This window comes from Streptomyces sp. NPDC057877, assembly GCF_042796855.1.
GTDB lineage: Bacteria > Actinomycetota > Actinomycetes > Streptomycetales > Streptomycetaceae > Streptomyces.
In genome coordinates this window covers 55,914-110,192 of record NZ_JBHVMS010000016.1, presented here as the reverse complement: position 1 = coordinate 110,192, position 54,279 = coordinate 55,914, and the positions used below count along the sequence as shown (strand labels likewise).

Below are 54,279 nucleotides of genomic sequence, written 5' to 3'. Positions count from 1 at the left end.
GACACCGCCATCGACGAGGGCTTCTACCGCGGGCGCAACACCGGGCCCCTCCAGTTGCCCACGGGCCAGACGCTGCCCGCGACCGACAAGGAGGTCAGGATCCACGGCGTGGACATGGCCACTGTCGAGGACGGCAGGATCGTCAGCTACCGGGTCTACTACGACCAGATGGAGTTCCTGGGGCAGCTGGGGCTGCTGCCGCCCGCCTGACCCCTCCGTACGCCGTCACCTGCCGCGCGGCGCCCACATGATCACCGCCATGCCCGCGAGGCAGATCAGCGCGCCCGCGATGTCCCAGCGGTCCGGGCGGTAGCCGTCCGCCACCACGCCCCACAGGATCGAACCGGCGACGAAGATCCCGCCGTACGCCGCCAGGACGCGGCCGAAGTGGGCGTCCGGCTGGAAGGTGGCGACGAAGCCGTACGCGCCCAGGGCCAGCACGCCGCCGGTGATCCACACCCAGCCGCGCTGCTCGCGCCAGCCCTGCCAGACCAGCCAGGCGCCGCCGATCTCGAAGAGGGCGGCGAGGACGAAGAGGGCGGCGGAGCGGAGCACGAGCATGCGGGCAGCCTCGCATGCCGGGCTCGGGGAAAGGGACCTGGAATGGCACCGCCGCCGGAACGACACCCGCCCCGGAATAACATCACCCCCCTCCCCGTTCAGTCGTATAGTTGAACGATCAACCACTTGGAGGGTGAACGGCCATGCAGTCCATGCAGTTCGGGATCTTCAGCGTCGGAGACGTCACGCCGGACCCGACGACGGGCCGTACGCCCACCGAGCGGGAGCGCATCAAGGCGATGGTCGCCATCGCGCTGAAGGCGGAAGAGGTCGGTCTGGACGTCTTCGCGACCGGCGAGCACCACAACCCGCCGTTCGTGCCGTCGTCGCCGACGACCATGCTCGGGTACATCGCGGCGCGGACCGAGAGGCTGGTGCTGTCCACCTCCACCACCCTGATCACCACCAACGACCCGGTGAAGATCGCCGAGGACTTCGCGATGCTCCAGCAGCTCGCCGACGGGCGGGTGGACGTCATGATGGGCCGCGGCAACACCGGGCCGGTCTACCCCTGGTTCGGGCAGGACATCCGGCAGGGCATCAACCTCGCCATCGAGAACTACGCCCTGCTGCACCGCCTGTGGCGCGAGGACGTCGTGAACTGGGAGGGCAAGTTCCGCACCCCCTTGCAGGGGTTCACCTCCACGCCCCGGCCCCTGGACGGCGTACCGCCCTTCGTGTGGCACGGGTCGATCCGGTCGCCGGAGATCGCCGAGCAGGCGGCGTACTACGGCGACGGGTTCTTCCACAACAACATCTTCTGGCCCGCCGACCACACCAAGCGCATGATCGACCTGTACCGCTCCCGGTACGCCCACTACGGGCACGGCACCGCCGAGCAGGCCATCGTCGGCCTGGGCGGGCAGGTGTTCATGCGGAGGAACTCGCAGGACGCGGTGCGCGAGTTCCGGCCCTACTTCGACAACGCGCCGGTGTACGGGCACGGGCCTTCGCTGGAGGACTTCACCGACCAGACCCCCCTGACCGTGGGCTCGCCGCAGCAGGTGATCGAGAAGACCCTGGGCTTCCGCGAGTACGCCGGTGACTACCAGCGCCAGCTGTTCCTGATGGACCACGCCGGGCTGCCGCTGAAGACCGTCCTGGAGCAGCTCGACCTGCTCGGTGAGGAGGTCGTGCCGGTGCTGCGCAAGGAGTTCGCCGCCGGTCGGCCCAGCACGGTGCCCAACGCGCCCACGCACGCGTCCCTGCTCGCGGCGAAGGCCATCCAGGACGTAGCGGACGTACGGAAGGAAGGGGCCGACGCATGAAGCTCGTCGTCGTTTCCGCGGGGCTGAGCGTGCCCTCGTCCACCCGGCTGCTCGGCGACCGCCTGGCCGCGGTCGCCGCCCCGGCCGCGACCGCGCCGGAACCCGCGCCGGCCGACGTGCAGGTGATCGAGCTGCGCGACCTCGCCGTGGAGATCGCGCACACCTTCACCAGCGGCTTCCCGGACCCGGCGCTCGCCGACGCGTTCGCCGCGGTGGCCGCCGCGGACGGGCTGGTCGTGGTCACGCCGGTGTTCTCCGCCTCGTACAGCGGACTGTTCAAGTCGTTCTTCGACGCGCTCAGCGTCACCGACGAGAACGCCCTCGCGGGCAAGCCGGTCCTGATCGCCGCGACCGGCGGCACCGCCCGGCACTCCCTGGTCCTGGACCACGCCCTGCGCCCGCTGTTCTCCTACCTCAAGGCCGTCGTCGTCCCGACCGGCGTCTACGCCGCCTCCGAGGACTGGGGCGCCGAGGGACTGGACGCGCGTATCGAAGGGGCGGCCGGGGAACTGGCGGCGCTGATGGCGGGGCTGTCCACCTCCCGCCCGCTGCCCCGGCGGGACTCCTTCGACCAGGTCATCCCGTTCGAGCAACGGCTCGCCGCCCTCCGCCCCAGCGGGTGAGACCCGGGTAAGAAGCCCGGCCGTACGACCAACCCCGGGTCGTACGGCCGGACCGCTACGCCACACTGGACCCGTGGCCCCCACCGTTCTGCTCGCCGAAGACGACCGCGCGATCCGGCACGCCCTGGAGCGGGCGCTGACGCTGGAGGGGTACGACGTCACGGCGGTCGCCGACGGGGTGGAGGCGCTGGCCAGCGCCCACCGGACCCCGCCCGACGTGCTCGTCCTCGATGTGATGATGCCGGGCATCGACGGGCTCCAGGTGTGCCGGGTGCTGCGCGCCGAGGGGGACCGCACCCCGATCCTGATGCTGACCGCGCTGGTGGAGACCCAGGACCGGATCGCCGGTCTGGACGCGGGCGCGGACGACTACGTGGTCAAGCCGTTCGACGTCGAGGAGGTCTTCGCCCGGCTGCGGGCGCTGCTGCGCCGGACGAGTCCGGACGGCGGCCCCTTGACGCACGAGGCCCCGGAGACCACCGCTCCCCGGCCGCTGCCCGACCCCCGCTTCATCCGGGCCGCCGGGATCCGCATGGACCCGCGGGCGCGGCGCGCCTGGCGCGGGGAGCGGGAACTGGAGCTGACCCGCACCGAGTTCGAGCTGCTGGAGCTGCTGGTCCGCAACGCGGGCATCGTCCTCGACCACGCCACCATCTACGACCGCATCTGGGGCTACGACTTCGGCCCCGGCTCCAAGAACCTCGCCGTGTACGTCGGCTATCTGCGCCGCAAGCTCGACGAGCCGGGCGCGCCGCAGCTGATCCGGACCGTGCGGGGCGTCGGCTACGTGCTGCGGGAACGCTGATGGGCCGCGGACGTCGGCTGCGGCTGCTGTCGCTGCGGACCACGTTCGCGGTGTCCTTCGCGGCGGTGACGGCCGCGGTGACCGTGCTGGTCGGCATCCTGTCGTACAGCGCGGCGGCCCGGCTGGTGCGGGTGGACCAGCAGTCGGTGTTCGCGGAGGTCGTGCAGGATCTGCGGGCCGAGATGCGGGCCAACCGGATGGAGCCGGAGGACTTCTCCTCCGGGCCCGGGCATGACTTCGTGCGCCCGGCACGGACGGACGTCCAGGTGCTCGGACCGGACGGTGACGTCGTCGACCGGGGCAGCCCCGGGCTCCCGGTCACCGGCGCCGACCGGCTGGTGGCGGGTGCGGCGAGCGCCGGGAGGGTGGTCCAGCACGAGGACGTCGACGTCGGTGACGACGTGTACCGGGTGGCGACCGTGGCGCTCGGCAGCGGGCGGGGCGCGGTGCAGGTGGCGCAGGAGTTCAGCGACACCGAGGACCTCTTGCGCGCCCTCCAGCGGCGCACCCTGCTGCTGATGGCGGCGGTGGTGGTCGCCGCGGGGCTGTTCGGCTGGTGGCTGGCCCGGCGCATCACCCGCCGTCTGGTCGTCCTCACCGACGCCGCCGAGGCCGTCGCCCGCACCCGGCGGCTCGGCATCCAGGTGCCGGTCACCGGCTACGACGAGGTCGGCCGCCTCGGCCGCGCCTTCGACCGCATGCTGGGCCGCCTCGCCCAGTCGGAGGAGGACCAGCGCCGACTGGTCCAGGACGCGGGGCACGAGCTGCGCACGCCGCTGACCTCGCTGCGTACGAACATCTCCCTGCTGCGCCGGATCGACGAACTCCCCCCGCAGGCCCGTGAGGAACTCGTCGCCGACCTCGGCCAGGAGGCCCGGGAGCTGACCGACCTGGTCAACGAGCTGGTCGACCTGGCGGCCGGGCAGTCCGACGCCGAGCCGCCGCAGCGGGTGGACCTCGCCGACCTCGCCGAGGACGTCGCCGCGCTGGCCCGCCGCCGTACCGGGCGCCGGATCGCCGTACGGGCGGGCGGCGCCACCGTGACCGAGGGGCGGCCGGTGATGCTGACCCGGGCGCTGACCAACCTCGTGGAGAACGCGGCCAAGTTCGACGCCGACGGCACCGGGCCGATCGAGATCGCCGTGTCCGGTCCGGCAGGCGGTACGGCGGCCGTGGGGCCCGTGCGCGTGGAGGTGCTCGACCGTGGGCCCGGGATCGCCGCCGACGATCTGACCCGGGTCTTCGACCGCTTCTACCGCGCCGCCGACGCCCGCTCGCTGCCCGGCTCCGGGCTCGGTCTGTCCATCGTGCGCGAGGTGGCGCTCGCGCACGGCGGCGGGCCCTTCGCCTACCAGCGCGAGGGCGGCGGGTCGGTGCTCGGGTTCACGGTGGGGCGCCGGTCCGGCTGACCGGACCGGCGCCCCGGCGTCCTCAGCCGCCGAGGGCCGACTTCGCGGCCGACAGGGCGTTGGTGTGCTCCTTGCGCACCACGTTCAGCTGGTCGCGGTGCTCGGCGATCTGCTCGCGCTGGATCTTGGCGTCGGCCGTGAACCAGATCTTGACCAGGCCGGTCGACTCCTTGCAGTCGATGTCGGCGACGGCGACCGCGATCTCCTCCTTGGAGGGCGTGTCCCCGGCGCGCGGGGCGAGGTCGATGGCGTTGTAGGGCACGTCGACGGTGTAGCCCTTGTCCTTCATGCACGCCGACCAGTCGGCGAGCGCGGCCCGCACCTTCGGTGTGGCCTGCGACCGCACCAGGCTCTGCCCGTCCAGTTCGGAGACGAGCGTGAGGTCCAGGCTCCGGGTGCCGAGGGTGTCGTCGGCGCGGCCCGCGCAGCCGTCCTCGGGGATCTCCTTGCCGTTGTAGCTGTCGCGCGCCGGGGCCGCCCTGGTGTCCGCCGGGTTCAGGCTGGTGCGGCCGGAGAGCACCTCGACCTGCGGCTGGGTGAGGGCGGGCAGTTCCGTGCGCTGCTGGCGCTGGAGGGCCTCGGGCAGGCCGTAGCCGTACTTCTCGGCCGCCGCGCGGTCGGTGATGCCGTAACGGCGTTCCATGTTGGCGTCGTTGTCGTTCGGCGGCGGGTTCATCCCGGCGGGCGGGAAGGTGACCTTCAGGCCGTACTCGGCCATGCACTCGCTCTCCAGGCGGCGCTGGGCGTTGTCGAGGGTGACCGACTCCTCGTACGACTGCATGTACGCCTCGAGGGGGAGTTCCAGGCCCTTGGCGAGTCCGTCGCTGTCGGCCTTCGGCCAGTTGCCGCGGTCGACCGCCGAAGCCGCGTCGGCGACCGGGTCGGGTCTGGCGCTCTCGGCGCGGTCGCCGCCGGGTGCGGCGCAACTGGTGATCAGCCCGGCGCAGACGGCGAGGAGGGCGATGGCTGGTGCCTTGGTGCGGTGGGTCATCGACTTCTCTCCTGGATCCTGGGCCGGTTACGCGAAGTGCTGGGACGCGTTCTCGTTCTTCAGCGTCGAGTCGAGGTTCACGAAGGGGCAGTTGTAGGCCGAGGCGTGCCCGAAGTACTGGGAGTGGCCCTGGTAGCCGGAGTTGTAGTAGACGCGGTAGTTGTCCGCGGGGGCGCAGTTGCGGACGGAGGCGGCGTTGTTCTTCACGCGCTGGCCACTGCCGTTGCCGTTGCCGTTGAAGACGTAGACGTACGTCGAGAGGGTGGAGCCCTGGTACTGGCTGGTCCCCTCGTAGTCGTGGACGTTGCCGTAGAAGCTGGCCCAGCTGGACAGGATGGTGTTGCCGCTCAGGGCGTACTCCTTGGAGTTGTAGACCATCCACAGGTCGCCGTAGGAGCAGTTGATCCACGGGACGTCGCAGTTGTCGGTGACGTAGAAGGTGGCCGCCTGGGCGGGGGAGGCGGTCGCCATCAGCCCGGCGGTGGCGGCGACGGCGGTGACGGCGGCGGACAGCGCGGCTCTCAGCTTGGTGGTCTTCATGGGGTCCCTTCCGGTGTGACCTGGGGTGGTGTCCGTCACTGGTAGCGGGCGGCGCGGCGGCGACGGGACGGGCGGGTGGCGTCGACGAGGACCCCGGCTCCGGCGCCCGGCCGCTCGCCCGCGGCGCGCAGCTTCTCCGCGACGCGGGCCAGCCTCGGGTCGTCGGGGTCCACGGCGACGTAGAACAGGCCCTCGTACGGGCGGCGGTCGTCGCCGCCCCAGCGGACGACGCCCTCGGTGTCGGCGACGATGTCGCGGATCACCAGTTCCTGGCCCTTGGTGAACGCGCCGCGGGCGCCCGGCGGGTAGGAGCCGGGGCGGATGACGACGGCGGTGCCGGAGGCCTGGTTGGACTGCGGCAGGTCGCTGTCGCGGACCTTCGACGGCGCCGTCCAGCCCACCAGCGGGCGGGGTTCGCCGGGCAGGCCGAGGGTGTCGACCTCGTAGTGGAAGCGGCGGACGACGTGCACGAGCACGGTCTCCACGGCGCCGGTGCGCACCGCGACGCTCAGTCCGGTGCCGGGCACCGGGCGGGTGGCCAGGGCGCTGTCGGCGTCGACGGCCTTGTGCATCTCCCAGCCGTTGGCGGAGGGACGGCCGGTGAGGGTGCGGCGGCGCCGGGCCTCGAGTCGGCTCAGGGCCTCCTTGAGGTCGTCGTCGCGCAGCGGCTTGGGGGCGGCGGTCGCGGGGGCGGCGGCGGCCGGTGCGGCGGGCAGGCCCACGGTGGCCAGGCCCGCGGCGGCGGTGACGCCCGCGGCGGTGGTGAGGGCTCGTCTGCGGCTCAGATCGATGTTGATCAACTGGTCGGCCTTCCTTGGGGTCGGCCCGCCGTCGGCTGTGCGCTGCCGGGGCGGGCGGGGATCGCCGGGGCTGGCTCGGGCCTGGTTCAGGCCTCGCGGACGACGCGGTTGTACTTCTCGAAGATCGCGTACAGCGGCATCCGCAGGGTCGCGTCGCTGAACGCCGGTTCCGCCGGGCCCTGGTAGCGGCGCAGGACCTCGTAGATCTCGGTGTCGTCGTAGTCGAGCGCGGGGCGGCGGATCGGGGTCTCCTCCGCGTCGCCGGGCTTGCCGTCGGCGCCCCAGATGTGGACCAGGCCGACGGTGCGGGCGCTGAAGGAGTTGTCCGTGAGCAGCCGTATCCACATCCTGTAGCGGTCGGCGTCCGGGTCGGGGCGTACGTCGTAGGGGTCGAGGATCTCGCCGTCGACGAGACCGGCGTTGATGCAGTGGTTCCAGGCGAGGATGCCGACGCGGCCCTGGATCTGGCCGATGCCGGTGCTGGAGTCCTGGGCGCGTTCGACGTACGGGAAGTGCTGGGCCCAGTCGGGGAGGACGCCGGTGTAGTAGAGGCCCACGCCGCCGTCGATGTTGGCGTCCTCGTTGCCGTAGTGGCAGAACTCCCAGAAGGCCGTGGTCTGGATGAGCGCCTTGCGCATCCGGTACCGACGGGCCGTCGCCGTGATGACGTCGTCCTCGTCCATGATCGCGTTGAGGCACTCCAGCCGGGTGTAGATGCTGGTCGCCGTCTCACCGCGCCCGATGGACTTCATGTACTCGGTCGCTTCCGCCGCCAGGGCGGGCAGGTAGTCGCGGTTGAAGTAGATGTCCTGCTTCAGGGCCGGGGCCGCGGCGAAGTCGCCCTGCCCGGTGTCGCGGCCGGAGGCGATGTTGTTGTCGATCTCGATGGCCCCGGTCCCCGAGCCGACCGTCTTGGTGGCGATCTGGTCGAACGCCCAGTTCTCCGGCAGCGTGTAGCCGAGGTTCCCGGAGAACCCGGAGGACATGTCGGACACGAAGCTGGCGTCGGCGTACCCGGCGGCGGAGACCCGCGAACAGACGTTGCGGGGCCCGTAGATGCCGATCCGGTAGCCGCTGCCGGTCCGGTCCATCTGCTGCTTGATGCTCTGGAAGTACGGCAGGATGTGCGAGGTCACCTCGTCGTCGACGGCGTCGTAGTCGACCGCGAAGTAGATCCGCGTACCGGACCTGAAGCCGTGCTCCTCCGCCTTGTACGTGGCGTTGGCGCAGTCCAGGACCCCCTGGCCGGGGCTGTAGTAGTCCACCGACCGGGCCCAGGTCTGGTAGATCGGGAAGCAGCGCAGCCCGTACTGCTTGATCGTCGCCAGCTCGCCCGGCTGGATCTCCTTCTCGGGCAGTGACGTGGTCGACGGGTTGTAGAGGTAGCGGCCGATGTACTTGTACCCCGCGTCCTTCAGCGCCTGCGCCCGCGCCGGGGTGATCTTGGTGACGCCGTCGCACGCCTCACCGGCGCGGGTCTGGTCGCCGTAGGAGACCAGCAGGGACGCCCAGGTCTGGAAGTCGCCGAGGCCGGTGACGGGGAGCTTGGCGAAGGACTGGAAGGTGCGGACCCCGTCCAGGACGGCGGAGGTGAAGTTCCCGAACGGCACGCTGCGCTTGTTGAGGATCATGGCCGCGGTGAACAGCAGCGACCAGGTGCCGGTGGTGCCGACGCCCACGGTGTGGTTGCGCAGGCCGGACTGGGTGCCGGGGCCGAAGACGCCGTTGGCGACGCCGTCCGCCATGCCCAGTTCGTACTGGATGGCCAGCAGCAGCGACTTGGCGACGTCACGGGAGTGGTGGCCGTCGCAGGGGATGATGTAGAAGTCGGCGCGGTTGACGTACCGGCCGTTCAGCCACTGCTGGATCTCGCGGATCGTGTCGGACCCGTTGAGGACGGTGACGTACGCGTCCATGTTCAACAGGCCCTTGAACACCTTGGGTTCCAGGCTGCTGCCCGGATAGGCGCCGCTGACGCCCATGTTGGCCTTCAGGGACGCCACGGCCGCGGCGACGCGGTCGGTGTAGACGCCCTCGATGCCGTCGCCGTCGTAGCCCTTGCAGTAGAGCGCGGACTGGATGATCCGGCAGAAGTCGCCGGAGGGCACGGTGGAGGCGTTGAGGCTCGGGTACTTCGACTTCAGCGTGGACAGGGTGGTCGGGCCGAAGCTGTTCGACAGCGCGCTGATGCCGAGTTCCCACTGGAGGGCACGGGTCAGGGCGTACATGGTGTTCCAGCCCGTGCGCCCGTCCTCGGTGACGGTCATGCCGATCCTGCTGCCGTAGACCTGGTTCACGAATCGCTGGGCTCTGAGCACCATCTCGTCGGCCATCAAGGCCCTCCTTCGTGTGCTGGGGCATGGGTGTGCGATCGAGCAGGGGAGGGGTGAGGCCAGGGAGGGGGAGGCGAAGGGTCTCGGCCTGGGTGCCCCCCGCGCCTCGCGGCCTTCAAGAACGTAAGCGCTTGGATCACCGCGAAGGAAGGGAATTTCCGCCGGTCAATTCGCAGGTGAGCGGCGGTGGTTACGGAGGGCTCAGGGGCTCATCCGGATTAATGGGCTATGCATGGATGCAGGCGACATCAGTACTTCTCGGCGTCTCCGGCGGGGCGACCGGTCTTCCCCGGCCACTCGCTCAAGTGCTCGATTTGAGGTCTATGCCAATAGGGGGCTGGTGGGTGTGACGGGCGGGGGCGGCGTTTTTCGGCCAACAGGTTTACGGCCGTGGGGAGGTGATTGTGGAGGCGGGGTGTAGCCGTGAGTGATCAGCGGTGAAGATGTGATCTGCGTCACGCACTGTCACCGGGCCGCGTCGGCCGGATGGCCCATGCGGGGTCGTGCGGGCGCCGGGGCCGGGCGAGTGTGGCGGGGAGTACGAGGGACACCGAGGGAGCCGCAAGATGGACCGCAACATCGCAGCCGAGCCCGCTGGGTCCGCCGAGCCCGCTGAGCCCGCTGAGCCCGCTGGGTCCGCTGGGCCCGCTGGGTCCGCTGGGTCCGCTGGGTCCGCTGGGTCCGCTGAGTCCGCCGAGCCCGCAGGGTCCGCTGAGTCCGCCGAGCCCGCTGGGTCCGCTGGGCCCGCTGGGTCCGCCGAGTCCGCCAAGCCCGCCGAGCCCGCCGTCACGGCGGCCAACCGGGCCGTGCGGCACCGGTTCCCCTTCGACGACACCCAGGACCTGGCCGACGCCCGGCGCGGCTTCATGGGCACGGCCCCCGACAGCGTCATCCGCGACACCGAGGGACGTACGGTCTGGGACCTGGACGCCTACGGCTTCCTCGCCCAGGAGTGCCCGGACACCGCCAACCCGAGCCTGTGGCGGCAGAGCCGACTCTGCTCCGACCACGGCCTGTTCGAGGTGACGGACGGCATCTACCAGGTCCGCGGCTTCGACCTGTCGAACATGACCCTCGTCGAGGGCGAACGCGGCGTCTTCGTCATCGACCCCCTGCTGTGCGCCGAGACGGCCGCCGCGGCCCTCGCCCTGTACCGCGCCCACCGCGGCGACCGGCCCGTCACCGGCGTCCTCTACACCCACAGCCACGCCGACCACTTCGGCGGCGTACGCGGGGTCGTCACCGACGAGGACGTGGCCGCCGGGGTGCCCGTCCTCGCCCCGCGCGGCTTCCTGGAACACGCCGTCAGCGAGAACGTCTACGCCGGTACGGCGATGAACCGCCGCGCCGCCTACATGTACGGCGCCGCCCTGCCGAAGGGCGAGCGCGGCCAGATCGGCGCGGGCCTCGGCCAGACCACCTCCACCGGCGCGGTCGGCCTGATCCCGCCGACGGCCGACATCACCCGCACCGGACAGACCGAGCGGGTGGACGGCATCCGGATGGTCTTCCAGCTCACCCCCGGCACCGAGGCCCCGGCCGAGCTGAACGTCCACTTCCCCGAGCGCGCGGCGCTGTGCATGGCCGAGAACGCCACCCACAACCTGCACAACCTGCTGACCCTCAGAGGCGCCCAGGTCCGCGACCCCCGCGTCTGGTCCCGCTACCTCACCGAGGCCATCGACCTCTTCGGCGACTTCACCTCCCTCGCCTTCGCCTCCCACCACTGGCCGGTCTGGGGCCGCGACCGCGTGCTGCGGTTCCTGTCCGAACAGCGCGACCTGTACGGCTACCTCCACGACCAGACCCTGCGCCTGCTCAACCAGGGCCGCACGGCCGCCGAGATCGCCGAGACGATCGAGCTGCCCCCGGCCCTGGAGCGGGCCTGGCACACCCACGGCTACTACGGCTCCGTCAGCCACAACACCAAGGCGGTCTACCAGCGGTACCTGGGCTGGTTCGACGGCAACCCCGCCCATCTGTGGGAGCACCCGCCCGTCGAGTCCGCCCGGCGGTACGTGGCGTACATGGGCGGTGCCGACGCGGTGGTGCGCCGCGCCCGGCAGTCCTTCGCCGACGGCGACTTCCGGTGGGTCGCCCAGGTCGTCCACCACGTCCTCTTCGCCGACCCGGACCACGCCGAGGCCCGCGAGCTGCAGGCCGACGCCCTGGAGCAGCTCGGATACGGCAGCGAGAACGGCACCTGGCGCAACTTCTACCTCATGGGCGCGCTGGAGCTGCGCCACGGCTCCGTCGGCACCCCCACCTCCACGGTCGCGCCCGACCTGCTCGCCGCGCTGACCCTCGAGCAGGTCTTCGACTCCCTCGCGATCCGGGTGGACGGGCCGCGCGCCTGGGACGCGGACATCGCCGTGCGCTTCCTGCTGCCCGGCGGCGAGCGGATCACCCTGCGGCTGTGCAACGGCGTGCTCACCCATGTGCTGGGCAGCGGTCCGGCCGCCGCCGAGCCGGATGCCGAGATCACGCTCACGGAGGCGGACCTGCGGGCCGTACTCCTCGGCGGCGTCACCCCGTCCGACCTGGCGGCGCGGGAGGACGTCAAGGTGACGGGCGACATCGGCGCGCTGACCGGGCTGCTGGGCTACCTCGGGGCGCCGGATCCGGACTTCGCGGTGGTGACGCCGTAGGCGAGAGGGGCGCGCGGCGTGGTCAGCCGATGACCCCGCTACGACGCTCCAGCAGGACGACGTCCCGCCACCGCCCGTGATGGCGGCCGATGCGCTCGCGGGTGCCGATGACGCGGAAGCCCGCGCGCCGGTGCACGGCGAGGCTGGCGGCGTTCTCGGGGAAGATGCCGGACTGGACGGTCCAGATCCCGGCCCGGTCGGTCGAGTCGGTGAGCGCCGCGAGCAGCGCGGAGGCCACCCCGCGCCCCCGGGCGTCGGGACGGACGTACACCGAGTGCTCGACGACCCCGGAGTACGCGCACCGGTCGGACACCGAGCTGACGGCGACCCAGCCGAGCACGGCGCCGCGCTCGTCGAGGGCGACGAACCGGTGCTCGGGCAGCTTCGCGGCGTCGAACGCCTGCCAGGTCGGCGCCGTCGTCTCGAAGGTGGCGTTGCCCTCGTCGATACCGGCCTGGTAGATCGCCAGCACCTCGTCGGCGTGGGCGGCCGTCAGCGGGGCCAGGGTCACACGGGTCGGGCTGCTGGGCACGCTGGTCCTCTGTCCTGTGGCTCAGGCAGCGGCGGGCGCGCTGATCAGCAGGTTGCCCATCGCGGCGAGGACGGAGGGCTCGACCCGGTAGTAGACCCAGGTGCCGCGCCGCTCGGAGGTGAGCAGCCCGGCCTCCTTCAGCTTCTTCAGATGGTGGGAGACGGTCGGCTGGGACACCCCCACGTCGGAGATGTCGCACACGCACGCCTCACCGCCCTCGTGGGAGGCGACCGCGGAGAACAGCCGCAGCCGTACGGGGTCGCCCAGCGCCTTGAACATCCGCGCGGCCGTCTCGGCCTCCTCGGCGGTGAAGGGCCGCTCGGTGAGGGGCGGGCAGCACGGCGCGACGGTGTCCGAGTCGGGCTGGAGCAGCGGCAGCACCTTCGGATTAGACATGCGTCTATGTTGACACACCTACCGGCACTCGCATCAGGCCGGTGCTCGAACCCCGAGCACCTCGAGCATCGCCCGGGTGGCCGGACCCGGATTGAAGCGGCTCCACGCCAGATGCTCGACGCGCCGCGGCCCGTCGACCACCGGCACCAGCGCCAGCGCCGGATCCGCCGCGACCAGCGGCCGGACGAACGCCGACGGCAGCAGCCCGACGCCCAGCCCGCGCGCGATCAGCCGGACGATCAGCTCGACGACCCCCACCTCGTACGCCACGTCACGAACGAGCCCCGCCGCGGCGAACGCCTGATCGGACTGGGCCCGAGCGGGCGTCCCGGCCACGAAGTCCACGAACGTCTCGTCAGCGATCTCGGGCAACCCCACCCGCCGCGCCCCCGCCAGCGCATGCCCGACCGGCACCACCAGCACATGCTCGTCCTGATCGAGAACGAGACTCTCCACCCCGGACGGCGGCGCCCCCTCCGGCAGCCCCAGAAACGCGATGTCCAGCTCACCGCGCCGAATGTCCCGCACCAGATCGTCACTCCGCCCGGTACGCAGCACGACCCGCACCTCCGGATGCTGCGCCCGGTACCGCCGCAGCAACTCCGGTACGTCGACGGCGGCGGCGGTCACGATCACACCGACCGCGAGCCGACCCCGTACCACCCCGGTCGCGGCGGCGGCGTCGACGGCCGCCCGCTCGGCGGCGGCCAGACACTCGCGCGCCCCCACGAGGAACGCCGCTCCGGCGCTGGTCAGCTCGACGCGACGGCTGGACCGCGCGAACAGCTTGACGCCCAGCTCCCGTTCCAGCCCCGCGATGCGATGACTGAGCGACGACTGCACCACGGAGCAGCGCTCGGCGGCGCGGGTGAAGTTACGGGTCTCGGCGAGGGCGACGACGTAGCGGAGTTGCTGGAGATCCACGGCAGCCATGATTCTGCCTCATGGCTGCGATGACAAGCATGCTTTGGATTCATGACCGTCTCGGCCGAGACTTCCCCGCATGCACTCCACACGCCAGGCGGCGGCGACCGTCGCACTGACCGCGCTCGCACCCGCCTCCTGGGGCACCACGTACTTCGTCACCACGCAGTACCTGCCGCCCGGCCACCCGATGTTCGCCGGTCTGCTGCGCGCCCTGCCCGCGGGACTGCTCGCGCTGGTCATCGCGCGGGTGCTCCCGAAGGGCGACTGGTGGGGGAAGGCGGCGATTCTCGGCGTACTCAACATAGGAGCCCTCCCCCTCCTCTTCCTGTCGGCCGAACGCCTCCCCGGCGGAGTCGCCGCCACCCTCAGCGCCGCCCAACCGCTGCTCGTGGCGGGCCTGGCCCTCGGGCTGCTCCACGACCGGCCGACGGGCTGGCGGCTGGCCTGGGGGGTGCTCGGCGTCCTCGGCGTCGGACTCGTCGTGCTCGGGCCGCAGGCCCGGCTGGACGCGATCGGGGTGCTGGCGGGCCTCGGGCATACGGCGACCATGGCGGCCGGGGTCGTCCTCACGAAGCGCTGGGGACGCCCACCGGGGGTCGGCCCGCTGACCCTGGCGGGCTGGCAACTGACGGCGGGCGGACTGCTGTTGCTCCCCCTCACCCTCGCGTTCGAGGGGACGCCGGAGCGGATCGACGCCGGGGCGGTGGGCGGCTACCTGTGGCTCGGCAGCATGGGCGGCCTGATCGCGTACACGCTGTGGTTCCGCGGGATCGGCAAGCTGCCGGTGGGCGCGTCGGCGCCGCTGGTGCTGCTGTCCCCGCTGGTGGCGGCGGCGATCGGGCTCGGCCTGGGGGAGTCGCTGAGCGCGTCGCAGAGCCTGGGGTTCGTGCTGGCGCTGGGCGCCTTGCTGGCGGCGCAGCTGGACGGACCGGGACGGATCGGAACACGGACGAGGGAGACGACATGAGGACGGGCATGACGGTGGCCGTACTGGGCGCCACGGGAATGGTCGGCAGCCGGGTGACCAGGGAGGCGGCTGCCCGCGGGCACAGGGTGCTGGCCCTCTCCCGCAGGCCCGCGGACGAGGACGGGCACGCGACCCCGATCGCGCTGGACGTCACGGACGCCCACGCCGTGCGCGAGGCGCTGTCGGCCTCGGTGGACGCCGTGGTCCTGACGGTACGGACCTTCCCGGCCGACGAGGGGTTCCTCGTCGACGCGACCCGCACGGTGCTGGACAGCGCGGCGGAGCTGGGCATCCGCGTCCTGGTGATCGGCGGCGCGGGCGCGTTGCGCAGCCCGGGGGAGCGGGATCTGCTGGTGGCGGACAACCCGGCGTACGTACCCGCCGACGTACGGCCGGTGGCGGCTGCGGGGGTGGCCCAGCTGCGCACGTGCGAGGCGCACGCCTGTGCGGACTGGGTCTACTTGAGCCCACCGGCCATCCTCCAGCCCGGCGCGCGGACGGGCCGCTACCGGCGGGGCACGGACACCCTGCTCACGGCCACGGACGGGCGGTCATGGATCAGCGCGGAGGACTTGGCGGTAGCGGTGCTGGACGAGCTGGAGAAGCCGGGCGCGGACCGCCACGTGACGGTGGCCGACGGGTACTAACTTCGATGAACGTCTATATTGACAACCATCGACTCGGGTGTCAGCCTGGCGGTGCAGTCAGTCATCGACGAACGTCAAAACAAAGGGGACCCCGTGGCCGTGTCCACCACCGCCGACCACCTGCCCGTAGTGGTCATCGGAGCCGGGCCGGTCGGCCTGGCCGCCGCCGCCCACCTCGTCGAGCGCGGCCTCGAACCGCTGGTCCTGGAGGCCGGTCCCACCGCGGGCACCGCCGTACGCGACTGGGCGCACGTCCGGCTGTTCTCCCCCTGGGCCGAGGTCATCGACCCGGCCGCCGAGAAGCTCCTCGCCCCCACCGGCTGGACCCGCCCCGAGGGCACCGCCTACCCGACCGGCGGCGACTGGGCCGAGCGCTACCTCCAGCCGCTGGCCGACGCGCTGGGCGACCGGGTCCGCTACGGGGTCAGGGTGACCGGCGTGGCGCGTGCGGGCCGTGACCGGATCGTGGACGCGGGGCGCGACGAGGAGCCGTTCACCGTGCACACCGAGTCGGCCGACGCCGGGGAGCGCATCACGGCCCGGGCGGTCATCGACGCGTCCGGCACGTGGTCCGCCCCCAGCCCGATGGGCGCGGACGGCCTGCCCGCCCTGGGCGAGAGGGCGGCGGCCGAGCGTGTCTCGTACCGCGTCCCGGACCTCAAGGACCCGGCGGTCCGCGCCCGTTACGCGGGCAAGCGCACCGCCGTCATCGGCTCCGGCGCCTCGGCGTTCACGGCGCTGGCCGGTCTCGCCGACCTGGCCGAGGGGGAGGACGGCACCCACGCGGTCTGGATCCTGCGCCGGAGCATCGGCGCGAACACCTTCGGCGGCGGTGAGGCCGACCAACTGCCCGCCCGCGGCGCCCTGGGCCTGCGCGCCAGGACCGCCGTGACGGACGGCCACGCGAGCGCGGTGACCGGCTTCCGTACCTCGTCCGTGGAGCGCGACGGCGACCGCCTGGTCCTGGGCTCGGAGGACGGCCGCCGCCTCGACCCGGTCGACGAGATCATCGTCCTCACCGGCTTCCGCCCCGACCTGTCCTTCCTCTCCGAGATCCGCCTCGGCCTCGACGAACGCCTCCAGGCCCCGACCGCCCTGGCCCCGCTCATCGACCCCAACGTCCACTCCTGCGGCACGGTGTACCCCCACGGCGTGGCCGAACTCTCCCACCCGGAACAGGACATCTACCTGACCGGCATGAAGTCCTACGGCCGCGCCCCCACCTTCCTCGCCCTGACCGGCTACGAGCAGGTCCGCTCCATCTCCGCCGCCCTCGCCGGGGACCGCGAGGCCGCGGAGCGCGTCGAGCTGACGCTGCCGGAGACCGGGGTGTGCGGGGGCGCGGGCCTGTACGACGAGCCCGACGCGGGGCGGTCGGGGGAGGGCGCCGGAGGGTGCTGCGCCGCTCCGGCCACCCTCCAGATCGGCATCGGGGCGCCGTCCTCCTCGGGCGGCTGCTGACGGCGGCCGGTCGGCGGGCGAGCCCCGCCGACCGCGGCGCGAGCGGTGGCTACCTGGCGTCTGCCGGGCGCCTACTTGCCCATGGCCTTGCGCACGGCGTCCTTGGTGCGGTCCATGAGCGCGGCGACGGGTCCGAGGGCCATGTTCTTCGCCCCGGACTCGACGCCCGGGTGCGGCCGGGTGGGTGCCATCGCCTCGGCGGCCTTGACGGCCCTGGCCATCGCGGCCAGGTTGGTGGCGTCGGTGCTGCGCCGGACGTGGGTGAACTCGTAGCGTTCCTCGGCCCGGGCGTGCTCCTGGACGTCCGTGCGCAGTGCCAGCAGACGGGGCATGAACTCCGGGTCGTCGACGTCCAGTTCGTCGAGCGCGGCCAGCGCTTCCTTGGCCGCCTTCTCCTCGGCGAGACGGTCCGCCACGACCTGCTCGCCGCCGGGGAAGCCGCGCCGGGCGAAGGGGTGCAGGACCTCTTCCTCGGCGGTCTCGTGCACGGCCAGCAGCCGCACCAGGCGGCGGAACGCGTCGCGGCGCTCGTCGCCCTCGGTGGCCTCGACCTCGTCGAAGAGATTGCGGATGTCCCCGTGCTGGCGCATCAGCAGCGAGACGACGTCGTCGTCCCTGGCCTTGTCGTCCCCGGCGTGCGGGGTGTGCAGCTCGGACATGGCGCCCCCTACTTCTCGCGCTGGGTGGGGTCGGGGTGCTCGCCCTCGGACTGGACGCGGTACTCGCGGCCGAACATCTCGTCGTGCTCGGTGATCACCCGGTCGCTCGGCGGTGCCTCACCGCCGTGGATCTGCTCCTGCATCCGCTCGAACCGCTCGTGTGCCTCGCGGACGTACCCGGCGCCGAGCGTGGTGAGGTCCATCTGCGTGGCGAGCAGCTCGCGCAGGTAGCCCTTGTTCGGCTCGAAGGTGAGCACGTTGGGCAGCTCGGGCGCCAGGACCGAGGCGGGGTCGCGGCCGTCGTGCTGGCGCATGAGGTCGCAGGCGGTGTGCAGGTGCTCCAGCTCCATGTTCAGGTGCAGCTCCCAGATCGCCTTGACCTTGGGGTCGCTCTCCTGCTCCATGAAGGAGTAGTAGAGGTAGCACTCGTTGTACTCGTGGTTGACCAGCTGCTCCCACCACGTCTCACCCGGGTCCACGAGGGACTCGTAATGCGTGACGTGCTCCTCCTCGATCAGCCCGATCTCCTGGTAGAGCTGGCGGGCGATCGGCTCCATGTAGGTGGGGCCGGTGTTCATGTAGAAGTTCATGGTCTGCTGCTCGGCCGACATGATCGTCAGCGCGTGCAGCTTGGACAGCGGGTCGGTCCGGTCCCTGGCGTACGGGTCGCGCACGTTGTCGACCGGATCGCGGTGGTGGAACCTCGTGGGCCGACCGGGCATGACCTCCGTCAGACCGTCGACGATCGACTCGGCCTTACGGTGCTCGATCATCTCGTAGAGGTTCGCGTACCGGTACAGGTGGTCGAAGTCCTCCAGCACCCCGAACTGGTACGCCTGCTTGAGGTACGGGTCGGGCTCCATGCGGGCCACCCACGCCGTCAGGTCCACCGCGACCTGCTCGTAGGCGATGGTCGTCTCCAGCACCGACGAGACCCCGGGCAGCAGCCAGTTCACGACCTTCTGCTGCTGGGCCTCGATGTACCGGGTGCGGGCCAGCTGCCGCTTGACCTCGGGGTCCGGGGTGTGCCGGGCGAGCTGGTGGCTGAACAGGATCGCCTCCACCTCGAGCCCGTTCATCGTGATGATCCGGCACCGGGTGTACGGGTCGCAGTGGTCCGGGTCGATCGGGTCCACGTTCAGCTCACGCCAACTGCGCAGTTGACGGTCCAGCGGGATACCCCGCTGCTCCAGCGGATTGAACGCCATGGGGTCGTGCCTTCCTGAGGACGAGGTGGGGGGACGCGCGCGCCGCTGGAGTACCCCGCTGCAGACGACGAGCACGGACACGTTCCTCAGTCTGTTCACGACCGACGCCTTCGAGCCACCGCTCACACCCGCATGCCGAAGGGTTCCCTCCGGTGGGCCAACGCGGTACGGAAGGGGGCGGGGCGCCCTGGGAGGCCCCGCCCCGGGGGATCAGCCCCTGCGGTCCTTGACCATGACGGCGTCATCGGGGGAGTCGGCACCTTGGGGCGGGTCACGTCGACGAGGAGGACAGCGAGGTCTTCGGTCCGCTCCTTGAGCAGCGCCTCGTGCAGGCGGTCGGCAGTCCCCTGCCGACGCCAGCTTGGGCGCACCATCACCTTGGAGGCCCGAACCGGATCTCCAGATCGAAGATGTGGCGGTCCAGTGCTCGAGTCTTGTGTGATTGCGTGGCCACCCCACGCGCTGCCAGCCTCGTAAGGTCGGCGACGGACTAGCTGTCGTAGTGCCAGCCGCGTGCGATCAGTCCCGAAGGTCTTTGACCATGACCGCGTACACCGGTGAGTCGGCGAACGGTTGCTGCTCGCCGACTCTGGCGTATCCCCATGTCTCGTAGAGCGCTTGGACCTTGGGGTGTGTGACGTCGACCAGCAGCACGGCGAGGTCTTCCGTACGTTCCTTGAGTAGCGCCTCGTGCAGGCGGTCGGCAATTCCCTGCTTACGCCAATTTGGGCGCACCATCACTTCGGAGACCGCGTAGGTGGAGGAATAGCCGTTGTTCGGCTCGTACGCGGTGGAGCGCCACCATTCGCGGCCGGGGGCGAGGGGGGCGCCGTAGGCGAAGCCGACCGGTTCGTCTTCGTCGTACGCCACCACGCAGGAGAATCCGTCCATGCCGGTCCAGTGGTCGACGAACCACGCGAAGCGCTGGTGGAAGGGGTCGTCCATCTGGTCGGCGTAGGCGTCGGCGTGTACGTCGATGAGCATCTGCCGGAAGACCTCGGGGAGGCTTCCGTGCTGGAAGTGATGCAGGTCGGTCACGCTCGGCTCCATTCGGTTCGCATGCGGTCTGCCCAGTCTCGTGCGTAGGAGGCGGAGGGAGCCATGACGAACAGGCCCCGGTGGAAGTCGCCCATGAGCGTGCGCAAACGGCCGGGCAATGGGTCGCCATCCATGATGGTGAAGACGTCGGTAGCTGAGGCCGTGGCCTGTTCGGCCTCTCCCTGGTGGAGCTGTGCGAGGGCGAGCTGGGCCGTCGCGAGGGCCTCGTTGCGCCGGAAGGCGGTCGGGATCCTGGCCAGCGCCCGGTGAGCCATGGCTTCGGCATGAGGGTGGCGTCCGCTGTTGAACTGGACGATTGCGGCTAGGTGGTCAAGTTCGGCCTGCCCGTAGAAGGCGGTCCAGCGCGGACGCTCTCGGTCGGCCACCCTGGTGAAAGTGTCCTGGGCTGATCCCAGTGAACGCAGGCCCGCACGGTCGTCACCGAGAGCCGCGTACGCGAGGGCGACGCGGACTCGGCCCAGCGAGTCGAAGAACGGGTCCCGGCGAGCCGCTGATGAGGCTTGCGCGGCCTGGGCCGCGGCGAGGGCTTCGGGCCAGTTCTGCCGTTGGTAGGCGAGCATCGAGAGGTTGACCCAGACCCGCATTTCGGTGGGGCCGTCCTGGGAGAGGCCGGCGTACGTCGCTGATTCGTTCAGGTAGCTCTGGGCCTGGTCGAGATTGCGGGCGTCGATGCAGGACCAGGCGGCGATGGTGGTGTACTCGGCGGCCAGTGAGTACAGGGCTCGGCGGACGCGTTCGCCGGCGTTGCGCTGCTGTAGTTCCAGCACCTTGGTGCGGCCCTGGGCGGCGGCCCTCTCCAGTGCCGTGTGTCCGCCCTGGCGGTCGTCGGCTTCGACAAGGGCGTTCATCCCGGCAGCGACCCGGGCCACGTCCGACATGCCGACGGTCCGGCGTTGCGCCACCAAGGGAACGGCGGCAGCCGCGCTTCCGGTCGCTGAGATGAGGAAAGTGCGACGCCGCACGGGGTCCTCCTGGGGGTGCTGCATGGTGCGTGGTGCGCTGAACCCTAAGTCCTCGACGAGACAACCGAACACCCGCTCCAGGGCTGCGCACGTGCGTCCGATGGGGCGGCGGGAGGTCCCGTTGAGGAGGTTGCGGATTGTGCGGTCGGAGACGTCACCGGGCCTGCCGGTGATCTCTGCCAGCGCAGCGTTCATCCGACCAGCCAATTCTTCCTGGGTGAGCCCGAGTTCCTCCATCCGACTCTTGAGGATGGCGTTCGCTCCCATGGACCGACCGTAGCCCTGCGGTCACTGACCGAACCAGACCCGAGGTCACCGGAGCGTAAAGTCTTCCGGTTCGCGGAGGCGCGGCGGGGCGCGACATTTCCTGTTCGCCGTCGGCCAAGGGCCGTTGACTCGGTACCAGCCGTTGAGCGGGCGAGATTCCCCTTCCTGCCTCTCGACGGCGTGGAGGAAGGCCCGCCCCTGCGTACCCGTCGCCGGGCGGGCGTCCCAGCCTCGGAGGGATGACCCCGTGACCATGACCGCCGCCAAACCAACCGCGACCGGTGTTCCGGGCTACACCGAGACGGTGCCGTGCGAGCCGGAATCCGCGCGCAGCGCACGTCTGCTTGTCTCCGCGGCTCTGGACACCTGGGGCATAGGCGAGTTGGCCGAGGTAGGCACTGTGATTGTTTCGGAGCTGATCAGCAACGCCGTCAGCCACACGCCCTGTCGCGTGGTCCGTGTGATGATTCGGCGCGAGACGGCCGAAGTGATGCGGATCGGTGTCGCTGACAAGTGCCGAGACACCCCGGAGCCGGGCTGTCCTGAAGGCGACTCGGAGGGCGGCCGTGGTCTGCTCCTGGTCGAGTCGCTGAGCTGGCGGTGGGGCTACGACCTGCATCGTTGGGGCAAGCTGGTCTGGGCAGAGCTACGGGTGCCGGCCGCATGCTGATCTCGCGTATCTCCTTACGGCTCCTGCCCTCGGAGGAACTGGTCGGCGATCCGTTCCCGGACGCGTGCGTGCAGCTGGCCTTCGGCCCGACGCGTCCGTCTGACGAGGCCGGCGCGGTAGTTGTCCCAGAGTCGGTCCGGATAACTCCCGCCGACCTTGTGCGGCTGCACGTCGTGTCGGGAATGGCTCTCGGCGAGATCCGCGCGGAGATGCAACGTGCCGAGATCGCGTGGCGGCAGCAGCTCAGCCGCTGGTACGGCGACGGCCGACTGGCAGTCGAGGCCCGCGCACCGGACATCAGCCTCCTTCAACGAGTCCTGGACGGGTTGCGGAATCCCGGTCCGGTTTCGACGTAGGCCCCGGCGCCTCTTCTTCCCGGCGCCCCTGAGACTCCCGCACAAGCAAGATCGTGTTCCTCGATGCCGTGCGGGTGAGCAAGTCAGCCGAAGGACAGAACTCCTGACAGGAAGGAAGACCGTGTTCAACCACATGGATCGCTTCCCCACGGGCAGCCCGCTGCCGCAGGGGCATCTCACGGCGGCCCCGTGGGGTCTCCGTCGCATCGCCCCGTACCCGCCCGTCGAGGGCCCCGTCTACGCGACGGTGACGCTGGATCCGAAGACGCAGACCGCCCGGTACTTCGACACTTCCGGGGCGCCCACCATGTCCCCGGGCCACGGCACATCCTCCGGTACGAATCCCGCGACCGGCACCACGGGCCAGGGCGACCGCAACAGCGACTCCCCGGACAGCGACACGGGGAACGACACCGACCAGTGACTCTGGTGACGAACGACGATCGTCCGGTCCTGGTCGTCACCAACCTCGACGACCCGACCGCGGACTTCGTGATCGCCGAGCTGCACGACCGGGGCGTCCCGGTCGTGCGGTTCGACTCCGGTGACTTCCCCGCCACCCTGTCGTGCTCGGCCGCCATCGGCGGCACCCACAGCTGGCGGGGAAGCGTGCGGACCCCGAGCCGACGTGCCGACCTGGGCGCGGTGCGTTCCGTGTACTACCGGCGCCCCTCCGGGTTTGCCTTCCCCCACCTCGACAAGCAGGACGAACGGTTTGCCGTCGCCCAGGCGCGCTACGGGCTCGGAGGCATCCTGACCTCGCTGCCCGGCTGCCTTTACGTCAACCACCCCAATCGCATCGGCGACGCCGAGTACAAGCCGGCCGGGCTCGCGGCAGCGGCGGCGGCTGGCTTCACGCTTCCGCCGACGTTGATCACCAACGTTCCTGACGACGCGCGGGCCTTCATCAAGGCGCAAGGTGCCGTCATCTTCAAGCCGATCTCGGTTCCGCTCTACCTGGTCGACGGCGAGGCCCAGACCGTCCCCGTGACCGAGGTGACCGTCGACGAGATCGACGATTGCGTGTCCGGCACCATGCACCTCTTCCAGAAGCGGGTGCGCAAGGTTGCCGATATTCGGGTGACTGTGATCGGCGAGCAGATCTTCGCCGTGCGGATCGACTCCGGTCTCCTCGACTGGCGTACGGACTACGGCACTCACACATACACGCCGCTTGCCGTGCCACCCGCGGTGGAGCGGTCGATGCGTGCCTATCTGAAGCACTTCGGGCTCGTCTTCGGGGCGTTCGACTTCGCTCTGACCGACCGCGGTGAGTGGATCTTCATCGAGTGCAATCCTTCCGGGCAGTGGGCATGGATGGAGCCGCCGACCGGTCTGCCGATGACTCCCGCACTCACCGATCTCCTGGAAGGAGGACTCCGTGGCCAGTGAAACCGACATCGAGACGGCCGCAGCCGATCTCCGGCGCCGGCTCGCCCGACAACTGGAGAAGGACGGCTGGCTGCGCTCGCCGCAGTGGCGGGCCGCCGTGGAGGCCGTGCCCCGCCACAGATTCATCCCGCGTTTCTACCGGGAGAGCCACGCCCCGGGCGTCACCACCTGGGAGCCGGTCACACGGGAGACGGTCGGTGAGGAGGAGTGGCTCCGGCTCGTCTACACCGACGAGACATGGATGACCCAGTTCGACGGTCGGGACATCGACTGGGCCGACCCGAAGCCGATCAGCAATGCGATCCCGACCTCGTCGTCGACGTTGCCGAGCCTCGTGGTCCGGATGCTCGAAGACCTGGATGTGCAGGACGGCATGAAGGTGCTGGAGATCGGAACCGGAACCGGTTACTCGACCGCACTGATGTGCCATCGGCTTGGCAGCGAGAGCGTGACCTCGATCGAGACGGACGAGGGCGTGGCCCGACGAGCTGGCCATGCCCTCACGGGATCCGGTCATACCCCCCACCTGCTGGTGGGGGACGGCTGCGTCGGCCACCCCGACGGAGCCCCGTACGACCGGCTGATCGCCACGTGCGGCTTCCGCAGCATCCCGCCCGCCTGGCTGGAACAGGTCCGGCCGGGCGGCGTCATCCTCACCACCCTGCGCGGCTGGATGCGCTCCCTCGGCCTGGCCAAACTCGTCGTCACCGGTGACAGCGCGAGCGGCTGGTTCAGCGAGGACGACCCGAGCTTCATGATCGCCCGCCAGCAGGACGCACCGGAGAGCCTCGGCATGGTGCCGGGCCCCGACGACGGGACAGTACGGAAAGCCGTACGCGGGCCAGAGCTTCTCACCAGCTCCGGGTCGGCGTTCATGGCGCAGCTTGCGGCGCCGGACGCCCGCTTCTTCTCGATGGCGGTCGACGGCGGCCCGGTCAGCACGTTTCTACTGGACAGCGTTACCGATTCCTTCGCGGTCCTTGCTCCCACGGACGGCGGCTGGCAGGTCAGGCAGGGCGGCCCCCGCCGCCTGTGGGACGCGGTCGAGTCGGCGGTGGCCACCTGGGAGGAATACGGCTCACCGAACACCGCGGCGTTCGGTGTGACCGTCTCCCGCGACCAGCAGGCCGTCTGGCTCGGGAACCCGAACGGCCCACAGTGGGCGCTACCTTCCTGAGACAGCCGCCACCGACGCGAGGAAGCCAGGATGGACGACGAACCGCTGAAGGACTGGGCGGAACGCCGTGCCGCGAGGATCGGCCGGCTTCGCGCCGCGCCTGTCGTGCCCGGCGACGGGCCCAGGGCATCGCATCTGAATCCGGACGCACCACGCGCCATCGAGCGCTGGAACGGGCATGCATGGGAGCTGTACGGGTTCGCCGCCAGCCTGGCCGACGCCAAAGCCATCCTGTACCCGGAGGCCAACAAACCCTCACCCGCAGGGCCGGTGCCGAAGCCGCTCGGCTCCGGCACCGGCAAGCACCGCAAACACCAGGCACCCAGGGCAAACGGTGGCGGCCGGGCAGAGAGGTGACCAACACCGCCGCGCCTGAGGCTGCGGCGGGCGCGGAGCGGCAGGATGCCCCTCGACGTAGTGCGCATTGGCTGCTTGGGCTCGTGGACCGGGTGCGTGTCTTTCGCCGAGGCGGCGGATGCGCCAGGTCAGTGCTCGTCCGGGGCTGTGGGCGTCGTCGAGCCTGCGCTGGCTGAGGGCCCGGTCGAGGATCGCGGTCGGGTTGTGTCCGGCTGTTTCCGCCTCGGCGAGCACGGTGGCAAGGGCGTCCCAGGCGGGGCCGTCCAGGATGCGTTCGGCGTCTTCGGGGACCGCCTGTTGGAGGTGCCGGGCTGGCGATGCTGCTGGGCGTGCTGGCGGGTGCGGTGCCAGTGCATCGCGTAGGTGACCGCGGTGAGCGCGACGTCCAGCAGCATCGCCAGCCCGGCACCGTCGCTATGCCGCGCGGGTTCTTTCCAGGTTGCCTGGACACTGCGGCGAAGGACATAGGCACTGGCGTCGTCGTCGGCGGCGAAAGCGGAAGACGACGGCGGCCCGCCCGCAACCCAGGGCACATCACCACCCGCAGCAAAACCAATGTGCCCTCAACGTGCCCTGGCCGCCTGACGGCCCCCTCCGGCACCAAAAAGGGCGAGGCCCGAAGACCCCGCCCAACCCGCAAGAATCCCCAGCTCAGAGCCGATCAGGGCCACACCAGGCAGTACGGCTGATGCCCCGCCTCATGCAACCGATGCGAGAAGTCCTGCCACTCGTGCAGCAACTGGTACACATTGAACGCATCCCGAGGCCCACCCCGATCCGGCACGGTCGACCAGATGAAGGCCGCCGCGCCCACCGCCTCCTCGCCGATGCCGCGGAGGGGGTCGACGACGGTCATGGGGAGCTTGACGACGGCGTAGTCGGGGTGGAGGACGACCAGTTCCAGTGGGGGCACCTTGTGGAGGGGGACGCCCTCGATGCCGGTGAGGACCATGGCGGCCATCGTCTCGGGCTTGATCTTGGTGAACATGCCGTTCATGCCCAGCTCGTCGCCGCCGAGTTCCTCGGGGCGCATCGAGATCGGGACGCGGGCCGCGGTCGCGCCGTCCGGTGCGCCGAAGTACTTGTACGTCACCCCCACCCGACCACCGTTTCTGCGCTCACTCGGTACGCCGGGACCACCCGGTACGTCCGGTGTCCGGCGTGTTTCTGCCGTTTCCTCAGCGTCGCGCCGGTGCCTTCCCCGCCGGGCACGTCGAGGACCCAGGTCGTCAGTCCCCTCGCCCAGTCCGCCACCGCGATGCATATCTCCACCCGACTGCTTTTCTAGGGCGCGTGGGCCCCGCCGCGCAACCCGATCATCGTGTCAGTGACCTCCCCCACGGCCGCCCGCCGAAACGTGGCGTGTTGAAACACCTGTCCGCGGGATGTCCGGCAGGCCTCAGTGTCGCAGATAGCGCTTGATTGATCAGACGTATTCCCTCGTCGTCGTTCGCGGTGGTCCTTGGGCTCCCGTCGGGCACTCCCGGCCGTTGCGGGCCGCTGGCCTACCCTGAGGAGGTCACCATCAACCGGAGTCCGAGACGGAAGTCGGAGAAGTCGCACGTCATGAGCGAAGCCCCCCATTCCCCTGATGCACCCTATGCGTACGACGCGCCTGTCTCGCAGGCTCTGTTCGACCGTGCGGCCGTCGTCACTCCCGGCGGCGTCAACTCCCCGGTGCGTGCCTTCCGCGCGGTGGGCGGCACGCCCCGGTTCATGGTGTCCGGCACCGGTCCGTACCTGACGGACGCGGACGGGCGCGAGTACGTCGACCTCGTGTGTTCCTGGGGGCCCATGATCCTCGGGCACTCCCACCCCGAGGTGATCGCCGCCGTCCAGGAGGCCGTCGGCCGCGGTACGTCCTTCGGTACGCCCGGTGAGGGGGAGGTCGCGCTCGCCGAGGAGATCGTCGCGCGGGTCGAGCCCGTGGAGCAGGTGCGGCTCGTGTCCAGCGGGACCGAGGCCACCATGTCCGCCATCCGGCTCGCCCGTGGGTTCACCGGGCGGGCCAAGGTGATCAAGTTCGCCGGGTGCTACCACGGGCACGTCGACGCCCTGCTCGCCGCCGCCGGGTCCGGGGTCGCCACCTTCGCCCTGCCGGACACGCCCGGTGTGACCGGCGCCCAGGCCGGGGACACGATCGTGCTCCCGTACAACGACCTCGACGCCGTACGCGCCGCCTTCCAGGCCCACCCCGGCGAGATCGCCTGCGTCATCACCGAGGCCTCCCCGGGCAACATGGGCGTCGTACCGCCCCTGCCCGGGTTCAATCAGGGGCTCAAGGATGCTTGTGAGGAGAACGGGGCCCTCTTTGTCTCCGATGAGGTCATGACCGGGTTCCGGACCAGTCGCAGTGGCTGGTACGGGGTCGATGGCGTGCGGGCCGACCTGCTGACCTTCGGGAAGGTCATGGGCGGTGGGTTCCCCGCCGCCGCGTTCGGGGGGCGGGCCGACGTGATGGCCCACCTCGCTCCCGCCGGGCCCGTCTACCAGGCCGGGACCCTCTCCGGGAACCCCGTCGCCACCGCCGCCGGGCTCGCCCAGCTCCGGCTGCTCGACGACGCCGCCTATGACAAGGTCAACGCCGTCTCCCGGCAGATCCAGGCGCTGGTCGGCGAGGCGCTGAGCAAGGAAGGTGTCGCGCACACCCTGCAGAGCGCCTCCAACATGTTCTCCGTCTTCTTCAGCGACCGGCCCGTGCGCAATTACGAGGACGCCAAGGCCCAGGAGTCCTTCCGGTTCACCGCCTTCTTCCACTCGCTGCTCGCCCAGGGCGTGTACCTGCCGCCCTCCTCGTTCGAGTCGTGGTTCGTGTCCACCGCGCACGACGAGCGTGCCGTCCAGCGGATCGCCGACGCGCTTCCGGCCGCCGCCCGTGCCGCCGCGGAGGCCACGGCATGAGCGGCGCCGAGCGGGACATCACCGTCGTCCACGTGATGCGGCACGGCGAGGTCGCCAACCCCGACGGCGTGCTGTACGGGCGGCTGCCCGGCTACCACCTGTCCGAGCTGGGGCGGCAGATGGCCGACCGGGTCGCCGAGCACCTCGCCACCCGTGACATCACCTATGTCGCCGCCTCGCCGCTGGAGCGGGCCCAGGAGACGGCCACCCCCATCGCCAAGGCGCACGGGCTCGACCTCGCCACCGACGCGCGGCTGCTGGAGGCCGAGAACGTCTTCCAGGGCAAGACCTTCGGCGTGGGGGACGGGGCGCTGCGGCGGCCCGAGAACTGGAAGCACCTGGTCAATCCGTTCAAGCCGTCCTGGGGTGAGCCCTACGTCGACCAGGTCGTCCGGATGATGGGTGCGCTGGACGCCGCCAAGGACCGGGCCCGGGGGCACGAGGCCGTGCTGGTCAGCCACCAGTTGCCGATCTGGATCGTGCGGTCGTACGTCGAGAAGCGGCGGCTCTGGCACGATCCGCGCAAGCGGCAGTGCACGCTCGCGTCCCTGACGACCTTCACCTACGAGGGTGACCGGATCGTCTCCGTCGGGTACACCGAGCCCGCCCGCGATCTCGTCCCCGCCCATCTCCTCGCCGGTGCCAAGCCGGTCAAGGGGAAGGACAAGGCCTTCGGGGCGTGAGGCGTACCGAGCGGCCCGGCGCGGGTCCGCACCCGTCTGTGACATTCGTTGCGGAATCTGCGTAATTCCAGCGAAACCAACCGTTCGTCGCGTTCATCTGACTGGATGACCAGCACAGCAGCGCGACGGACGGGGCCGCCATGCGGAACTTCACGCGACGGGGACTTATCGGCATCGGCGCGGGGGCCGCCGCCGCCGGGATCGCGGGCTGCGGCGGCCTCAAACCGTCAGACGGGGGAAGCCGCCACGCCGGTTCCGACAAGGGCTCCGGCAGCAGCGACGGGGGAACCCCCACCCCCACCGCCCGCCCCATCGGCGACGGCTCCACCTCCCGCACCGGCAAGCAGCCCCACCAGCCCCCCGCGCCCGTGCCGCTGGAGCCCGGTCAGACCCCGCCGCAGTTCGTGGTGTTCTCCTGGGACGGCGCCGGTGAGGTCGGCAACGGGCTCTTCCCGCGCTTCCTGGATCTCGCCAGGGAGCACGGCGCGGCGATGACCTTCTTCCTCTCGGGTCTCTATCTGCTCCCCGAGTCGAAGAAGCGGCTCTACGACCCCCCGAACAACCCGCGCGGTGCCTCCGACATCGGCTACCTCACCGACGAGCACATCAAGGACACGCTGAAGAACGTCCGCCGCGCCTGGCTGGACGGGCACGAGATCGGCACCCACTTCAACGGGCACTTCTGCGGCGGGTACGGCTCCGTCGGCAACTGGACGTCGCGGCAGTGGCGCAGTGAGATCGAGCAGGCGAAGGCGTTCGTCAAGGAGTGGCGGAGCAACACCGGCTGGAGTGAGCTGCCGTCGCTGCCCTTCGACTACGACAAGGAACTCGTCGGCGGCCGTACGCCCTGTCTGCTCGGGCAGGACAACCTGCTGCCCACCGCCCGTGAGCTGGGCTGGCGCTACGACGCCTCCTCGCCCGGCGGGCGCCAGGTGTGGCCGGGGAAGCGGGCGGGACTGTGGGACCTGCCCCTACAGCAGATACCTTTCCCCGGGCGCTCGTTCGAGGTGCTCTCCATGGACTACAACATCCTCGCCAACCAGTCCGTGAACTCCACCAACGCCCCCGCGCACCACCACCCGGGCTGGCGCGAGCAGGCAACCCAGGCCTATGTGTCCGGGTTCAAGAGGGCATACGAGACCAATCGGGCGCCTTTCTTCATAGGCAACCACTTCGAGCAGTGGAACGGCGGTATCTACATGGACGCCGTCGAAGAGGCGCTCAAGTACATGGCCCGGGAGGGGGAGAAGGGCGGGGACGTGCGGCTGGTGTCCTTCCGGCAGTTCGTGGACTGGCTGGACGTACAGCGGCCCGAGGTGCTCGACAAGCTGCGGACGCTCGACGTGGGGCAGGCGCCGACCGGGGGCTGGCGGCAGCTCTGAGCAGGGGGGTGCGCGACCCCAGGGGGGTGCGCAAGATCCCCAGAACGGGCATGCGAAACTTTTCACATGAGTGCCGCCAGCCGCGCCCCCCAGCGCTCGAACCGCCCACGCCGCACCCGCCGCCGCGTCACCCCGTTCGCCGCCGTGGCCGCCGTCGCGGCACTCGCCCTGACCTCCTGCTCCTCCGGGGGCACCTCGGGCGGCGGCGGTGACACCGGGTTCGTCGCCGGGGGAGACGGCATCGACACCGTCGCCAAGAGCGGCCGGAGCGCCGCCCCCGATCTGTCCGGTGAGACCCTCGAGGGCGAGCAGCTCGACATCGCCGACTACAAGGGCAAGATCGTCGTACTGAACATCTGGGGCTCGTGGTGCTCGCCCTGCCGCGCCGAGGCCAAGAACCTCCAGACCGTCTACGACGACACCAAGGACCAGGGCGTCGAGTTCGTCGGCATCAACACCCGCGACGGCAGCACCGGCAAGGCGCTCGCCTTCGAGGAGGAGTTCGGGATCACCTACCCGAGCCTCTACGACCCGACCGGCAAGCTGATGCTCCGCTTCGCGAAGGGCACCCTCAACCCGCAGGCCATCCCCTCCACACTGGTCCTCGACCGGGACGGGAAGATCGCCGCGCGCACCCTCCAGGCGCTCAGCGAGAAGAAGCTGCGCGAGATGCTCGACCCGGTCCTGGCGGAGAAGTGACGTGACCGCGACCGGACTCACGGCGCTCGCCGCCACCGGCACCAACGACACCGTCCTCAACGGCGCCCTGCTGCTCGCCCTGCCCATCGCCGTCCTCGGCGGGCTCGTCTCCTTCTTCTCCCCCTGTGTGCTGCCGCTCGTCCCCGGCTACCTGTCGTACGTCACCGGGGTCAGCGGCACCGATCTGGCCGAGGCCCGGCGGGGGCGGATGGCCGTCGGCGCCTCGCTGTTCGTGCTCGGCTTCACGGTCGTGTTCGTCTCCGGCGGGGCGCTGTTCGGGTTCTTCGGGCAGGAGCTGCAGGAGCAGCAGAGCCTGCTGTCCAAGGTGCTCGGGGTGCTCATGATCCTCATGGGCGTCTTCTTCATGGGGCTCATGCCCTGGCTCACCCAGCGGGAATACCGCTTCCACCGGCGGCCGGTGGCGGGGCTGGTCGGCGCGCCGCTGCTGGGCGCGCTGTTCGGCATCGGCTGGACGCCCTGCATCGGGCCGACCCTCGCCTCGGTGCTCGCGCTCTCCTCCAACCAGGCCAGCGCCGGGCGCGGCGCGCTGCTGACCGTCGCCTACTGTCTCGGGCTCGGCATGCCCTTCGTGCTCGCCGCCATCGCCTTCCGCAAGGCCCTCGGTGCCTTCGGCTGGGTCAAGCGCCACTATGTGTGGGTGATGCGCGTCGGGGGCGTGATGATGATCGCGACCGGTGTGCTGCTGCTGACCGGCGCGTGGGACCACCTGGTGAGCGAGATGCAGACCTGGTCCAACGGCTTCACTGTGGGGATCTGATCGATGAGTAAGACGACCGCAAGCGCCCCGTCGAGCGCGCCCGTGAGCGAGGCTGCCAGCACCGCCGAGGACCAGGACCTCGGCGCCGCCGGTTCCCAGCTGTCCACCGCGCCCCGCGAGGAGGCCCCCAACCTGCCCACGCTGGGCGTGATCGGCTGGGCCCGCTGGTTCTGGCGGCAGCTGACCTCGATGCGGGTCGCGCTGCTGCTGCTCCTGCTGCTGTCGCTGGCCGCGATCCCCGGCTCGCTGATCCCGCAGAACGGCGTCGACGCCACCCAGGTCGCCGACTTCCGCCAGCGGCACACCACCCTCTCGCCGATCTACGACAAGCTCGGCCTCTTCGACGTCTACAGCTCGGTGTGGTTCTCCGCGATCTACATCCTGCTGTTCATCTCCCTCATCGGCTGCATCGTCCCGCGCACCTGGCAGTTCGTCGGCCAGCTGCGCGGACTGCCGCCCGGCGCGCCCCGGCGGCTGACCCGGCTGCCCGCGCACACCACCTGGCGCACCGAGGCCGCACCCGAGCAGGTCCGGGAGGCGGCGCTGGCGCTGCTGAAGAAGCGGCGGTTCCGCGGCCATGTCGTCGGTGACGCGGTCGCCGCCGAGAAGGGCTATCTGCGCGAGGTCGGCAACCTCCTCTTCCATCTCGCGCTGATCGTGATGCTGATCGCCTTCGCCTGGGGCCAGCTGTTCAAGTACGAGGGCAACAAGCTGGTCCTGGAGGGCGACGGGTTCGCCAACACCCTCACGCAGTACGACGACTTCAAGTCCGGCAACCTCTTCGGCCAGGACGACCTGGACGCCTTCAGCTTCAACCTCAGGGACTTCCGCGGCACCTACGAGCCCTCCGGACCCAACCGGGGCACCGCCCGCACCTTCGAGGCGGACCTCACCTACAGCGTCGGCGCCTACGGCGAGGAGAAGGAGACCACCGTCCAGGTCAATGAGCCGCTGGCCATCGGCGGCTCGAAGGTCTACCTGGTCAGCCACGGCTACGCGCCGATCGTGACGGTCCGCGACGCGCGCGGCAAGGTGGTCATGGACAAGGAGGCCGTGGCCCTGCTGCCGCTGGACGGCAACATCACCTCCTCCGGTGCGATCAAGGTCATGGACGGCTACCGCAACGCCGCGGGCGAGCGGGAACAGCTCGGCTTCAACGCCTTCTTCGTGCCCACCTTCGCCGGGGAGGGCAGCGGCACGATGGTGTCGCAGTTCCCCGCGGTACTGAACCCGCGGCTGGCGCTGTCGGCGTACCACGGTGACCTCGGGGTGGACTCCGGGATCCCGCAGAGCATCTACCAGCTCGACAAGAAGCACCTGAAGGAGTTCAAGGACTCGGGCGGCGATCTGTTCAAGCAGCGGCTGAAGGTCGGCGAGACCATGGAGCTGCCCGGCGGCGCGGGCTCGGTCACCTTCGAGGGCATCCAGGAATGGGCCGGTTTCCAGATCGCCAAGCAGCCGGGCAGCGGCTGGGCGCTCGCCGGATCCATCGCCGCGATCCTGGGCCTGGCCGCCTCCCTGTTCGTCCAGCGCCGCCGTGTGTGGGTGCGGGCCGTGCGGGGCGCCGACGGGGTGACCGTCGTGGAGATGGCCGGGCTCGGCCGCAGTGAGTCCGCGAAGGTGCCCGAGGAACTCGGCGACCTCGCCGGGCTCCTCTACGAACGGGCGCCGGGCGCGCCCGACCAGGAACAAGAGCAAGAACCCGACCCGACCCACTCCGCTGCACCTGCCGAAGGGGCTGAGAAGTGACTCTCGCCGCCGCTACTCACGAGAACCTCGCGAACCTCAGCAATACGCTGATCTACTCCTCGATGGCCGTCTACACCCTGGCCTTCTTCGCCTACATCGCGGAGTGGCTTTTCGGGAGCCGCAGCAAGGTCGGCCGCACGGCCGCCGCGCTCACCCCCGCCCAGGCGGCGGCTCCGGCCGTCACCGTGAAGCAGGGGGGTGGCACCGCCGTGCTGGAGCGGCCCAAGGTGGTCGTGCGGGCGACGGGCGGCGCCCGTGACGTGCCCGACGGGCCGGGGGCGCACGGGGGTGACCAGCAGGGTGACCTCTACGGCCGTATCGCCATCTCGCTCACGGTGCTCGCCTTCGCCCTGGAACTGGGCGGGGTGCTCGCGCGGGCCTTCTCGGTGGAGCGGGCGCCGTGGGGCAACATGTACGAGTTCAACATCACCTTCTCCACCACGGCCGTGGGTGTGTACCTCCTGCTGCTGGCGCTGAAGATGAACGTGCGCTGGCTGGGACTCTTCCTGCTCACGAGCGTCCTCCTCGATCTCGGCCTCGCCGTCACTGTCTTGTACACCGACAGCGACCAGTTGGTTCCCGCCCTCCACTCGTACTGGCTGTGGATCCACGTCTCCACCGCGATCCTGTGCGGCGCGGTCTTCTACGTCGGCGCCGTCAGCACGGTCCTGTACCTCTTCCGCGACTCCTACGAGAACAAGCTCGCGAGCGGCGGCCAGCCCGGCCAGTTCGCGCGGTCCTTCCTGGAGCGGCTGCCCGCCGCGGCCTCGCTGGACAAGTTCTCCTACCGGGTCAACGCGGCCGTCTTCCCGCTGTGGACGTTCACGATCGTCGCGGGCGCCATCTGGGCCGGTGACGCCTGGGGCCGCTACTGGGGCTGGGACCCCAAGGAGACCTGGTCGTTCATCACCTGGGTCGCCTACGCCGGTTACCTGCACGCCCGCGCCACCGCGGGCTGGAAGGGCCGCAAGGCCGCCTACCTGGCGCTGCTCGCCTTCGCCTGCTGGCTGTTCAACTACTACGGCGTGAACATGTTCGTCTCCGGCAAGCACTCCTACGCCGACGTCGGCCTGGGCGTGCTCCAGGCGACCGGTTTCTGACGACCGCGCACCCCTGGGGCCGGTTCCTGTGAGGCAGCTCACGGGAACCGGCCCTCGGCGTACGGACAGGCAGTAGGGCGTGGAGACGAATCTGCGGACACGCATCCGCGCGGGGGACCACGCGGCCTTCGGTGAACTCTTCGACGCGTACGCGCGTTCCGTCTACAACCACGCCTACCGGCTCACCGGGGAGTGGTCGACCGCCGAGGACGTCGTCTCGCTGACCTTCCTGGAGGCCTGGCGGCTGCGCGCGAAGCTGGACGAGGAGGGCGGCTCACCGCGGCCCTGGCTGCTGGGCATCGCCACCAACGTGACCCGCAACACCCGCCGCGCCGCCCGAAGACACGCCGCCGCCGTGGCGCGGCTGCCGCGCGGGGAGACGGTGCGGGACTTCGCCGACGAGGTGGACGGCCGGATCGACGACGCCGCGCAACTGGCCGTCGTACGCACCGCGCTGGCCAGGCTGCGGCGGGCCGAGCGGGAGGTGCTGGCGCTGTGCGTGTGGGACGGGCTGGACTACACCGCCGCCGCCGAGGCCCTCGGGGTGCCGGTCGGGACGGTGCGGTCGCGGCTCTCGCGAGCGCGGACAAAACTCGCGAAACATATGGAACCACCCGCGGATCGCGGACAGATGAGAGGTGACCGCACGACCGCGGTCAGGCCCATGAGGGAGGGACACCGATGAACCAGCTTCCCGAGCACGACCTTCCGCCGGGCCGGCACCGACTCCTGAAGGAGCATCTGATGACCGAGATCCGGCAGGAACAGCCCGCTCGCAGGCCCTGGTTGCGCCCGGCGCTGGTGGCGGGGGCGGTGGCGGCCGTCGCCGCCGTGACCCTGACGCTCGCCGCACCCTCCGGCGACTCCACCACGGCGCCTCCCACGAAGGCGGCGGTGGCGCTGCTGGAGGACGTGGCGCTGGCGGCCGAGGACGGTGGCGGCACCTACGGCGAGATCCGCGACGACCAGTTCGTGTACGTGGAGAGCAAGGTCTCCTACGCCCGGTACGAGGAGGGGGCGAAGACGAGGATCCCGCCGCTGCACCGCCTGGAGCACTGGCACTCCGTGGACGGCACGAGGAAGGGGCTGATCAGGGAGACGGGCCGGGGCCAGTGGTCCATGGACCCCGACCCGCGCAAGGGGGAGCCCGGCTACGACGTCTCCACCAACTACCGCCACCTGTCCACCCTGCCGACCGACGCGGACGCGATGTACGACTGGCTGCACAGGACGGCCCCCGAGCACAGCGGCCAGGAGACGAACCAGGCCATGTTCGTGCTGGCGGCCGACCTCATCCGGGGCGCCATCGTGCCGCCGGAGCAGAGCGCCGCGCTCTACCGCGCCGTCGCCCGCATCCCCGGGGTGACGGTCGTCGAGGACGCGGTCGACGCCGCCGGGCGCAAGGGTGTCGCGATCGCCCGTCAGGACCCCGACAACCCGACCCGGGACGAGTGGATCTTCGACAAGGAGACCTTCGAGTTCCTCGGTGAGCGCAGTGTGGCCACGGACGACTACTCGGACGTGAAGGAGGGCACCGTGACCAGCAACACCGCGGTGCTGCGCCGGGCCGTCGTCGACAAGGCCGGGGTCCGCCCGTAACGCGTGCGCATCCCGCCGCCAGGGGCCAGGCTGGTGTCATGACCGGTTCCGTCGAACAGGGCACCAGCCAGACCCACGGGAACACCCACATCCTGCACTTCCTGGTACGGCTCCCGAGGCCCATGGAGACGGTCTGGCCCGCGCTGGCCACCCCGGACGGGCTCGCGGCCTGGTTCACCCCGGCCGCGGTGCTCGAACCCCGGCTCGGCGGCGCGGTCACCCTCCGTGGCGTGGGCTCCGGGCAGGTCACCGCCTGGGACGTGGACCGGGTCGCCGAGTACACGGTGGGGGAGGGCGGCCGGATCCGCTTCCACCTGGAACGCGACGGTGACCAGGCGTGCGTGCTGCGCTTCACGCACGAGTTCCGGGGGGAGGGGGAGTCGGAGTCGGGCTGGCGCACCAGATTCGAACGCTTGATCGAGCAGTAAAGGGGGTACCTACGACGGCGGCAGGCACTCCTCCCCCGGCGGCTTCCCCTCCGGCCACGCGATCTGCACGAACCGCGCCCGCCCCTCGGACGTCAGCTCCACGATCGGTACGGCCTTGTCGTACGGGTTGCCGTGCACGTCCAGGCAGATCCAGCCGCTCGCCCCGTCCACCCGCAGCGACCCCTTCACCTGGGGCCACTGCAGGCCGACGTCGGCGAGCGGCGGGTTGGTTCTCCCCTCGGGCGTGGCCTGGCGGATGCCGTGGACGGCCAGCCGCATCGCGTCGTAAGCGATGATCAGCTGGCCGTCCTCCAGGGCGACCGGCCCGATCGGCCCGATGGGCTCGCGCTCGCTCCTCGTCAGCAGCCGCTCCAGCTCCCGCGCGTCCCCCACCGAACCGCCGGTCTGCGCCGGGTCGTGCTCCCAGGCGTCCGGATGCGCGAGGGCGGTGTAGCGCACCGAGAGGTTGCGCTTGAGGGCGTCGCGGTCGAGATCCTCGTCGCCGGTGAGGTAGGACGCCTCGTCGCCGGTCAGCACCGTGAAGCGGCGGTCCTGGCAGCCGCGCCCGCCGAGGGCGTTGATGAACTGCCGCAACTGGGTGTGGCGACCGGCGAACAGGATGGTGTCGGTCTCCCTGGAGGTGTCGCACACCAGGTGCGTGATCTGCCGGAAGGTGTTGGCGGTCGTGCCCTCCTCGCTGCGGTCGTCCGGCGGCGTGAACGGCTGCGGCTCGTACGGGGAGCCCTCCAGGAGCCGCTCGAACGACCTCTGCAGCGTCGTCGTGTACGGGTCGCCCGGCTTGTCGTACACCAGCAGCGCCCGCCCCGCCCTCACCTTGGCGAACGAGGTCAGCGCGCGGGCCTCGTCGGTGTTGGTCGGCGAGACCCGCGCGAGCCCGGGAAAGGGGTCCACGCCGTCCTGGTCGTTGGCGAGGTCGTCGGCGGTGATGGAACTGCCGACCACCGGGACGCCCCGCCGGGTCAGCTCGGCCACGGCCCGCTTGTTGTTCTCGGTGCTGGAGCCGACCCCGGTCACCGCCCGCAGCCGGTCCGCACCCTTCGTCATCCGCACCAACCGCCCGACCGTGTCCTGCCAGTGGGTGCCGTTGGCCCCGGGGTTGGCGAGCACCAGCCGGATCTGCGGGGTCTGCCCGTTGGACTCGTGGTTGGCCTGGTACTGCGCCAGGTAGGCGCCCTGCAGCTCGTGCAGGGTGTCGTTGACGTTGTCGCGGTCGGTCGCCGTGAACGGCGCCAGCATGGCGACCGTGACGTAGCTGCCCGGCTTCAGCGAACGGTTCTCCCGGTCGATCGCCCGGATCGTCTCGGTGAACTCCTCCCGCCCGAAGTCGTAGGCGGTCGTCGACACGCCCACGCAGTCGTCGCTGCCCTCGGGCCGCTCGACACCGGGGGCGCAGGAGCGGTCGTCGCGCGTCAGCGCCCGCGCCACGAAGGCGACCCCCACCACCAGTGCGGCGGCCAGCAGCAGCGCCAGATAGCGGCGCAGCGGGATCTCCCACACGCCCTCGCGCAGCCACTCCCCCCAAAGGTTCACGCGCGCCATCAGGCGCCTCCGTCCCGGTCGTCGTCAGCGTCGGAGTCGTCCACCGCGCCCAGGGGCCGCCCGGCCAGCGCGTTCGCGGGCCAGTCGCGCGAGGCCCGCCACAGCAGGGCGTTGCCCGCGGGCCGCAGATTGGACAGCTGCTCCAGCTCGTACCGCAGCCGGTCGCACACCCGCTCCTCCGGCAGCACCAGCGGATCGGCCAACTGCCACACCGCGTGCAGCAGCCGCCGGATCCGCAGGTGCTGCGCGGTCTCGACGCCGTCCGGCACCACCTGATCGGCGTCCGTGTGGCCGAGCGTGACCGCCGTACGCCCGTCCACCGCGCGCTCGTGGTCGCGGCCCTCGGCGTCATGGGCGTGGAAGTAGGGCGCGGACGCCACGAAGGAGAGGGTGTCCAGCCAGACACGGGTGTCCAGGTGCGGGAAGGTGTCCCGCAGATGGGCGACCGCCGACTCGCTCGTGCCCAGGGCGAGTTGGTGGTAGAGGCGGTAGCGGGTGCGGTCCTCGCCGGTGGCGTCGTTGGCGCCGGTGGCGTCGTAATGCCGTATCAGTGTCTCGTGCGCGGCGCGCCAGCGGCGGTGGTCGGGGTCGCGGTGGTGCAGCCGGAGCAGCAGCAGGGTGCGGACGAAGGCGCTGCCCACGAACTGGCCCGGCACCACCGGCAGTCCCTCCGCCGCCAGTCGGTTCTGCAGCGCCCGGACGTCCGCGGGGCCGAAGTCGTCCGGCAGCAGCGCCTCGGCCAGCGCGCACGCCGAGTCGTGGTCGTGGGCGGCGGCCAGCACGGTCAGCTCGTCCAGCCGGTCGGCGGGCACCAGCCGGTCCAGCAGTTCGCGGTAGGCGGGCTCGGCCTCGCCGTGCTCGCGCAGCCGGACCTCGGCGGTGACGAGCGTGCCCAGCGAGCCCGCAGAGCCGGGGTGCTGGGCGGCGGACTCCGCGAGCACCTCGACGCCGAGCGGGTTGCCGCCGGTCAGCCGGTGCATGGCGTGCGGCAGTTGCGGCGGCACGGCCAGTTCCCCGCACACCGCGCCCACCAGGTGCAGGGTGTCGTCCGGCGACAGCGGCGACAGCGACACCAGCAGCGCCCGCGAGGAGGGCGCGGCCGGGTCCGGCGCCCAGTCGCTGCGCCGCGCCACCTCCGGCAGCGCCCGCCGTACGGCGGCCCGCAGCGCGTTCGTACGGCCGTCACCGCGCAGCCCGGCGACGAACGCCACCTGGTCGGCGATGCCCTCGGCCCGGTCCCGCAGCACCGCGTCGACAAGCCCCGGGCCGGGCGCGGCCTGCGCGTTGTCGACCAGGACGAGAGGGCGTCCGAGGCGCTGCATCCGGGGCAGCACCCCCGTGTAGGCGTCGGCGAGGTCGGCGAGCAGCGCCCGCACCAGATACCGCTCGGCGTGCTCGCGCGAGGCGCCGCCCGCCCGGAAGTGCCCGGACAGCAGCATCAGCCCGCGGCGCGCGTGCCCGCCCGCGTTCGGATAGTCCCGGTACCACAGGGCGGCCCGCTGGTGCCGTCGGCTGCCGAAGCCCTCCTGGATGGAGTCGAGCGTCGCCTCCACCGCCGCCGAGAGCAGCGGACCGGTGCTGGTGGCCGCCGCGACCACGTTGGCGGCGACCCGCCCGGCCCAGCGCCCGGCCACCCCGGAGATCCACGACCCGCTCTCGTTCAGCAGCAGGATCCGCTCCACCTCGCTGCGGATGCGCTCCGAGTCGGCGTCCGCCCAGCCGCTGGCCGCCACCGCGACCAGCCCCGCCATCAGCCGCGGGAACTGGATCCGCCCCGCCCCGGTGACGGGCTCGGCCAACTGCTCGGCGGCCTCCAGCAGCCCCTGCGACAGCGGCGACCAGGACTCCTCCGGCCGACCGAAGGGCGCCCGCGCGAACTGCGCGCCCGCGCAGTCGACGAGCGCGACCGGCGTGTGCCCCTTGTAGGCCTCGCGCATCTCCTCCAGCACCGCGCTCTTGCCGAGCCCCCGCGCGCCGGTCAGCACGACGAACGGCAGCTCCTTGGGATGCTCGACCGCCGTGCCGCGATGCCGGTGCGGGCGCAGGCCGACCAGGCGCGGGGCAAGACCGGCCGGTTCCGCGTCGAACAGCGCTCCGCGCCCGTAGAGCCGTCTGCCCACTCTTGTGTCCCCCTCCACCAACACCAGTTTAGGAAGGGGGCGTTGATCCGGAACAGGTCGTGTGGTGTCCGTTGTGTTACGGAGCTGACGGACCGTCGGCCGATGACGCCCAGGGAAACCCACGTATGGGGGAGTTTCGCCACAACCGCGTACAGGAGTCGTCCGAGCGCGTACCGTGAGTGCGCTGTTTCGCGCGGGGGGAGCCGTCAGGGGGTGAGACGGTGGTGGGGGGAGCTGCTCGCCTGGTCGTCGTACGGCCCCGGGTGCCGGTGGCCGCCGGGTCGGGCGCGCCGGGTCCGCACCCGCGCCGCACCGCCGTCCTGCTGGCCCTGACCGGCGCCGCGTTCGGGGTCTTCGTGCTCGTCCTCACCGCGCCCGACCGGCATGCCGAATCGACCTCGACCCTGTTCTCCGGCGCGGTCGGCGGGCTGTACCTCGGGGCGGGGCTGCTGGCGCGGCTGCGGCGGCCGGGCAACGCGGTCGGGCTGCTGATGCTGCTCGTGGGCATCGGCTGGTTCGCGGAGGACCTCCAGATCTCCACCGACCCGCTCGTCCACACCGTCGGCCTGTTCCCGCGCTCGGCGTCCACCGGCTTCCTGATCCCGCTCCTGCTCGTCTTCCCCTACGGCCACCTGCGCTCCCGCGCGGACGACGGAGCCCCCGCGGCCCTCGCCGACCGGACGCTGCTGGCCGTGTCCTGCGCGGTGGCGTTCGTCCTCCAGCCGATCGGCGTGTTCTTCCACCACTCCGTCACCCCGAACCTGGTCCTGGTGCACCCGGTGCCACAGCTCCGGCAGCTGACCGACGCCGTGCAGCTCCTCGTCAGCGCGGCCGTGGTCGCGGTCCTGCTGTGGCGCTGGGCCGCCGCCTCACGGCCGTACCGGCGCGAACTCGGCCCGCTGCTCGCCGTCGGGCTGGTCGGCGGCCTCGCCTCCGGACTCGACGCGGCGCTCGGCGCCGACCGCGCCTGGTCGCACACCCCGCTGCTGACGGCCGCCCATCTGTCGGTGCTGGGCCTGCCGCTCGCCTTCCTGGCCGGGGTGTGGCGCATCCGCCTGGGCCGCACCGCCGTGGCCGGACTGCTGCGCCGACTGCCGCTCACCTCCCGCGCCGCGCTGCGCGCCGAACTCGCCCGCACCCTCGACGACGCCTCGCTCCAACTCGGCTTCCCCGCACCCGACGGCCACGGCTGGGTCGACACCGACGGCGGACCGCTGACCGTCGCGCCGGGACAGTGGACGAGCCACCTGGAGCGCGGCGGGCGCCGGGTCGGCGTGCTCGTGCACGACCCGGCGCTCCGGGAGGACCGCCACGTCCTGGAGGCCGTCGTCACCGCCGCCGCGCTGGAACTCGACAACCAGGCCCTCGTCGCCGAACTGCGCGCCTCCCGTCGACGGGTCATCGAGGCCGGGGACGAACAGCGCCGCGAGGTGGAGCGGGCCCTGCACGACGGCGCCCAGCAGAAGTTCATCAACCTCGGCCTCCAGCTCCGCCTCGCACGCCGCCGCGTCGACCGCGCGGGCGGCGCCCCGGAACTCGCCGCCCTCCTCGACGACGCGCTGGCCACGCTGGAGCAGGGCCACGCCGAACTGCGGGTGGCCGCCCGCGGCATCCACCCCGTCGTCCTCAGCGAGGCGGGCCTCCTGCCCGCGCTGCGCTCCCTCGCCGCCGACCTCCCCCTGCCGGTCCACCTCCACGCCACCATCCCGCCCGAGCTGCCCGAACCCGTCGAACTCACCGCGTACTACGTCGTCAAGGAAGCGATCAGCAATGTGCTCAAGCACGCCGACGCCCACACCATGCACGTCTCCCTCGACCACGCCGACGGGTTCCTCCGGCTGAGCGTCACCGACGACGGCGTCGGCGGCGCGGACGCGCACGGCGGCGGCACCGGACTGCTCGGACTGCGCCACCGCGTCTTCGCGTACGACGGTGAACTGACCGTCCGCAGCGCGCCGGGCGAGGGCACGGTCGTCTCGGTGACCCTGCCCACGGCGGTACGCGAGAAGGGGGACGTGTGATGACGGTGGCCCCGGGGCGCGCCCTGCGCATCGTGCTGGCCGACGACGACCCGGTGTACCTGCGCGGACTGGCGATGATCCTCCAAGAGGAGGGCCACGAGATCACCGCCCGCGCGACGGAGGCGCAGTCACTGCGGTCCGCGGTCGCCCGCACCCTGCCCGACCTCGCCGTGGTCGACATCCGGATGCCGCCCACCCACACCCTCGAAGGCCTCCGGGCCGCCGTGGACATCCGCCGCGCCCATCCCGCCGTAGGCATCCTGCTCCTGTCCAAGGACATGGAGCTGACCCACCTGCGCCACCTGCTGGAGGCCGCCCCCGGCACAGCCGCCGGAGGCATCGGCTACCAGCTCAAGTCCCGCGTCACCGGACCCGACTTCGTCACCGGCGTCGTGGCCGAGGTCGGCGCGGGCAAGTACGCCATCGACGGCGAGATCCAGCGCGCCCTCTACCGCACCCCGCACCGCCGCGACCTGCTGGCCGCCCTGACCGGCCAGCAGCTCAAGGTGCTGGAACTGATGGCGCGGGGCCTGTCCAACTCGGCCATGGCGACGGCCCTGTCCATCAGCAAGCGGACCGTCGAGGACCACGTCAACACCGTCTTCGACAAGCTGGGCCTGCGCCCCGAGGCCAAGGAGATGTACGACCGCCGGGTGCGCGCCGTGCTGATGTACCTCGCCTCGGACGACTGACCGCCCTAGACCCCCTCGTCCGGGGCGGCCAGCCGGGTCAGCGCCGCCGCCGACAGCCGCTCCTTGGCGAGGAAACCCACCGCCGGGGAGCGTGCGATCCGCTCGCCGTACAGCTCCGGCTCACGCGCGGAGCACAGCACGACGGCCACCGACGGAGCCGCCGCGCACAGCGCCCGGCAGACGGCGAAGCCGTCCCCGCCCGCCAGCCCGATGTCCAGCAGTACGGCGTCGGGCGGCTCCCGCGCCGCGGCGGCGAGCGCGTCGGCGCCCGTAGCCGCCTCGGTCACGACGAAGTCCCCGTCCGCCTCCAGCAGCGCCCGCGCCGCCGCCCGGAACCCCGGGTCGTCGTCGACGATCAGCACGGTCAGCGGCATGGCCCATGGTCGCCACGGGCGGACGGGCCCGTCATCCGTGCGGGCACGGGTCCGGACCCCCACCGATCCCGTGCGGGCCACGATGTGCGGCCCCCCACGTGCCGCCCACACTGGCGGAACCGCGACCGCGGGAAGGAGAACTGGAGAAGATCATGAAGCACATACGGGGGAGCGGGCGCGCCACGATCGCGCTCGCGGTCGTCCTGGCCCTGGTCGGCCTGCTGACGACGGCATGCTTCGGCCCGGCGATCGCCGTACGGGCCGTCGCGCGAGGGGTGCCGACCGCGGCGCCCTTCTTCAAGAACCTCGGCAAGGACATCGCCGTGTCGGCGGCGCTGTCCGGTCTCGGCGGGGTGCTGGGGGGCAGCGACCCGGGTCTCTACGGGGGGACCCGGGACGCCGGTCACTGCGACAAGGCCGGGCTGGTGGACTTCCTCGAGGACCCACGGAACCGGCGCAAGGCCCAGGAGTGGGCCGAGGTGAAGGGGCTCGGCGGGATCGACGAGATCGACGGCTACGTGAGGAAGCTGACGCCCGTCCTGCTGCGCACCGACACCCTGGTCAAGAACCACGACTTCAAGAAGGGCAGGGCGGACGCCTTCGACGCGCTGCTGGAGGCGGGCATCGCCATCCTGGTGGACCAGTTCGGCGCACCGGCCGTCCAGTGCAGCTGCGGCAACCCGCTGAAGGCGTTCGAGCACGACATCGGGGACGCCGACGTCAAGTTCGACGACCGCAACAAGAAGTGGTCCTCGTACGACAAGAAGCAGGTGGCCAAGGTGGAACCGGCGCCGGACACCAAACCGGTGGAGGTCTACCAACTCGTCGACGTGGAGCAGCCCGACACCGGCCTGGCCCGCGAGGCGGGCACCGACGGCACGACCGACGAGGTCCTGCCGGAGGCACCGGACCCCGAGGCCCCGTCCGTCACCCCCACCGATGAGGTGACCGACGAACCGACCGCGTCGCCGGTGGTCGTCCCCGACGTCCAGGGCTGGTCCACGGACGAGGCGACGGCGGCCCTGGAGGCCCAGGGCTTCCAGGTCACCACGGTCGAACAGGCCTCCGACGTGGCCACGGCGGGCACGGTCGTCGCCCAGACCCCGGAACCGGGCACCGAGGCACCGAGCGGCACGCCGATCACCCTCACGGTCGCCGCGGCGCCGGTCACCGACGCACCCACGGACGAGGTCCTGGACACCGGCGCCCCGGAACCGACGGCGACTCCGTAGCCGAGGGTCGTGCGTGGCGAGGACCGGGGCGGGGACTACGCCAGCGCGAGCTACCACGCCAGGTACCTGTCCACCCTCTGCAACACCCGGTCCGGCCGTGGGGGCTGACGCCCTGTCCGTGGGGCCATCGGTGCCGCCGATGGCCCCATCGGCAGGACGCCCCACTGGGCCGTGGACCGGCAGGTCAGCGCGCTCGTAGCTTCTGGGCATGACCTCACAGCGCAAGGGCGTCGCCCAACTCACCGCCGCGATGGTGCTCTCCGGCACCCTCGGGATCTTCGTCGTCGAGTCCGGGGCCTCCCCGTTCGACGTCGTCTTCTTCCGGGTGCTGTTCGGCGCCCTCGCCCTCGGCGTCTATGTCACCGCCCGGGGGTGGCTGCGCGGGCACGGGTTCACGCCGCGCACCCTCGGGCTCGCCGTCCTCGGCGGCGTGTTCATCGTCTTCAACTGGGTGTTCCTGTTCCAGTCGTACGAGAACACGTCCATATCCGTGGCGACCGTCGTCTACCACACCCAGCCCTTCTACGTGGTCCTGCTGGGCGCCCTCCTCTTCCGCGAGCGGCTCACCGCGGCCAAGGTGGGGTGGATCGGCCTCGCCTTCGTCGGGCTGATCCTGGTCTCGGGCGTCACGCCCGGCGACTTCACCAGTGGCGGCGGGTACCTGACCGGCATCGGGCAGGCCCTGCTCGCCGCGCTGCTCTACGGGCTGTCGACCCTCGTGACCAAGCGGATCAGCGGCGTACGGCCGCATCTGATCGCCCTGGTGCAGGTGCTCGTGGGGATTCCGCTGCTGCTGCCCTTCGCGTCCTTCGGCCGGATGAGCGGCACCGGGGCCGACTGGGGGTGGCTGGTCGGGCTCGGGGTCATCCACACCGGGCTGATGTACGTGCTGATGTACGCCGCGTACGCCCAGTTGCCCACCTCGAAGATCGCCGTACTGGCCTTCGTCTACCCGGCGGTCGCGATGGTCGCGGACTGGGCGGTCTACGGCCACCACATCGGGCTCGTCCAGGCGCTCGGCGTCCCGCTGATCGTGCTGGCCAGCCTGAAGGTCACCCTTGCTCGGCCAGCAGCTTCCGTGCCTGCTCCAGGAACAGCCGGGCGTGCGCCGGAAGCCGCTTCTCGGCCCGCCACGCCAGCTGGGTCCAGAGGGTGAAGGGCGGCTGCCAGTCCAGCCGCACCAGAGAGCCCTCCGCGAGTTCGGCGGCGACCGTCACCTCGGGCAGCAGCGCGACGCCCAGGCCGGTCGCCGTCGCGCGCTTGGTCGCCTCGATGGTGCCGAACTCCATGAAGGAGACCGGGGCGTGTTTCTTCAGCTCCCGCTCGAAGAGGTCGCGGTACGCGCAGCCCGGTTCGGTGGCCAGGAGGGGGTGGGCGAGGAGGTCGGCGGTCGTGGGGGTGCCGCCCGTCAGGGGGTGGCCCGGGGCCGCGATCAGGGCCAGCGGTTCGGGCGCCAGGACCTCCGTCTCCAGGCCCGGGTGCTCGGTCTCCGCCTCCATCAGGAAGCCCAGGTCGTAGGTGCCCTGGCGCAGGGCCCGGCGGGTCTCGTCGCCGATGGTCGTACGGAAGGAGAGGCGGACCTTCGGGTAGCGGTGGTGGAAGAGTTCCAGGAGGGGCGGCAGGCGGTGGTTGGTCAGCGACTCCATGGTGCCGACCGTCAACGAACCCTCCGGCTCCCCGGCGCTCGTCACCGCCGCGCGCGCCTCCTCCGTCAGCTCCAGGACGCGCCGGGCGTACGGCAGCAGCCGCTCGCCCGCCTCGGTGAGGCGGATACGGCTGCCGAGGCGGTCGAACAGCTCCGTGCCGAGGTCCGACTCCAGGGCGCGGATCTGGCTGGTGACGCTGGACTGGGCGTACTTCAGCTCGGCGGCGGCGCGGGTGAAGCTCAGGACGGTGGCGACCTTCTCGAAGGTCACCAGCAGCCGCAGCTCCACGTCAGGACTCGTCCCGCTTCTTCTTGTCGTCGTCCTCGTCGTCCTTGAGGGACTTCAGGAACTCGGGGTTGTCGTCGGGGGCCACCCACTGCTGGGAGCGGGCGGTGCGCACCCCGGACCAGCCCTCGGCGGCCGGGCTGCGCTTCTTGCCCGCGATCAGCCAGGAGACCGACCCGACCAGCGGGAACAGCAGCACGAGGATCGCCCACAGCGGCTTGGGCATGTGACGGATGTCGTCGTCCTTCGTGCTGATGCAGTCGATGAACGCGTAGACGCTCAGCGCCAGCGGTACGAGGAACATCAGCACCCGGAGCATGCGGTTCTCCCGTGGAGCGGGGGTGGTGGGGGCGCGGACGCGGCCCCCAGGTACGGGGCCAGGGTAGCCCCTCGGGGATACTTGGCCCCATGGCTTATGACGATCTTCGCTCGCTGCTCAGGGCTCTCGAGCGCGAGGGCGACCTCAAGCGCATCAAGGCCGAGGTGGATCCGTATCTGGAGGTCGGGGAGATCGTCGACCGGGTCCAGAAGTCCGGCGGCCCCGCGCTCCTCTTCGAGAACGTCAAGGGCTCGGCGATGCCACTGGCCATGAACGTCTTCGGCACCGACCGCAGGCTCCTCAAGGCGCTCGGCCTGAAGTCGTACGGGGAGATCAGCGAGAAGATCGGCGGGCTGCTGAAGCCGGAGCTGCCGCACGGGTTCGTCGGCGTGCGGGAGGCCTTCGGCAAGCTCGGCGCGATGACGCACGTACCGCCGAAGAAGGTGAAGTCCGGGGACGCGCCGGTGCAGGAGGTCGTGCTCACCGGCGACGACGTCGACCTGGAGCGGCTGCCCGCGCTGTTCACCTGGCCCAAGGACGGCGGCTCCTTCTTCAACCTGGGGCTGACCCACACCAAGGACCCCGAGTCGGGCATCCGCAACCTCGGCCTGTACCGCCTCCAGCGCCACGACAAGCGCACCATCGGCATGCACTGGCAGATCCACAAGGACAGCCGCAACCACTACCAGGTCGCGGCCCGGCGCGGTGAGCGCCTGCCGGTCGCCATCGCCTTCGGCTGCCCCCCGGCCGTCAGCTACGCCTCCACCGCGCCGCTCCCCGGTGACATCGACGAGTACCTCTTCGCCGGGTTCCTCGCGGGCAAGCGGATCGAGATGGTCGACTGCAAGACGGTGCCGCTCCAGGTGCCCGCGCAGGCGGAGGTGGTGCTGGAGGGCTGGCTGGAGCCCGGCGAGATGCTGCCCGAGGGCCCGTTCGGTGACCACACCGGCTTCTACACGCCGCAGGAGCCGTTCCCCGCGCTGACCATCGACTGCGTGACGATGCGCAAGCGCCCGCTGCTCCAGTCGATCGTGGTCGGGCGGCCCCCGACGGAGGACGGGCCGCTGGGGCGGGCGACCGAGCGGTTCTTCCTGCCGCTGCTGAAGATCATCGTGCCGGACATCGTGGACTACCACCTGCCGGAGGCCGGGGGCTTCCACAACTGCGCGATCGTCTCGATCGACAAGAAGTACCCCAAGCACGCCCAGAAGACGATGCACGCCATCTGGGGCGCGCACATGATGTCCCTGACCAAGCTGATCGTGGTCGTGGACAGCGACTGCGATGTGCACGACCTGCACGAGGTGGCCTGGCGGGCGCTGGGGAACACCGACTACGCCCGGGACCTGACATTGGTCGAAGGTCCCGTCGATCATCTCGACCACGCCTCCTACCAGCAGTTCTGGGGCGGCAAGGCGGGCATCGACGCGACGAGGAAGTGGCCCGAGGAGGGGTACACACGCGACGGGGGGTGGCCGGACATGGTGGAGTCGGACCCGGACACGGCGGCGCTCGTCGACCGCCGCTGGAGGGAGTACGGCCTGTGACATCCGCTTCCGCCTCCGCGGCGCTTCCCCAGCAGCCGGGGCGCACGAAGGCCTTCTTGCGCCTCGTGATGATCGAGCACTCCGTCTTCGCGCTGCCCTTCGCCTACATCGCCGCCCTCACCGCGATGTACGAGTGGGACAGGAACATCCACTGGGGGCGGCTGCTCCTGGTCACCCTCGCCATGGTCGGCCTGCGCACCTTCGCGATGGCCGCCAACCGGATCATCGACCGCGAGATCGACGCCCGGAACCCCCGCACCGCCCACCGCGAGCTGGTCACCGGCGCCATGTCGGTACGGCACGCCTGGACCGGGGCGCTGGTCGCCCTGGTGGTGTTCCTGGGCGCGGCGGCGCTGCTGAACCCGCTGTGCCTGGCGCTGGCGCCGGTCGCGGTGGTGCCGATGGTGGTGTACCCGTACGGCAAGCGGTTCACGAACTTCCCGCAGGCCATCCTGGGTCTGGCCCAGGCGATGGGCCCGGTCGGCGGCTGGCTGGCGATCACCGGTTCCTGGTCCTGGGACGCGGTCATCCTCGGTCTCGCGGTCGGCGTCTGGATCGGCGGCTTCGATCTGATCTACGCCTGCCAGGACGTGGAGACGGACCGCGAGATCGGCGTCCGGTCGGTCCCGGCCCGGTTCGGCATCCCGGCGGCGATCTGGGGCGCGCGGGTCTGCCACGCCGTGACGACGGCCCTGTTCGTCTGGTACGCGGTGGCCACGGACGCGGGCGCGTTCTTCTGGCTGGGGCTGCTGATCGTCGCGGGCGCGTTCGTGTACGAGCACTCGATCGTGCGGCCCCATGACCTGTCGCGGGTGAACCGGGCGTTCTTCAGCGTCAACGGGTTCATCGGGATCGCGTTGTTCGTGTGCGCGCTGCTCGACCTGCTGGTCCGAGGGCTGACGGTGTGACGTGGAGACCCGTCCTACGGTCGGGTCGCCGCGCCGGTAGGCTCAAGATGTGAACGCAGGAGAAACGCAGCGCGCGCCTTGGATCGTGGGGGTCTCCGGAGCATCCGGGACGCCGTACGCGGCTGCCGTGCTGCGGGCGCTGCTGGCGGCGGGCGAGAGCGTCGACCTGGTCGTGAGCCGGGCCGCGCGGCTCACCCTGCTCGATGAGACGGGGCTCCCCTTCCGGGACGCCCACTGGCAGGACGACCTGGGGGAATGGCTGGCCCGCGGGGCCGACGGCAAGCCGGGGACGTTCGCGGTGGACCTCGCGGGCGTACGGTACTGGCGCGCCGGTGACCTGGCGGCGGGGCCGTCGTCGGGGTCGTACCGGGCGAAGGGGATGCTGATCGTGCCCGCCTCGTCGGCGTGTGTCGCGGGGGTCGCGCTGGGGCTGTCGAAGGACCTGTTGCAGCGGGCGGCGAGCGTGACGCTGAAGGAGCGGCGGCCGTTGGTCGTGGCCGTGCGCGAGTCGCCGCTGACCGGGCAGACGCTGCGGCACCTGCTGACGCTGGACGATGCCGGGGCGACCGTCGTGCCCACCTCGCCCGCCTTCTACGCGGGGGCGACGCACATCCAGGACCTCGTCGACTTCGTCGCCGGGCGGGCGCTGGACACGGTCGGTGTCCGGCACCGGCTGTACGACCGCTGGAAGGGCGAACTCGGCGGCCAGCGGCCCTGACCCCTCCCGGCGGGCATCTCCTCAAGCGTTTCCTGGTATCTCCCAACCCGATTCTTCAGTGGAAGGCTTCGATCGCATGGACGCGGTGGACAGGCAGCTCATCCAGGCCCTGAGAGAGAACGGCCGGGCCTCCTACGCGGAGCTGGGGCGCCTCGTCGGCCTGTCGGGCCCCAGCGTCACCGACCGGATCAACCGGCTGGAGGCGGCCGGTGTCATCACCGGCTACCGGGCCACCGTGAACGCCGCCGCGCTGGGGCTGGGTGTCACCGCCCTGATCGGCATCTCGCTGTCCGACGCCACCGACCACGAGGACGTGGCGCGCCGGATGAGGGACCTCCCGGAGATCGAGGACTGCTGGTTCATCGCCGGTGACGACTCGTACATGCTCAAGGTGCGGGCGAACGACGTGGACGGTCTGGAGCGGATCATCCGGCGGCTGTCCGGCACGAAGGGCGTCTCCCGGACCCGTACCACCATCGTGCTGTCCACGAAGTGGGAGAACCGCGTGGGTGAGCTGCCCGAAGAGGTCTGACGGGCTGGGCGTACGGTGGACGGGGTCTGCACGGAGTCGGTTCTAGTCGGTTCTGGTCGGTTCTAAGAGAGGTGTCGCATGGACGTCGGGCTCAAGCGCGAGCTGGAGGAGAAGGTCCGCTCCGGTGAGCGGCTGACCCGCGAGGACGGCATCGCGCTGTACGAGTCGGACGACCTGGCCTGGCTGGGCGGACTCGCGCACGAGGTGCGGACGCGGAAGAACGGCGACGTCGTCCACTTCAACGTCAACCGCCACCTCAACATGACCAACGTGTGCACGGCGTCCTGCGCCTACTGCTCCTTCCAGCGCAAGCCGGGCGAGAAGGACGCGTACACGATGCGCATCGAGGAGGCGGTGCAGCTCGCCAAGGCGATGGAGGGCGAGAACCTCACCGAGCTGCACATCGTCAACGGGCTGCACCCCAACCTGCCGTGGCGGTACTACCCGCGCTCGCTGCGGGAGCTGAAGGCGGCCCTTCCGGACGTGTCCCTGAAGGCGTTCACCGCCACCGAGATCCACCACTTCGAGACGATCTCGGGGCTGTCCGCGTCGGAGATCCTGGACGAGCTGATCGACGCCGGTCTGGAGTCGCTGACCGGCGGCGGCGCGGAGATCTTCGACTGGGAGGTCCGGCAGCACATCGTCGACCACCGCACCCACTGGGAGGACTGGTCGCGCATCCACCGGCTGGCGCACGCGAAGGGTCTCAAGACCCCGTGCACCATGCTCTACGGCCATATCGAGGAGCCCCGCCACCGCGTCGACCACGTGCTGCGGCTGCGGGAACTCCAGGACGAGACCGGCGGCTTCCAGGTTTTCATCCCGCTGCGCTACCAGCACGACTTCGTCGACATGAAGGACGGCAAGGTCCGCAACCGGCTCCAGGCGCGGACGACCATGGCGACCCCGGCCGAGGCGCTGAAGACCTTCGCGGTGTCGCGGCTGCTGTTCGACAACGTCCAGCACGTGAAGGTCTTCTGGGTCATGCACGGGCTCCAGACCGCCCAGTTCGCCCTCCAGCACGGCGCGGACGACATGGACGGGTCGGTCGTCGAGTACAAGATCACGCATGACGCGGACAACTACGGCACGCCGAACAAGCTGACCCGGGACGACCTGCTGGAGCTGATCCGGGACGCGGGGTTCCGGCCGGTGGAGCGGAACACCCGGTACGAGGTCATCCGGGAGTACGAGGGGGCTGAAGCGGGGCGTCGGGAGACGCCTCAGCCGATGCGGGTGTGACCTCGGCCGCGGGTGCGTCGTGGCTGGTCGCGTGGTTCCCCGCGCCCCTTGGGTGGGTACTCGGGCCCCATGGCCACCAGGGCACCCGAGGACTCGTACACCGCGGCCCCCTTCGTCCCGGAGGGCGGGGATCTCGACGCCCTCCGGCGGGCCGCCGCCGAGTGCCGTGGGTGTCCCCTGCACCGGGACGCCACGCGGACCGTCTTCGGGGCGGGGGCCGTCGACGCCCGGGTGATGCTCGTGGGCGAGCAGCCCGGGGACCAGGAGGACCGGCAGGGGAAGCCGTTCGTCGGGCCCGCCGGGAAGCTGCTGGACCGGGCGCTCGGCGAGGCCGGGATCGATCCCGGTGAGGCGTATGTCACCAATGCCGTCAAGCACTTCAAGTTCACGCGGGCGGAGCCCCGTAAGCGGCGGATCCACAAGGCGCCCAGTCTGCGGGAGATGACCGCGTGCGGGCCCTGGCTGGCCGCCGAGCTGGCGCTGGTCGAGCCGGAGCTGATCGTGGTGCTGGGGGCGACGGCGGGCAAGGCGTTGCTGGGGTCGTCGTTCCGGGTGACGCAGGTGCGCGGGACGGTGCTGGAGGAGGAGATCCACGGGCGGGCGGAGCGGCTGGTGCCGACCGTGCATCCGTCGGCGGTGCTGCGGGCGGAGGACCGGGAGGGGGCGTACCAGGGGCTGCTGTCGGATCTGCAAGTGGCGGCACGAGCACTGTCGTAATGGCTAGCATGGCGCTATGTCCCTTACGTTCACCCTCGACCCGTCCGTTGACTCCGCGCTCCGGGACGGCGTCCTCGATCTGTGGACCGATGTGTCCAACGCCGGTGGCGCCGTCGGGTTCGTGCCGCCCGTGGACCGGGAGGCGGTGCGGCCGGAGCTGGTCAGGCATCTCGTCGGTATCGCGGAGGGCCGCATCCGGCTGCTGGTCGGGCACGACGAGGACGGGCGGGTCGCCGCCACGGCGTTCTTCGCCTTCAACGGGCACCGGCTGATGACCCACTGGGTGTGGCTCTACACGGTGATGGTCCACCCGCGGTACCAGGGGCGGGGCTACGGCCGTGATCTCCTGGCCGCCGCGGCCGACGCCGCCCGCGCCTTCGACGGCATCGAGGCGATCCGGCTGACCTGCCGGGGTGGCATCGGTCTGGAGCGGTTCTACGAGTCCTGCGGCTACAAGGAGGTCGGCCGGGTCCCCGGCGCGATCCGGGTGGCGCCCGGGGACGACCGGGACGACGTCACGATGCTGCTGACGCTCGGCTGACCGGGGACGGCTACCCCCGTCCAAGATCCGCCGTTCGCCGTGCTTCACTGGACGGTGGAAATGTTCCGGTGAAGGAAGAGTGGATTGAGATGCTCCGCTACTCGCTGATGCGCCTCGGTATCTTCGTGGGCTGCTTCGTCGTCGTCTGGGGCCTCGTCTACTCCGGTGTCGCCCCGCGCGGCCTCGGCGACTCCAACGGCATGTGGGTGCTGCTGCTGGCGCTGGTCATCTCGGCGCCGATCAGTTTCGTGGTGCTGCGCAAGGAGCGGGACAGGGCGTCCGAGGGCATTGTGCGCAAGGTCGACCAGGTCAAGGCCAGCATGGAGGCCAACCGCAGCCAGGAGGACATCGCCGACGACGCCGCGCGGGCACAGGGCCAGACGTCCTGAATCCACCGCGACCGCACGGGGCGGGCCGTTTCGAAACGTAGGCTTTCCCCATGGGTGCCGTGAAGACCAAGCGGATGCCGCGTGCCGTCCGTGAACAGCAGATGCTGGACGCCGCCGTGCAGATCTTCGGGCAGCGGGGGTACATGGCGGCGTCGATGGACGACATCGCCGAACTCGCGGGCGTGTCCAAGCCGTTGGTGTACCTCTACCTCAACTCCAAGGAAGACCTCTTCACCGCCTGCATCCGCCGCGAGGCCGGTGCGCTGGTCGCCGCCGTCCGCTCCGGCATCGCTCCTGACCTGCCCGCGGACCGCCAACTCTGGGACGGGCTGCTGGCGTTCTTCACCCATACCGCCAGGCACCCGGACGCCTGGACCGTGCTGCACCTCCAGGCCCGTACGCACGGCGAGCCCTTCGCCGCCGAGGTGAGCGCGCTGCGGGCGGAGATCGTCGCCTTCGTCACGCAGTTGATAGTCGCCGCCGCCCGCGACGCCCACCGCGACCCCGACCTGCCCGAGCGCGAGGTCGCCGGGCTCGCCGAGGCCCTCGTCGGCGCCGCCGAGTCGCTGGCCGCGTGGGCCAACTCCACGCCGGGCGTCACGGCACGGCAGACGACGGCGACGCTGATGAACTTCGCGTGGGCGGGGCTGGGCAGCCTGATGGAGGGGCGGCGCTGGACTCCGCCGCCTGCCTAGACCCTGGTCGGGCCTGTCCGCCGCCTGCCGGGTTCCCTGGTCGGGCCTGTCCGCCGCCTGCCGTGTCTCCTGGTCGGGCCTGTCCGCCGCCTGCCGTGTCTCCTGGTCGGGCCTGTCTGCCGCCTGCCGGGTTCCCTGGTCGGGCCTGTCCGCCGCCCGCCGGGTCTCCTGGCCGGGCCTAGTCGACGTATCCGGTCAGGTGGACCCGGTCCCCGGTCCTGCCCAGCAGCGCGAAGCGCCCCTCCCCGTCCGCCGCGTACCGCACCACCCCCGGCAGCAGCACCGGGGCCCGGAACTCCGCGCGGGCCCGGACCGCCTCGGCCGAGCCGGGGGTCGCGGCCAGGCAGCGGGCCACCGTCCACATGCCGTGCGCGATGGCGCGGGGGAAGCCGAACAGGCGGGCGGTG

The 54,279-nt window shown here is 71.2% G+C and carries 57 protein-coding genes and 1 pseudogene (2 of these 58 running past the window's edge); 38 read left to right on the top strand and 20 right to left on the bottom strand.

Annotated elements, in window-relative coordinates; translation table 11 throughout:
- Positions 1–210, top strand: the final stretch of a protein-coding gene (locus ACFVQG_RS36825) for an ester cyclase (RefSeq protein ID WP_383392480.1). Its footprint begins 216 nt before the window's first position; only the last 210 of its 426 coding nucleotides appear in the window; the start codon falls outside the window, past its left edge; its stop codon occupies positions 208–210.
- A gap of 15 nt (positions 211–225) precedes the next feature.
- On the opposite strand, the gene ACFVQG_RS36820 is transcribed toward ACFVQG_RS36825, so the two are convergent.
- Positions 226–561, bottom strand: a complete 336-nt coding sequence (locus ACFVQG_RS36820; protein ID WP_383392477.1) for a YnfA family protein — start codon at positions 559–561, stop codon at positions 226–228.
- Positions 562–713: 152 nt separating this feature from the next.
- On the opposite strand from ACFVQG_RS36820, the gene ACFVQG_RS36815 reads away from it, so the two are divergent.
- The 4 genes from ACFVQG_RS36815 to ACFVQG_RS36800 all read left to right on the top strand — a co-directional run bounded on the left by ACFVQG_RS36815 (position 714) and on the right by ACFVQG_RS36800 (position 4,666).
- The gene (locus tag ACFVQG_RS36815; protein ID WP_383392568.1) at positions 714–1,829 is read left to right on the top strand and encodes an LLM class flavin-dependent oxidoreductase; all 1,116 of its coding nucleotides are present in this window, start codon (positions 714–716) and stop codon (positions 1,827–1,829) included.
- Positions 1,826–2,452, top strand: coding sequence for a CE1759 family FMN reductase (locus ACFVQG_RS36810; protein ID WP_383392474.1), 627 nt, complete (start codon positions 1,826–1,828; stop codon positions 2,450–2,452). Before ACFVQG_RS36815 ends, ACFVQG_RS36810 begins: the two co-directional genes overlap by 4 nt.
- Before the next feature lie 73 nt (positions 2,453–2,525).
- A complete protein-coding gene (locus tag ACFVQG_RS36805; protein ID WP_383392471.1) occupies positions 2,526–3,257 on the top strand; it encodes a response regulator transcription factor in 732 nt (243 codons plus the stop codon).
- A complete protein-coding gene (locus ACFVQG_RS36800; protein ID WP_383392469.1) occupies positions 3,257–4,666 on the top strand; it encodes an ATP-binding protein in 1,410 nt (469 codons plus the stop codon). The genes ACFVQG_RS36805 and ACFVQG_RS36800 overlap by 1 nt, the downstream gene beginning before the upstream one ends.
- A 22-nt stretch (positions 4,667–4,688) precedes the next feature.
- On the opposite strand, the gene ACFVQG_RS36795 is transcribed toward ACFVQG_RS36800, so the two are convergent.
- From ACFVQG_RS36795 to ACFVQG_RS36780, 4 genes are all read right to left on the bottom strand, one after another.
- Positions 4,689–5,657, bottom strand: coding sequence for a hypothetical protein (locus ACFVQG_RS36795; RefSeq protein ID WP_383392468.1), 969 nt, complete (start codon positions 5,655–5,657; stop codon positions 4,689–4,691).
- A gap of 27 nt (positions 5,658–5,684) precedes the next feature.
- On the bottom strand, positions 5,685–6,197 hold the full coding sequence (locus ACFVQG_RS36790) for a hypothetical protein (RefSeq protein WP_383392465.1): 513 nt from the start codon (positions 6,195–6,197) through the stop codon (positions 5,685–5,687).
- A gap of 35 nt (positions 6,198–6,232) precedes the next feature.
- The gene (locus tag ACFVQG_RS36785) at positions 6,233–6,994 is read right to left on the bottom strand and encodes a hypothetical protein (protein ID WP_383392566.1); all 762 of its coding nucleotides are present in this window, start codon (positions 6,992–6,994) and stop codon (positions 6,233–6,235) included.
- Positions 6,995–7,083: 89 nt separating this feature from the next.
- Positions 7,084–9,330 carry a glycoside hydrolase domain-containing protein gene (locus ACFVQG_RS36780; protein ID WP_383392462.1) on the bottom strand — a complete coding sequence of 749 codons (2,247 nt, stop codon included), beginning with the start codon at positions 9,328–9,330 and terminating at the stop codon, positions 7,084–7,086.
- An 866-nt stretch (positions 9,331–10,196) separates the two neighbouring features.
- Between ACFVQG_RS36780 and ACFVQG_RS36775 the strand changes: the two genes are divergently transcribed.
- The gene (locus ACFVQG_RS36775) at positions 10,197–11,978 is read left to right on the top strand and encodes an alkyl/aryl-sulfatase (protein ID WP_383392563.1); all 1,782 of its coding nucleotides are present in this window, start codon (positions 10,197–10,199) and stop codon (positions 11,976–11,978) included.
- 22 nt (positions 11,979–12,000) lie between these two features.
- On the opposite strand, the gene ACFVQG_RS36770 is transcribed toward ACFVQG_RS36775, so the two are convergent.
- From ACFVQG_RS36770 to ACFVQG_RS36760, 3 genes are read right to left on the bottom strand one after another with little or no spacing between them, the layout of a single operon-like run.
- Positions 12,001–12,510 carry a GNAT family N-acetyltransferase gene (locus ACFVQG_RS36770; protein ID WP_383392459.1) on the bottom strand — a complete coding sequence of 170 codons (510 nt, stop codon included), beginning with the start codon at positions 12,508–12,510 and terminating at the stop codon, positions 12,001–12,003.
- A 21-nt stretch (positions 12,511–12,531) separates the two neighbouring features.
- The gene (locus ACFVQG_RS36765; RefSeq protein ID WP_383392456.1) at positions 12,532–12,906 is read right to left on the bottom strand and encodes an ArsR/SmtB family transcription factor; all 375 of its coding nucleotides are present in this window, start codon (positions 12,904–12,906) and stop codon (positions 12,532–12,534) included.
- Between the two features lie 33 nt (positions 12,907–12,939).
- Complete coding sequence (locus ACFVQG_RS36760) at positions 12,940–13,830, bottom strand: LysR family transcriptional regulator (RefSeq protein ID WP_383392561.1); 891 nt, start codon at positions 13,828–13,830, stop codon at positions 12,940–12,942.
- Positions 13,831–13,909: 79 nt separating this feature from the next.
- Here ACFVQG_RS36760 and ACFVQG_RS36755 point away from each other — a divergent pair, with 79 nt between their 5' ends.
- From ACFVQG_RS36755 to ACFVQG_RS36745, 3 genes are all read left to right on the top strand, one after another.
- Positions 13,910–14,800 (top strand): EamA family transporter, encoded by an 891-nt coding sequence (locus ACFVQG_RS36755; protein ID WP_383392454.1) that lies wholly within the window; start codon positions 13,910–13,912, stop codon positions 14,798–14,800.
- Positions 14,797–15,447 (top strand): NAD(P)-dependent oxidoreductase, encoded by a 651-nt coding sequence (locus ACFVQG_RS36750; RefSeq protein WP_383392451.1) that lies wholly within the window; start codon positions 14,797–14,799, stop codon positions 15,445–15,447. The genes ACFVQG_RS36755 and ACFVQG_RS36750 overlap by 4 nt, the downstream gene beginning before the upstream one ends.
- 93 nt (positions 15,448–15,540) lie before the next feature.
- Complete coding sequence (locus ACFVQG_RS36745; RefSeq protein ID WP_383392448.1) at positions 15,541–16,908, top strand: FAD-dependent oxidoreductase; 1,368 nt, start codon at positions 15,541–15,543, stop codon at positions 16,906–16,908.
- A gap of 71 nt (positions 16,909–16,979) precedes the next feature.
- Here the strand turns inward: ACFVQG_RS36745 and ACFVQG_RS36740 are convergent, their stop codons facing one another.
- The 4 genes from ACFVQG_RS36740 to ACFVQG_RS36725 form a co-directional block, all read right to left on the bottom strand.
- A complete protein-coding gene (locus tag ACFVQG_RS36740; protein WP_383392445.1) occupies positions 16,980–17,567 on the bottom strand; it encodes a hemerythrin domain-containing protein in 588 nt (195 codons plus the stop codon).
- Positions 17,568–17,575: 8 nt separating this feature from the next.
- The gene (locus ACFVQG_RS36735; protein WP_383392442.1) at positions 17,576–18,775 is read right to left on the bottom strand and encodes a hypothetical protein; all 1,200 of its coding nucleotides are present in this window, start codon (positions 18,773–18,775) and stop codon (positions 17,576–17,578) included.
- Between the two features lie 519 nt (positions 18,776–19,294).
- Positions 19,295–19,825, bottom strand: coding sequence for a GNAT family N-acetyltransferase (locus ACFVQG_RS36730; protein ID WP_383392439.1), 531 nt, complete (start codon positions 19,823–19,825; stop codon positions 19,295–19,297).
- Positions 19,810–21,063, bottom strand: coding sequence for an XRE family transcriptional regulator (locus ACFVQG_RS36725; protein WP_383392436.1), 1,254 nt, complete (start codon positions 21,061–21,063; stop codon positions 19,810–19,812). The genes ACFVQG_RS36730 and ACFVQG_RS36725 overlap by 16 nt, the downstream gene beginning before the upstream one ends.
- Positions 21,064–21,316: 253 nt before the next feature.
- Here ACFVQG_RS36725 and ACFVQG_RS36720 point away from each other — a divergent pair, with 253 nt between their 5' ends.
- The 6 genes from ACFVQG_RS36720 (at position 21,317) to ACFVQG_RS36695 (ending at position 25,015) form a co-directional block, all read left to right on the top strand.
- Positions 21,317–21,733 carry an ATP-binding protein gene (locus ACFVQG_RS36720; RefSeq protein WP_383392559.1) on the top strand — a complete coding sequence of 139 codons (417 nt, stop codon included), beginning with the start codon at positions 21,317–21,319 and terminating at the stop codon, positions 21,731–21,733.
- The gene (locus ACFVQG_RS36715) at positions 21,727–22,089 is read left to right on the top strand and encodes a hypothetical protein (protein WP_383392434.1); all 363 of its coding nucleotides are present in this window, start codon (positions 21,727–21,729) and stop codon (positions 22,087–22,089) included. The genes ACFVQG_RS36720 and ACFVQG_RS36715 overlap by 7 nt, the downstream gene beginning before the upstream one ends.
- A gap of 121 nt (positions 22,090–22,210) precedes the next feature.
- A complete protein-coding gene (gene tgmA / locus ACFVQG_RS36710; protein ID WP_190901747.1) occupies positions 22,211–22,513 on the top strand; it encodes a putative ATP-grasp-modified RiPP in 303 nt (100 codons plus the stop codon).
- Complete coding sequence (gene tgmB / locus ACFVQG_RS36705; RefSeq protein WP_383392431.1) at positions 22,510–23,481, top strand: ATP-grasp ribosomal peptide maturase; 972 nt, start codon at positions 22,510–22,512, stop codon at positions 23,479–23,481. Before tgmA ends, tgmB begins: the two co-directional genes overlap by 4 nt.
- Positions 23,471–24,658 (top strand): ATP-grasp peptide maturase system methyltransferase, encoded by a 1,188-nt coding sequence (gene tgmC, locus ACFVQG_RS36700; RefSeq protein ID WP_383392428.1) that lies wholly within the window; start codon positions 23,471–23,473, stop codon positions 24,656–24,658. Before tgmB ends, tgmC begins: the two co-directional genes overlap by 11 nt.
- A gap of 30 nt (positions 24,659–24,688) precedes the next feature.
- Entirely contained in the window at positions 24,689–25,015 is a 327-nt protein-coding gene (locus tag ACFVQG_RS36695) for a DUF6087 family protein (RefSeq protein ID WP_383392425.1), read from the top strand.
- 6 nt (positions 25,016–25,021) lie between these two features.
- Here ACFVQG_RS36695 and ACFVQG_RS36690 read toward each other — a convergent pair.
- Both ACFVQG_RS36690 and ACFVQG_RS36685 read right to left on the bottom strand, forming a co-directional pair.
- A pseudogene (locus tag ACFVQG_RS36690) lies at positions 25,022–25,503 on the bottom strand (mobilization protein); the annotation flags it as partial.
- A 173-nt stretch (positions 25,504–25,676) separates the two neighbouring features.
- Positions 25,677–26,279, bottom strand: a complete 603-nt coding sequence (locus ACFVQG_RS36685; protein WP_383392422.1) for a hypothetical protein — start codon at positions 26,277–26,279, stop codon at positions 25,677–25,679.
- 302 nt (positions 26,280–26,581) lie between these two features.
- On the opposite strand from ACFVQG_RS36685, the gene hemL reads away from it, so the two are divergent.
- The 10 genes from hemL (at position 26,582) to ACFVQG_RS36635 (ending at position 36,334) form a co-directional block, all read left to right on the top strand.
- Complete coding sequence (gene hemL / locus ACFVQG_RS36680; protein WP_383392419.1) at positions 26,582–27,916, top strand: glutamate-1-semialdehyde 2,1-aminomutase; 1,335 nt, start codon at positions 26,582–26,584, stop codon at positions 27,914–27,916.
- Positions 27,913–28,599 carry a histidine phosphatase family protein gene (locus ACFVQG_RS36675; RefSeq protein ID WP_383392416.1) on the top strand — a complete coding sequence of 229 codons (687 nt, stop codon included), beginning with the start codon at positions 27,913–27,915 and terminating at the stop codon, positions 28,597–28,599. Before hemL ends, ACFVQG_RS36675 begins: the two co-directional genes overlap by 4 nt.
- A gap of 140 nt (positions 28,600–28,739) precedes the next feature.
- Positions 28,740–29,981 carry a hypothetical protein gene (locus ACFVQG_RS36670; RefSeq protein ID WP_383392414.1) on the top strand — a complete coding sequence of 414 codons (1,242 nt, stop codon included), beginning with the start codon at positions 28,740–28,742 and terminating at the stop codon, positions 29,979–29,981.
- Positions 29,982–30,047: 66 nt separating this feature from the next.
- Positions 30,048–30,680 carry a TlpA family protein disulfide reductase gene (locus ACFVQG_RS36665; RefSeq protein WP_383392411.1) on the top strand — a complete coding sequence of 211 codons (633 nt, stop codon included), beginning with the start codon at positions 30,048–30,050 and terminating at the stop codon, positions 30,678–30,680.
- 1 nt (position 30,681) lies between these two features.
- Positions 30,682–31,458, top strand: a complete 777-nt coding sequence (locus tag ACFVQG_RS36660) for a cytochrome c biogenesis CcdA family protein (protein WP_383392408.1) — start codon at positions 30,682–30,684, stop codon at positions 31,456–31,458.
- Positions 31,459–31,461: 3 nt separating this feature from the next.
- Positions 31,462–33,207 carry a cytochrome c biogenesis protein ResB gene (locus tag ACFVQG_RS36655; protein ID WP_383392405.1) on the top strand — a complete coding sequence of 582 codons (1,746 nt, stop codon included), beginning with the start codon at positions 31,462–31,464 and terminating at the stop codon, positions 33,205–33,207.
- Entirely contained in the window at positions 33,204–34,307 is a 1,104-nt protein-coding gene (gene ccsB / locus ACFVQG_RS36650; protein ID WP_383392402.1) for a c-type cytochrome biogenesis protein CcsB, read from the top strand. The genes ACFVQG_RS36655 and ccsB overlap by 4 nt, the downstream gene beginning before the upstream one ends.
- A gap of 79 nt (positions 34,308–34,386) precedes the next feature.
- Positions 34,387–34,992: an RNA polymerase sigma factor gene (locus ACFVQG_RS36645; RefSeq protein ID WP_383392400.1), complete on the top strand. Its 606-nt coding sequence runs from the start codon at positions 34,387–34,389 to the stop codon at positions 34,990–34,992.
- The gene (locus tag ACFVQG_RS36640) at positions 34,989–35,906 is read left to right on the top strand and encodes a CU044_5270 family protein (RefSeq protein WP_383392398.1); all 918 of its coding nucleotides are present in this window, start codon (positions 34,989–34,991) and stop codon (positions 35,904–35,906) included. The genes ACFVQG_RS36645 and ACFVQG_RS36640 overlap by 4 nt, the downstream gene beginning before the upstream one ends.
- A gap of 38 nt (positions 35,907–35,944) precedes the next feature.
- A complete protein-coding gene (locus ACFVQG_RS36635; protein ID WP_383392395.1) occupies positions 35,945–36,334 on the top strand; it encodes an SRPBCC domain-containing protein in 390 nt (129 codons plus the stop codon).
- A 9-nt stretch (positions 36,335–36,343) separates the two neighbouring features.
- Here the strand turns inward: ACFVQG_RS36635 and ACFVQG_RS36630 are convergent, their stop codons facing one another.
- Both ACFVQG_RS36630 and ACFVQG_RS36625 read right to left on the bottom strand, forming a co-directional pair.
- The gene (locus ACFVQG_RS36630; protein ID WP_383392392.1) at positions 36,344–37,894 is read right to left on the bottom strand and encodes a hypothetical protein; all 1,551 of its coding nucleotides are present in this window, start codon (positions 37,892–37,894) and stop codon (positions 36,344–36,346) included.
- Positions 37,894–40,014, bottom strand: coding sequence for a hypothetical protein (locus ACFVQG_RS36625; RefSeq protein ID WP_383392389.1), 2,121 nt, complete (start codon positions 40,012–40,014; stop codon positions 37,894–37,896). The genes ACFVQG_RS36630 and ACFVQG_RS36625 overlap by 1 nt, the downstream gene beginning before the upstream one ends.
- A gap of 224 nt (positions 40,015–40,238) precedes the next feature.
- Between ACFVQG_RS36625 and ACFVQG_RS36620 the strand changes: the two genes are divergently transcribed.
- The gene (locus ACFVQG_RS36620) at positions 40,239–42,035 is read left to right on the top strand and encodes a sensor histidine kinase (RefSeq protein ID WP_383392386.1); all 1,797 of its coding nucleotides are present in this window, start codon (positions 40,239–40,241) and stop codon (positions 42,033–42,035) included.
- Positions 42,035–42,727 carry a response regulator transcription factor gene (locus ACFVQG_RS36615; protein ID WP_383392384.1) on the top strand — a complete coding sequence of 231 codons (693 nt, stop codon included), beginning with the start codon at positions 42,035–42,037 and terminating at the stop codon, positions 42,725–42,727. The genes ACFVQG_RS36620 and ACFVQG_RS36615 overlap by 1 nt, the downstream gene beginning before the upstream one ends.
- A gap of 5 nt (positions 42,728–42,732) precedes the next feature.
- On the opposite strand, the gene ACFVQG_RS36610 is transcribed toward ACFVQG_RS36615, so the two are convergent.
- Positions 42,733–43,101, bottom strand: a complete 369-nt coding sequence (locus ACFVQG_RS36610) for a response regulator (protein ID WP_383392381.1) — start codon at positions 43,099–43,101, stop codon at positions 42,733–42,735.
- Positions 43,102–43,253: 152 nt separating this feature from the next.
- On the opposite strand from ACFVQG_RS36610, the gene ACFVQG_RS36605 reads away from it, so the two are divergent.
- Both ACFVQG_RS36605 and ACFVQG_RS36600 read left to right on the top strand, forming a co-directional pair.
- Positions 43,254–44,333, top strand: coding sequence for a DUF6777 domain-containing protein (locus ACFVQG_RS36605; protein ID WP_383392378.1), 1,080 nt, complete (start codon positions 43,254–43,256; stop codon positions 44,331–44,333).
- Between the two features lie 208 nt (positions 44,334–44,541).
- Positions 44,542–45,489, top strand: a complete 948-nt coding sequence (locus ACFVQG_RS36600) for a DMT family transporter (protein ID WP_383392375.1) — start codon at positions 44,542–44,544, stop codon at positions 45,487–45,489.
- Here the strand turns inward: ACFVQG_RS36600 and ACFVQG_RS36595 are convergent.
- On the bottom strand, positions 45,386–46,267 hold the full coding sequence (locus ACFVQG_RS36595; protein ID WP_383392372.1) for a LysR family transcriptional regulator: 882 nt from the start codon (positions 46,265–46,267) through the stop codon (positions 45,386–45,388). The two genes, ACFVQG_RS36600 and ACFVQG_RS36595, sit on opposite strands and share 104 nt — an antisense overlap.
- Position 46,268: 1 nt before the next feature.
- Positions 46,269–46,583: a PLD nuclease N-terminal domain-containing protein gene (locus ACFVQG_RS36590; RefSeq protein ID WP_383392370.1), complete on the bottom strand. Its 315-nt coding sequence runs from the start codon at positions 46,581–46,583 to the stop codon at positions 46,269–46,271.
- A gap of 89 nt (positions 46,584–46,672) precedes the next feature.
- Here ACFVQG_RS36590 and ACFVQG_RS36585 point away from each other — a divergent pair, with 89 nt between their 5' ends.
- From ACFVQG_RS36585 to ACFVQG_RS36545, 9 genes are all read left to right on the top strand, one after another.
- Positions 46,673–48,130: a menaquinone biosynthesis decarboxylase gene (locus ACFVQG_RS36585; protein ID WP_383392367.1), complete on the top strand. Its 1,458-nt coding sequence runs from the start codon at positions 46,673–46,675 to the stop codon at positions 48,128–48,130.
- Entirely contained in the window at positions 48,127–49,038 is a 912-nt protein-coding gene (gene mqnP / locus ACFVQG_RS36580) for a menaquinone biosynthesis prenyltransferase MqnP (RefSeq protein ID WP_383392364.1), read from the top strand. Before ACFVQG_RS36585 ends, mqnP begins: the two co-directional genes overlap by 4 nt.
- Positions 49,039–49,087: 49 nt before the next feature.
- Positions 49,088–49,756: a UbiX family flavin prenyltransferase gene (locus ACFVQG_RS36575; protein WP_383392360.1), complete on the top strand. Its 669-nt coding sequence runs from the start codon at positions 49,088–49,090 to the stop codon at positions 49,754–49,756.
- Positions 49,757–49,832: 76 nt separating this feature from the next.
- Positions 49,833–50,288, top strand: a complete 456-nt coding sequence (locus tag ACFVQG_RS36570; protein WP_383392357.1) for an Lrp/AsnC family transcriptional regulator — start codon at positions 49,833–49,835, stop codon at positions 50,286–50,288.
- Between the two features lie 78 nt (positions 50,289–50,366).
- Positions 50,367–51,530, top strand: coding sequence for an aminofutalosine synthase MqnE (mqnE, locus tag ACFVQG_RS36565; RefSeq protein WP_383392354.1), 1,164 nt, complete (start codon positions 50,367–50,369; stop codon positions 51,528–51,530).
- A 69-nt stretch (positions 51,531–51,599) separates the two neighbouring features.
- Complete coding sequence (locus ACFVQG_RS36560; RefSeq protein WP_383392351.1) at positions 51,600–52,247, top strand: UdgX family uracil-DNA binding protein; 648 nt, start codon at positions 51,600–51,602, stop codon at positions 52,245–52,247.
- A 16-nt stretch (positions 52,248–52,263) separates the two neighbouring features.
- Entirely contained in the window at positions 52,264–52,788 is a 525-nt protein-coding gene (locus ACFVQG_RS36555) for a GNAT family N-acetyltransferase (protein ID WP_383392349.1), read from the top strand.
- 89 nt (positions 52,789–52,877) lie between these two features.
- A complete protein-coding gene (locus tag ACFVQG_RS36550; RefSeq protein WP_383392346.1) occupies positions 52,878–53,177 on the top strand; it encodes a DUF4229 domain-containing protein in 300 nt (99 codons plus the stop codon).
- Between the two features lie 50 nt (positions 53,178–53,227).
- Positions 53,228–53,872, top strand: a complete 645-nt coding sequence (locus tag ACFVQG_RS36545; protein WP_383392343.1) for a TetR/AcrR family transcriptional regulator — start codon at positions 53,228–53,230, stop codon at positions 53,870–53,872.
- Positions 53,873–54,050: 178 nt separating this feature from the next.
- Here the strand turns inward: ACFVQG_RS36545 and ACFVQG_RS36540 are convergent, their stop codons facing one another.
- On the bottom strand, positions 54,051–54,279 hold the 3' end of the coding sequence (locus ACFVQG_RS36540; RefSeq protein ID WP_383392341.1) for a MaoC family dehydratase. The gene runs 629 nt beyond the window's last position; the window shows 229 of its 858 coding nt (coding positions 630–858); its start codon lies beyond the right edge, outside the window; it ends in the stop codon at positions 54,051–54,053.

What these genes read in the sequence shown, in the direction of transcription:
- ACFVQG_RS36630 (WP_383392392.1), bottom strand. Translation starts at nt 37,894, where the DNA reads ATGGCGCGCGTGAACCTTTGGGGGGAGTGGCTGCGCGAGGGCGTGTGG.
- ACFVQG_RS36615 (WP_383392384.1), top strand. Translation starts at nt 42,035, where the DNA reads ATGACGGTGGCCCCGGGGCGCGCCCTGCGCATCGTGCTGGCCGACGAC.
- ACFVQG_RS36570 (WP_383392357.1), top strand. Translation starts at nt 49,833, where the DNA reads ATGGACGCGGTGGACAGGCAGCTCATCCAGGCCCTGAGAGAGAACGGC.
- ACFVQG_RS36795 (WP_383392468.1), bottom strand. Translation starts at nt 5,657, where the DNA reads ATGACCCACCGCACCAAGGCACCAGCCATCGCCCTCCTCGCCGTCTGC.
- ACFVQG_RS36750 (WP_383392451.1), top strand. Translation starts at nt 14,797, where the DNA reads ATGAGGACGGGCATGACGGTGGCCGTACTGGGCGCCACGGGAATGGTC.
- ACFVQG_RS36635 (WP_383392395.1), top strand. Translation starts at nt 35,945, where the DNA reads ATGACCGGTTCCGTCGAACAGGGCACCAGCCAGACCCACGGGAACACC.
- ACFVQG_RS36670 (WP_383392414.1), top strand. Translation starts at nt 28,740, where the DNA reads ATGCGGAACTTCACGCGACGGGGACTTATCGGCATCGGCGCGGGGGCC.
- hemL (WP_383392419.1), top strand. Translation starts at nt 26,582, where the DNA reads ATGAGCGAAGCCCCCCATTCCCCTGATGCACCCTATGCGTACGACGCG.
- ACFVQG_RS36730 (WP_383392439.1), bottom strand. Translation starts at nt 19,825, where the DNA reads ATGGAGCCGAGCGTGACCGACCTGCATCACTTCCAGCACGGAAGCCTC.
- ACFVQG_RS36545 (WP_383392343.1), top strand. Translation starts at nt 53,228, where the DNA reads ATGGGTGCCGTGAAGACCAAGCGGATGCCGCGTGCCGTCCGTGAACAG.
- ACFVQG_RS36550 (WP_383392346.1), top strand. Translation starts at nt 52,878, where the DNA reads ATGCTCCGCTACTCGCTGATGCGCCTCGGTATCTTCGTGGGCTGCTTC.
- ACFVQG_RS36665 (WP_383392411.1), top strand. Translation starts at nt 30,048, where the DNA reads ATGAGTGCCGCCAGCCGCGCCCCCCAGCGCTCGAACCGCCCACGCCGC.
- ACFVQG_RS36765 (WP_383392456.1), bottom strand. Translation starts at nt 12,906, where the DNA reads ATGTCTAATCCGAAGGTGCTGCCGCTGCTCCAGCCCGACTCGGACACC.
- ACFVQG_RS36820 (WP_383392477.1), bottom strand. Translation starts at nt 561, where the DNA reads ATGCTCGTGCTCCGCTCCGCCGCCCTCTTCGTCCTCGCCGCCCTCTTC.
- ACFVQG_RS36675 (WP_383392416.1), top strand. Translation starts at nt 27,913, where the DNA reads ATGAGCGGCGCCGAGCGGGACATCACCGTCGTCCACGTGATGCGGCAC.
- ACFVQG_RS36585 (WP_383392367.1), top strand. Translation starts at nt 46,673, where the DNA reads ATGGCTTATGACGATCTTCGCTCGCTGCTCAGGGCTCTCGAGCGCGAG.
- ACFVQG_RS36600 (WP_383392375.1), top strand. Translation starts at nt 44,542, where the DNA reads ATGACCTCACAGCGCAAGGGCGTCGCCCAACTCACCGCCGCGATGGTG.
- ACFVQG_RS36800 (WP_383392469.1), top strand. Translation starts at nt 3,257, where the DNA reads ATGGGCCGCGGACGTCGGCTGCGGCTGCTGTCGCTGCGGACCACGTTC.
- ACFVQG_RS36560 (WP_383392351.1), top strand. Translation starts at nt 51,600, where the DNA reads ATGGCCACCAGGGCACCCGAGGACTCGTACACCGCGGCCCCCTTCGTC.
- ACFVQG_RS36740 (WP_383392445.1), bottom strand. Translation starts at nt 17,567, where the DNA reads ATGTCCGAGCTGCACACCCCGCACGCCGGGGACGACAAGGCCAGGGAC.
- ACFVQG_RS36775 (WP_383392563.1), top strand. Translation starts at nt 10,197, where the DNA reads ATGGGCACGGCCCCCGACAGCGTCATCCGCGACACCGAGGGACGTACG.
- ACFVQG_RS36610 (WP_383392381.1), bottom strand. Translation starts at nt 43,101, where the DNA reads ATGCCGCTGACCGTGCTGATCGTCGACGACGACCCGGGGTTCCGGGCG.
- ACFVQG_RS36780 (WP_383392462.1), bottom strand. Translation starts at nt 9,330, where the DNA reads ATGGCCGACGAGATGGTGCTCAGAGCCCAGCGATTCGTGAACCAGGTC.
- ACFVQG_RS36715 (WP_383392434.1), top strand. Translation starts at nt 21,727, where the DNA reads ATGCTGATCTCGCGTATCTCCTTACGGCTCCTGCCCTCGGAGGAACTG.
- ACFVQG_RS36590 (WP_383392370.1), bottom strand. Translation starts at nt 46,583, where the DNA reads ATGCTCCGGGTGCTGATGTTCCTCGTACCGCTGGCGCTGAGCGTCTAC.
- ACFVQG_RS36735 (WP_383392442.1), bottom strand. Translation starts at nt 18,775, where the DNA reads ATGGCGTTCAATCCGCTGGAGCAGCGGGGTATCCCGCTGGACCGTCAA.
- ACFVQG_RS36720 (WP_383392559.1), top strand. Translation starts at nt 21,317, where the DNA reads ATGACCGCCGCCAAACCAACCGCGACCGGTGTTCCGGGCTACACCGAG.
- ACFVQG_RS36605 (WP_383392378.1), top strand. Translation starts at nt 43,254, where the DNA reads ATGAAGCACATACGGGGGAGCGGGCGCGCCACGATCGCGCTCGCGGTC.
- ACFVQG_RS36810 (WP_383392474.1), top strand. Translation starts at nt 1,826, where the DNA reads ATGAAGCTCGTCGTCGTTTCCGCGGGGCTGAGCGTGCCCTCGTCCACC.
- ACFVQG_RS36755 (WP_383392454.1), top strand. Translation starts at nt 13,910, where the DNA reads ATGCACTCCACACGCCAGGCGGCGGCGACCGTCGCACTGACCGCGCTC.
- ACFVQG_RS36555 (WP_383392349.1), top strand. Translation starts at nt 52,264, where the DNA reads ATGTCCCTTACGTTCACCCTCGACCCGTCCGTTGACTCCGCGCTCCGG.
- mqnE (WP_383392354.1), top strand. Translation starts at nt 50,367, where the DNA reads ATGGACGTCGGGCTCAAGCGCGAGCTGGAGGAGAAGGTCCGCTCCGGT.
- ACFVQG_RS36655 (WP_383392405.1), top strand. Translation starts at nt 31,462, where the DNA reads ATGAGTAAGACGACCGCAAGCGCCCCGTCGAGCGCGCCCGTGAGCGAG.
- ACFVQG_RS36815 (WP_383392568.1), top strand. Translation starts at nt 714, where the DNA reads ATGCAGTTCGGGATCTTCAGCGTCGGAGACGTCACGCCGGACCCGACG.
- ACFVQG_RS36790 (WP_383392465.1), bottom strand. Translation starts at nt 6,197, where the DNA reads ATGAAGACCACCAAGCTGAGAGCCGCGCTGTCCGCCGCCGTCACCGCC.
- ACFVQG_RS36725 (WP_383392436.1), bottom strand. Translation starts at nt 21,063, where the DNA reads ATGGGAGCGAACGCCATCCTCAAGAGTCGGATGGAGGAACTCGGGCTC.
- ACFVQG_RS36640 (WP_383392398.1), top strand. Translation starts at nt 34,989, where the DNA reads ATGAACCAGCTTCCCGAGCACGACCTTCCGCCGGGCCGGCACCGACTC.
- ACFVQG_RS36695 (WP_383392425.1), top strand. Translation starts at nt 24,689, where the DNA reads ATGGACGACGAACCGCTGAAGGACTGGGCGGAACGCCGTGCCGCGAGG.
- ACFVQG_RS36685 (WP_383392422.1), bottom strand. Translation starts at nt 26,279, where the DNA reads ATGCATCGCGGTGGCGGACTGGGCGAGGGGACTGACGACCTGGGTCCT.